This is a genomic window from Fibrobacter sp. UWR2 (genome assembly GCF_002210285.1).
Lineage (GTDB): Bacteria > Fibrobacterota > Fibrobacteria > Fibrobacterales > Fibrobacteraceae > Fibrobacter.
The window spans coordinates 1-44,126 of sequence record NZ_MWQE01000014.1; the positions used below are offsets into that span (position 1 = coordinate 1).

Sequence of the window (44,126 nt, forward strand, 5' to 3'; positions counted from 1 at the left end):
CCGCATAAGGAAATGTACGAAGAAGAGCTCAGAATCGCCGAAGATGATGATGAGTTTGCGGATAAGGAGGCCACGTAATGAATCTTGCAAAATTTGAGAATGCCCTGAAGATTGGGGAAACTGCGGCCATAGAGTTCAAACGGGCTGGTGGCACCATTGAAATGGACACCTTTGAAACGGTCTGCTCGTTTTCGAACCGATTCGGAGGCGATATTTACCTGGGGGTGCTTGACAATGGGACTGTTGTTGGCGTTCCTGAAAATGCAGCCCAGCCGATGGTGAAAAACTTTATCAGTGCCATCGGTAATCCGGACTTGTTCAGCCCCACGCTTTATCTTGAACCAGAAATTTTCAAGTACCGCAAGAAAACCTTGATTCATATCCATGTTCCTTCAAGCGGCGAGGTACATTCGTTCAAGAAACGGATTTATGACCGCGTAGACGAGGCGGATGTCAAGGTGACTGCGACAGCAAAAATTGCGCAGATGTATATCCGCAAGCAAGAAATCTACACAGAACGCAGGGTGTATCCGTACGTAAAGTTGAAAGACTTGCGCTTGGATTTACTGCCGATGATACGGATTCTAGCCAAGAACAACGCTGGCGGTAGCCACCTTTGGGAAAAACTTTCGAACAGGGATTTGTTGAAAAGTGCAGGGCTTTATGCCGAGGATCATGTTACCGGCAAAAATGGGTTCAATCTTGCCGCGGTGATGCTTCTTGGTCGCGACGAGGTTATTCGCGATATTTGTCCTGCTTACCAGACTGACGCTCTTGTCCGCAAGGTGAATGTTGATCGTTATGACGACCGTTTGACGGTAGTTACGAACTTGGTCGAAAGTTTTGAACAGCTTTTTAAATTCGCGGCGTTGCACCTGCCCGATAAATTCTATGTGGAAGGGGCCGAACGCAAATCTCTTCGGAATATTGTGGCTCGTGAAATGTTGGTAAACACACTGATGCATCGGGAGTATTCAAGTTCGTATCAGGCGAAGTTTGTGATAGAACAGGACAGAATGTATGTGGAAAATGCGAACAGGGCTCGGTTCAACGGTCCGATAACGCTGAGGAATCTTGAGCCGTTCCCGAAGAATCCGCTTATCGCGAGTTTTTTCCGCAATATCGGCTATTCGGAAAAGCTCGGTTCTGGAGCCCGGAAAATGTTCAAGTACGGGAGGCTTTATTCCGGTGTTGAACCTGAGTTTTTTGAAGATGATGTTTTCCGTATCATTCAACCGCTGAACGAAAATTATTCGTTTGATGCGGAAAATGAGGCTGGTGGTCAGAAAACTACAGAAAGAACTACAGATAGGACTACAGATAGGACTGCAGATAGGATTGTTCACGCCATAAAGGACAACCCTTATGTAACTTCGTCTGAATTGTCAGAAATCTGTGGAATAACCATTGATGGTATAAATTGGCAGTTGAAAAATCTCAAAAGCTCCGGCGTAATCGCCAGGATTGGAGGCAAACGCTTTGGCCATTGGGAGGTGTGCGACGAAATCAACGCCGAAATCGCCGCAGCCCGGAACGGGAAATAACGCGCAGGCGTTGACTTCCTGCAGGTCTCTTCAGATTTTTCTACATTTGGGCACGCTATGAAGAATTTGCGGTCCATATTGATGCCGCTGGCGATTGTTCTCGGGATTTTGCTCCCGCAGGCGCACGTGCTTTCGCCCATGATGCCCTTTCTTATCGGCTCGATGATGTTCCTGACGTTTGTCACGAAGATCCCGCCGCAGACTCACGGCTACACGTTCAAGATCGAGGCCCGCGCGTTTGTCGCAAGCCTTGTGCTGATTGCCGCCCTGTGGGGTATCGTGGAACTGTTCGGGCTCCCGCGCGAGGTGCTGCTGGGCGGTGCCATCATCGCGCTGTGCCCGCCGGCGAATGCCGCCCCCGCGATGGCCAAGATGCTCGGTGGTTCGGCGTCGCTTGCCCTCAAGATATTCCTGAGCGGGAACCTGCTCGCGTGCTTTTCCATCCCCGTCATTTTCGGGTACCTTACCGGCGCCGATGCGAGCCTCTCCGAAATCGCGATGAAGATTTTCAATACCATCCAGCCCATCATCAGCATACCGCTCGCGTTTGCGCTGGGCCTGCGCGCGTTTTACCCGGAGCTTGCCGACCGCGCCGCGAAATTCCAGAAGTACACGATGTTCATCTGGACGTTCTCGGTGTTCGTCATCATTTCGAAGGCGAGTTTCGATATCCGCGAGATGGGATTCATGGACCTGTGGAACAGCGGCAAGCTCCCGATGATGGCGGGGGTGTCGCTGGTGCTGTGCATTCTGCTCTTCTGGCTCGGGTGGTTCTGCGAACGCAAGCGCCGCCCTATCGAGGGGTCGCAGAGCATGGGGCAGAAGAACACGACGCTTGTCATCTGGGTTTCTACTTTGTACGCAGGCCCGGTGGTGGCGCTCGCCCCGACCTGTTACGTTATCTGGCAGAATCTGGTGCTCACCTGGATGAGCCGTGAAAAGACCCGCGAACGGATGCTCCGCGGCCAAGAAAAGAAAAATCCCTAGTTTACGGGCTCCCCGCTGTGTTCTAGGAATACGGCTGTGTTCTAAGAACACTTGTTTTGTGTTCTAAAATGCAAAAATTTTCTAGAAAATATAAAAAATGTAAAATTTAGCATAAAAACGCCATTTTTGTGCTCTATACCGTTGTTTTTGATTGTGAATAAATTATATTTGGAGTGATGAAGGCGATTGTAGAATACACTGATTATCGCAAGTTCATTCGTGACTACTACGAAGAACGCAAGCGTTGCTCGGCATTTACCTGGCGCGAGTTCGCCCGGAATGTCGGCTTTTCGTCGGCGGTCTACCTGAAGTATGTCTGTGAGGGGAAAAAGAACCTGAGCGTGTCTGCTGCAGGTTCTGTTGCTAGCGCCATGGGCCTCGTAGGGTTCGATTACGAATATTTTGTGCTCATGGTCTCGTATGCGCACGCGAAGAACGACAAGGCGAAAAGGGCCGCGTTCGAGCAGCGTTGTGCGCTTGCGATGGCGCACAAGGTGCGCGTCTTGGGGAACGAGGAATTCGACTATTTCAAGTCGTGGAGAAACCCGGTGATCCGTGAACTGGCTTCGCACATGCCTGGCGCGAAGCCGCTCGATATCGCGCGTGCCTGCAAGCAGAAGATTTCCGCGGCAGAGGTTTCAGAGACGCTCGATTTTCTGGTAAAGGCGAAACTCTTGAAGAAGGACGAGAGCGGTAGCTACCAGCAGACGGACAAGGCTATTTCCATGGGGAAGGTAGATGCAGTTCCGGTGGCGGCACGCGAGATGCAGCGGCAAATGGGGGAGTTTGCTGTGGCTGCATTGGACTTGCCGCTATCGGAACGCGATATGTCGGGTATTACCCTGGGACTGACGCACCGCGCCTACGAGCGCATAAAGAACGAGCTTGCGGACTGCCGCAGGCGTATCATGGCGATTGCTGTAGAGGACGACGATACGGAACAGGTGTATCGACTAAACATGCAGCTGTTCCCGATGAGCGAAAACATTAAGGACTACGGTCGTTTGAATAAGGGTGAAACGGATGAGAACCAAGTTGTGTAAGTGTGCCGGTGCTGTGTCGCCGCTTTTGTTGTTGCCCATGGCCATCATGGTATTCTTGGCTATCGGATGCTCCGACAAGGAAGTGGCTGGCGGCGCCTCGGAAGATGCGGGCATTGTCGCCGATATATCGGGCGTGTTCCAGAAGGGCCCGTTTGTCGAGGGTACGCCCGTGAAGGTGCGTGGCATTAACTGCAAGACTCTCGAGCCGACGGGCGAGATTGCCGAGGGCGAGATTGCGAACAGCAAGGGCGAATTCAATTTCGTGAAACTTAGTTTGTCTACATCGTGCGCCATATTTGAGGTTTCGGGGTACTACCTCAACGAGGTTACGGGCATGCAGACATCCGACATGTTCACGCTCCGCGCGATGACAAGGCTTACCGACCGCAGCAGCGTGAACGTGAACCTGTTTACGCACATGGAATACGAGCGCGTGATGCACCTGGTGGCCGTTAAGGGCATGGCCTTTACAGAGGCTAAGGAAAAGGCCGAGAAGGAGGTCTTGTCTACGTTTGGTATCGAGGGCGAGTTCGATGAGTTCGAGGACATGAACATATTCGAACCGGGCGACGGCAATGCGGCACTGCTTGCAGTGAGCGTGATGATGCAGGCCGATGCCGATGTCGCAGGGCTCTCGGAACGCCTGGACAAGTTCGACGAAGGATTTGCCGCGACCGGCGTGTGGAACGACGACGTGAAGGCGGATCTTGCCGAATGGGCTTCTGCCGCGCAGTACAACGGCAACCTCGAAGAAATCCGCAGCAATATCGAGAGCTGGAACCTTGCCGAAGAGCTGCCCGCGTTCGAGACGTTTGTGGAGAAGTTCGAGGAAAGTTACGAGAACAGCTCCGGAGTGCTGGGCGCATTTGATATCGACTGGAGCCGCCCTAGGGAGGCATACTTGAACCCCGACGTGGTGTACGATTCCATTGTCGACGAGCGCGATGGCCAGGTCTACAAGACCGTAAAGATTGGCGACCAGGTCTGGATGGCGCAGAACCTGAACTATGCCGACAGCGTGAGCACGCCGAGCCTGCTGGGGAGAACGCAGTGCTACGAAGACAAGCCCGAGCACTGCGAGGTGGCGGGCCGTAACTACACGTTTGCTGCGGCTATCGACTCGGTAAGGCTTGCAAACGATGTGGATAATCCGCGGAACTGTGGCTTCGAAAGGACGTGTTCGTTGACGGGCGAACAGGGAATTTGCCCGAGCGGCTGGCACCTGCCCGATTCTACTGAATGGAGAACCTTGCTCACGACTGCCGGTGCGTCTACGAAGCTCATGTCGAAGGTGGGCTGGTACTGGGAAGATGCCTCGGACGATTTCGGGTTTTCGGCGTTCCCTGCCGGGAATATTTACCGCGGGGATGCCTTCACCTATGCAGATACGCGCAGCGCTTCGTTCTTTATGCTTGCCGAAGATACGGAAGACAATCGCCTATCTTACTATATGGACTTGTTCGGAAGTTCGCCTAATGTGGCGGGGTCTTTCAAGGATAACGGGAACGCTATCCGTTGTGTTAAGGACTAGAAACTGTTTTACTACATTTTTTTGGAATGAACTGAGGAGAATTTATGTTTGAAAGGTTGACAAGAGGGCTCTTTGTAGCACTCACGACGTTACTCCCAGTGGCCCTGTTTGCGGCCGATGGTACCATGAAGGGCAACGGCTCCGCCGAAAAGCCTTTCCAGATCGAGGATTACGGCGACCTCAAGGCCATCGGCAAGGGCGCTTACCTTTATTCCTCTAACTATGTCTTGACGAAGGACATCGACGCTTCTGCATCGTGGAACGAGATGTGCAACGAGGACGGCTGCAACGGCTTTATTCCTATCGGAAAAAACAAGGATGCTGCCGACAGCGTGGCGTTCTGGGGAACTATCGACGGCCAGAACCATACCATCAGTAACCTGAAAATCTGGCTCCCTTGCGAAGACGATGTGGGCTTTATCCACGCGCTTATCGGCACTGTCAAGAACCTGAACTTTGACCACCTCCATGTGACGGGCAGGATTGACGAATCGCTCCATGTGGGTGGCGTCGTCGCAAGGCTTGTCGGGACTGTCGAGAATGTGCACGTGACGAACGGTTTTGTTCAGGGTAGAAAGCGTGTCGGTGGCATTGCGGGTTGCGCGATGAGGGCTATCGGATATGCCGATATGAAGGCGGTTTTGAAGAATGTCTCGTTCCAGGGCGATATCAAGGGCGAGGCGAGGATAGGCGGCATTGTGGGCGAGACGGATGAGGCTACGGTCGATAGCGCCTTCGCCGACGTGAACATCATTGTTATGGACGAACGTGCCGGTGGCATTGTCGGTTACAGCGACGGGCCTATTAGCAACAGCCGTTCCAGCGGAACGATTGTCCCCGGGGATACCGAAGTGGACGAGGTGGGCGGCATTGCAGGAAAGGCCGAAGAAGGAATACTCCGGTGCGTGTCGACAATGGACCTGATGCATTCGGGTTCCTACTTTTTTGATGAGGATATAGGAGGCATCGTCGGTGCTGGCAAATCTGTGACCTTGTCCTATGCACTTGGAACTGTCGAAGGAAAGGAATATGTAGGCGGTATTGCCGGAAGCGGCGTTGTGGTGTATTCTTTTGCGATGGGCACGGTGCGCGGCGGTCACCATGTCGGCGGCGTTGTCGGTTACGGGTCGGTCTCTGCCTCCTATGCGGCCAATGCCGTGCAGGGCGATAGCCTGGTCGGCGGACTTGTCGGAAAACTCGATGGTTCGGTCGAGAGTTCTTACTGGAATACCGAAGTTTCGGGACTTGATTCGAGTGACGGCGGCACGGGCCTTACGACTGCCCAGATGATGACGCTCTCGTCGTTTGCGGGCTGGGATACCCTGGGCTACAAGGCCTACGAAATAGTCCAGATGAACCCCTGTGATGGCTATGAAATGGATAGCGGCTGGTGCTACCGCGAGACGGATGAAATCATCAGGATCTGGGGTATTGACGAAGGCAAGTCCTTCCCCTACCTGACGGAAAATCCTTTCTCGAAGAAGTCGCTTATCCCGATTGCCCTCCCGACGGCGGCATCGAAGTGGCAAGAGAAACCGAAGGTCGCCGCGCTTGTCGAAGGCGATGGTGAGCTTGTCGGTGAATGGCTCGGCTGGGCAAAGCTGAACGAGCGGAAGGAGAATGCCTATTTCGGGGATTCCATCTATTACGGGTATAGGATTGGTATCGTGAATGGCACTGACACCGTCTGGGGAACTTCGAGCCATATGGCGGTGCCCAACAAGATCGAGATTTCGAGCATCGAGGAACTCCAGAAAATAGGAAACGATGTCGCGTATCCGCTTATTGCGAGTTACGAACTGACGAAGGATATCGACGCGTCGGGTTTTGCCTTCAAGCCTATCGGCGACAGCGTCCATGTGTTCAGTGGAATGTTCGACGGCAAGAACCACACCATCTCGAACCTGGAAATCAATGAACCCGATGGCGACTTTGTGGGAATGTTCAGCTTTACGGATGTGTCGGTTATCCAGAATGTGACCTTCAAGAACGCGAAGGTTACGGCGTCGTGGTATGCCGGCGTATTGGCGGGCGAAATAGACAAGTCGCTTGTGACAAACGTGGTTTCGTTGAATGGCGAGGTCTCGGGAACGTCGTTTATCGGCGGGTTGATGGGCGCTACGCGTTCGACCGAGCTGAACAAGGTGGCGACTACGGGCTCCGTGAAGGCGAACGATATCGTCGGTGGCATTATCGGCGCTTCCGCTTCGATTATAAAAGACGCGTTCTCGGTAAATGTCGTCAAGGGCTACGAAAATGTGGGTGGCGTTATCGGGCTTTCGGATGAGTTCTCTTCTGCCACGCTGCAGAGGAACATCTATTCTGCAAGCCTTATCAAGTCTCCCGAGCCGCGCGGGATTATCGGCGGTTCGTTCTTCGGGTCTGGCGAGAACATGGAGCATTGCTACTTCGACTCTACGATTACGGGGAATGTAAGAGGCGGTAATACCACGGAAGAGATGTTGAAGCAAACGACATACGAAGGCTTCAATTTCGATACCTTGTGGGCCATTCAGGAGGGCGTGTCGTACCCGTATTTCCAGGGCATGGAACCTATTCTGCCGGGGACGCTCGAGGACGACGGGACCGTCAATATGCTGGCGGGTTTCGGTACGGCGGTGAACCCCTACAAGATTGGCACTTACGATGAACTCAAGTATGTAGGCAAGTTCGAATACGGGCTCGACAAATACTATAAGCTTGTCGGCAATATCAAGGCCTCGGAATCGGCCAGGGAGAACTGCAATGCCGATAGCAGCCTGTGCAAGGGTTTCGAGCCGATCGGCGAATTCAGCGGCGTATTTATCGGTAATAACAAGATTATTGCTGGCCTGAACATCAACCGTCCCGACGAGGATTCCGTGGGCCTGTTCCGTTCGTTGGCAAGTGGCGCCGTGGTGACTGGGATTGTGTTTGATACGACTTCATATTTTACTGAAAGCTATTCCTACGATTCCGACAAGACCAAGGGTAAGATTCGCGGCAAGAACTACGTCGGTGCTCTCGCCGGTGTTGACAAGGGCGCCGCGGTCGAGAACATCTTCGTGAAGTACGATGTCCGCGGTACGGACTACGTGGGTGGCGTTGCCGGCAAGAAGGATGCGGGCTCCATCGTGAGGAGCGCATCGAAGGATACCATTGTGGGCGAGGAATATGTCGGCGGCCTGTTCGGCAGCCTGGGCCAGGCTACGGTCAAGGATTGCTTCGGGGCAAGCCCCGTAATCGGTTCGCAGCGCGTCGGCGGGTTGACGGGATCTTCCAGCAATGCGACCGTGCAGAATTCCTATGCAGTCGGCAATGTCCTGGGGACTTCCAAGTTTGGCGGCGTTGCCGGCGAAGACGTGGGCTCCACCTACACGGCGGTGTATTACGACAGCACTATTTGGTTCCAGACCAAGACGACGGCAGCCGGCGAACTCCGGAATACGGATCAGATGGTCCAGAAGGAGAACTACGAGGGCTGGGATTTCGAGAAGACCTGGAGGATTGCCGCCGATACCACGTATCCTTACTTTACCTGGATGTGCACGAACAGCTACCTGTCGAAGACGATGGACGAGAGAATTCGCCCCAACCGCTATGTCGACGTGACGATGATGCACATGGAGGGTTCCGGCACCAAGGATGACCCGTTCCTGGTCAAGACATACGGCGACCTGAAATCTATCGGGTTCGGCAAGTACAAGCTTTCGGCGGTGTATCAGCTGGCGAACGATATCGATGCCTCGGCGTCTGCAGACGAACTTCTCAGGTGGAATGCGGAGAAGGGATTCAAGCCTATTGGGGAGATGGAATACTTTGGGAACCATTATGGCGATTACGGCATACAGGATACGTCGGAGTTCTCCGGAAAATTCTACGGTAACGGGTTCAGCATAGATAACCTCACCATATGCTACAAGAAATATCAACCGTCCGGGTTTATCGATACGCTGGCACCGTCTGGCCTTATCGAAAATCTCACGTTCAAGAATCTGACTTACTCTAAAGCCGAGACGGTTGGCCTTGTCGGAACGAACTATGGTGTAATCAAGAACGTCCATGTGGAAGCGACTTACGATTCTGTGCCTGAGGCTGCGGGTTTTGCCTCCTACAACAGGGGCTCTGTCGAGAACTGCACCATCAAGGCGCAGATCATCGGAGGTTATCCCTTTGCGGGCGTCGCCTATGCGAACGATGGCAAGATTACCAAGGTTAAGGCGGAGGTTTCCGGGACCACGGGCGATTTTGCCGGCATCGCGCTGGTTAATGGCGGCCTTATCGACAAGGCGACCGTGACGGCGAATGTGGTTTCCAAGTATGGTACCATGGCCGGTATAGCCGGGTTGAACAGGAAGACCGGAAGCATCGGCACGAGTTCTGCCACGGTGAATATGACCAGTACGGATGGCGGTACGGGTCATGCCTATTATTACGAGGCCCTGTATCAGATAGTCTCTTTATACATCGATGGTATTGGTGGAATCGTGGGTGTCGATAGCGGCTCCGTTACCGGTTCTACGGCGTCGGGCGTAATCATCGCTCCGAATTCTATCAATGTGGGTGGCCTGGTCGGTGCCGCCTATGGCAAGAAGCTCGATAGCCTGCATGCGAAAGTCGACGTGACCGGTTACAATTTCGTGGGTGGCTTTGTTGGCCGGAACGGTACCCGCATATCCAACAGCTATGCCATGGGCAATGCCGAGGGACAGCACAGTGTGGGCGGCTTTGTGGGCGAGGTCGATTCCGCCGGTGTCATCGAAAGGTCTTTTGCTACGGGTAATATGTTCGTCGAAGGTGGCGGCTTTGTCGGTTCGAATTTCGGAACCGTCAGGCAGTCCTATGCGACGGGCGATATCAATGGTAGGGCCGGAACTTTTGTCTATCGCAACTACGCCCTAATCGAGGACTGCTATTCGACAGGCAATGCCTATGTAGAACAGGATAGGGGGTACGCTTCTGGTTTTGCAGGACAAAAATGGGCTGGAAATATCAGGGGCTATAGCGTGGGCGCAACCATTGATGGAGAAACGCGCCTGTGCTCCGGGATGGACGGACGCTACGATTCTCTTGACATAGTCTACTACCTTGCCGACAACTGCATCGATTCCCTGTCGAAGGGCGTGGGGCTTACGTACAGCAAGATGCACCAGCAGAAATCGTTCTCCGGGTTTGATTTCGATTCCGTCTGGTACATCAAGGAAGGCGTGAGCTACCCGATGCTGCGCGGCATGCCGAACGTTCCTGTTGCGGGCAAGGTCGAACTGACATTCGGTGAAGGCAAGTTCCAGGCGAAGTCTGTACGTTCCAGCATTCTGAACGGTGCGTTCGTGATGGATTCCTCGTACAAGGTTGTTGTGAAGCTCGACGAGGCGAGCGAGGCATTGCTCGATTCTCTTGATAGCGAGGGCGAAAATGCCGTGGGCGACTTTAAGGTGCTCTACCGCGTGGGCATGCTGTTCGATGGCGATACCATGTGGGGCTCTCCGACGCAGGCTACGTTCAGCGTGGAAGGCACGACCGTGGTTGCCGCGCCGAGTCTCGAAGGGCAATTCGGTGCCGCCTTCCATGGCCCGCAGGTGACGCTCCAGTTTGATGTTCCTGCCGCGGGTGCGGTAAAGTTCGCGCTCATGGATATGCAGGGCCGTGCCGTACGCTCGTTCGACCTGGGGCAGCGTTCCGCGGGTGCGTATAGCGAAGCGCTCGATGCCGGTGCGATTGCTCGCGGGCGCTATGTGGGCGTGCTGCAGGTGAACGGTCGCATCGCCGGAAAGACGCTGATGCTAAAAAGGTAGCCCATGACCCACGCCGAACTCCTAAAGCGCCTGCAGGCCGAACAGGATTTGAAGTACCGCGACTTTCACGCATCGCTTTTGCCGAACATCGACAAGAAATCGATTATCGGCGTGCGCGTGCCCACTATGCGGAAGATTGCGAAGGAGTTCGCGGCGGGTGGATCTATGGGCGCAAAAACCGTGCCGGCCGATGTCGCCAAGTTCCTGGACAAGTTGCCGCACAGGTATTTCGAAGAGAACCAGGTGCACCTTTTTGTGGTGGAACACATCAAGGACTTTGACGAATGCCTGCGTCGCATTGAGCAGTTTTTGCCCTACATAGACAACTGGGCGGTTTGCGACGGCAAGTCGCCCAAGGCTCTGCTCAAGGACGAACCACGCTTTTTGGCAAGCATCGAAAAATGGCTCAAGTCGCGTGAACCCTATGCGGTGCGCTTTGGCGTGAACATGCTCATGAACTTTTTCCTGGACGCGCGATTCGACAAGAAGTTCTTGAAGTGGGTCGCGGCCATCGATGAAACGCTGTTTAATGATGGCGGTCGCGCGGAATGCCCAACCGACCGCTACTATGTGCAGATGGTAATCGCCTGGTACTTCGCGACGGCGTTTGCCAAGCAGTGGGCTGCGGCCTTCCCCTATATCGAAAAGCGCAGGCTTTCGCCCTGGATACACGCGAAGGCCATCCAGAAGGCGTGCGAAAGTTACCGCATTACCGATGCGCAGAAGGCTATTCTCCGCGGCCTGAAATAAGATTGGGCGCCCTGGCGGGCGTTTTTTTTGTATCTTGTTCCCTGTATGCTTAAGAACCCTCTGCTGATATCCCTGCTGGTGTGCGCCACTGCCTTCGCGGCGAGTGGGCGTTACTGGAATACGGGGCTCGGCGGGGTCACATTGCAGCACCTTTCTATGCAGGCGTCGCCACGCAGCGCCGCGCTCTCGGGTGCGGGCGTCGCAGACCCCTTGCGGGTATCCGAGGTCACGCGCAACCCGCTGGCCATTACGCGTATTCAGGCCGCCGAGTTCGGGCTGAACCAGATTGTTTTTGGCGACGCGGGCGCAGATGACTTTGTTTCGGTTTATTACGGGCTCCCGCTGGGCGAAAGTTTCGCTCTCTCCTTCGGGCTCGAGTACCTCGGGTACGACGATATCGAGGGTCGAGACGAGAATGGCGAACTCGCTGCGGAATACGGGGCGTATGCCTGGGCCGCACAGGCGGGTTTCGGTAACCGCGGCAAGGCTTTTGGCTGGTCGGCGACGGCACGCTTTGCGTACCAGACCATCGACGACGAGTCTACCGTTGCGTTCCTTGGCGATGCGGGCGCTATCTACCGCGTGGGGCAGTATGTGTCCTTCGGTGCGACCCTCACCAACTTTGGCTACGTGAGCGACAGCGAGTACAGCGGCGCGCACGAGGCCGCCCCGATGGCCTTGCAGGCGGGCGTCACGGGAATTGTCCCTATCGCGCGCATCTTCAATCTCGAGAGCCTCTGGGACTTGCACCTTTCCGCCGATATCTACCGCCGCGCCGACATGGATGCGCCCGAATGGCGGTTCGGTACCGAGATCGCCTACCAGGAATTCCTGCTGTTCCGCGCGGGCTATGCGCTGCGCCCGAATACCGAAGACGGCTTCAGCGCCGGTATCGGGTTCTCGTTCGGCGGGATCATTTTCGATTACGGCTATTCGCCGCGCCCCGCACTCGGCGACGGCAACCACTACCTTGGTCTTGGCGTGCGCTTCTAGTTGCCGCCGCCGGTGGCAGCCTACCTAGTAGGCGCCGTGTTTTTGTATTTGGTACGATAGGCTGCCACGGCTGATTCCCAGCTTGTGCGCCGCGCGGCTCTTGTTCCAGTCGCACGAGTCTAGCGCCTCCTTTATGATTACCCATTCAGGTGCAATCGCGCGCTTCTTTGCCCACAGGTTATCGCCGGCCATGCGCTTCTGCACGGTGCTCTCCTCGCAGACGGCGGTAGTGGAATATTCTTCGCAGAGTACTTCGTTTATTCGTATCCCGTGCGCCTGCAGCAGGGCGTAGCGCTGCAGCACGTTCTTGAGCTGGCGTACATTGCCGGGCCACTTGAACTGCCTCAGCGCGTTTAGTTCTTCGAGCGTGAGCCTGTTCCTGGGCGCATTGAAATGCGTGCGTCGCGCGCTTTCGCATATTGTGCTCCATATGTCGGCGGCAATCTCGTCGAAGTCGTTCCTGTCGCGTAGCGGGGGGATGAATACCGGGAATACGTTCAGCCTGAAGAAGAGGTCTTCGCGGAAGCGCTTTTCGGCGATTTCCTTTTTGAGGTTGCGGTTCGTGGCGCATATCAGCCGGAAGTCGACGGGTATGCTTTTCGATGCGCCCACGGGGAGTACCGCCTTCTCTTGCAGTATGCGCAGGAACTTGCTCTGGGCGTCGAGCGGGAGTTCGCCTATCTCGTCCAGGAATAGCGTGCCTCCGTTTGCGGCGCGCACGATTCCCTTCTGGTCGGTATAGGCACCGGTGAACGCGCCCTTTACCGAACCCTCGAGCGTGCTCTCTATGAGGTTCTGCGCGAGCGCGCCGCAGTTGAGGGCGATAAACGCTCCGTACCTGCGCGGGCTGTGTTCGTGTATGTAGCGGGCGGCGACTTCCTTCCCGACGCCCGATTCCCCCTGGATGAGGACGGTGACGGACGAGTTCGCCGCGATATTCATGAGTTCTTTAGGTTGTTTCATGGGTGTCTCCTAACCATAAAACGATTTCGCAGCCGTTTTATGCCTCGGGGCCCCTGCTTTTTTACATTCGTACTCTAATTTTTACAAAGGAAGGTTGATTAGTGTCTTATATCAATGCTTTCAAGGCATTTGACAAAAGATTTTTGGTTGTCAATTAAGAAAAAGTCTGCTTCTCTAAATTGATACTCTTTTTTCCCGTAGCCCGCCGCGGGGTGGCCTATGAATTCTCCGTCATTTGGTAAGGCATCGTAGGTGCATAGATCCTTGTTGATGACTTTTTGTATAAAGTGATAGACGCAGGTGATAGAATCTCGAGATACTTCTAGTTCGGTCTCCGCCTCAGTACGGCCGTTTTCTGTTGTACGTTTCGTGACATTGTTGAGCTTAAATGTGTAGGTTTTATCGCTTATTTTAAACGTTTGGCTCGTTTTCGTTGATTCAACGATTTCGACATCATATCGATCGATTGCATCTGCTTGTAAAAGCGAATCGTCTTCCATGGGGTAGAATATTGCCCCGTAAAACGGAGGAGAATAGTTGTAATCGTTATCGAAATGCAAATCTCCATTCAAGATTTCATACAAATTATACATAGCGGAACTTTTAGTGAAATCTATCGCGTTTAGGGCGTCGATATACTTGCTTTCGAAAATGTCGGATTTCTTTTTGAATTTTCCGTTGGAGAATGTCCAGACAATAATATTATAGGGGCTGTCGCAGTTGGCCTGTTTTTTGTTTCTGTTGTAATCACAGCCGGTAAAGGTCCATGTGCCTTCGATTTTGCCCTTGTTGCTGCCTACATAGACTTCCCCTGTCATCCCATCTCTGCCGTTGAAAAGTATCAGCGTGTCCCCGGCCAGTTCATATTCAATGCTATCCTGGTAGTCTTCCGGCGCAAGGGTTTCCCAAGAAAGCCCGCCATTTTCCATGAAGCATGCGCTTATGGAATCGTTCGGGGTCATGACCAGCATTTTTTTCTTTTTGTCTATGCTGTAGGTTCCTTCGGTTGAAATGGAGATGGCGGCATTTTCGTTGTTGCCCGTGGCGTTTGACGAACTGTCATCCCCGCAGGCACAAAAAAGCATTGCAGATGCCGCAAAAGTTGCGGTCAAGAAATATTTCATGATTATTCCTCCTAAACGTTTGTTGATTTGCGTAATGATGGAATCTACAAATGAGGAGGGTGCAAAAAACGCTGGTTTTTGCACTTTTTGAGTCAATTTATGGTCAAGAACGTTTTTGCCGGATGTAAAGGAACTTGCCGCGACGCTCGCCTTTAGCTATATTTGCCCCCGCGCGGCGGTAAAATGCCGTCGCAGACATAGACACAAAAACCAAAAGTGGCTGGCCAGATGGGTAGGCTTGGGCACGACGACCGTGAGGAAAGCGGTTGCGCTCGAAGCTGAGAGGTTTGGTGGCCCGAAAGGAAAAAATGAGTCAAAGAATCGTATGCAAGTTCGGCGGCAGCTCTGTCGCCGATGCCGGCCAGTTCAAGAAGATCAAGGCCATCGTTGAATCCGACAAGAACCGCAAGGTCATCGTCGTTTCCGCCCCCGGCAAGCGCAATCCTAAGGAAACCAAGCTTACCGACCTCCTCTACAGCACCTACGACCTCGCCTCCAAGGGCCTCGACTTTTCGACCCCGTGGAACCTGATCCGTCAGCGCTATGACGAAATCTGCAGGGATCTCGGTCTCGAAGACAAGCTGACCGAAGATCTCGACAGCCTCGAGGACAAGCTGAAGAACCACCCCGAATCCGTCAGCACGGACTTCCTCGTAAGCCGTGGCGAGTTCCTGTGCGCACGCCTCATGGCCAAGTACCTGGGCGCAAACTTCGTCGATACCTTCCCGCTGATTACCTTCGACGACAAGTACCGCATTACGCCGAAGACCTACGAAGACATCTCGAAGACCTTGTCCGACGAAAACCAGCTCTACGTGCTGCCGGGCTTCTATGGTGCAAACCTCCGTGGCGAAGTCAAGACCTTCAGCCGTGGCGGCTCCGACATCACGGGCGCCATCCTCGCTAACGGCATCGATGCCGCCAAGTACGAGAACTGGACCGACGTCTCGGGCATGCTCATGGCCGACCCGCGCATCGTCGAAAATCCGCTGCCCATCGAATACGTGAGCTACCGCGAAATCCGCGAACTCGCCTACTCCGGCGCTTCTGTGCTTCACGACGAATCCATCGCTCCGTGCCGCGCGAAGAAGATTCCTATCAATATCCGCAACACGAACCGCCCCGAAGACGCTGGCACCATCATCGGCCCCACTCCGGAAGAAGCGAAGCTCCCGATTACGGGTGTCGCCGGCCGTAAGGGCTTCTCCATGATCTACATCGAGAAGTCCATGATGAACAAGGAAGTCGGTTTCGGCCGCCGCGTGCTCGCCGTGCTCGAAAGCGAAGGCCTCTCCTACGAACTGTGCCCGAGCGCCATCGACTCCATGAGCATCGTGGTGGATAGCAAGGCTCTCGACGCCGTGCAGGACGTAGTCCTCGAAGACATCACGCAGCAGATGCGCCCCGACCGTATCAAGGTGTTCCCGGGCATCGCCCTCATCGCTACCGTGGGTCATGGCATGACGAACAAGATCGGTGTTGCCGCGAAGCTGTTTACCGCTCTCGCCGAGAACAAGGTGAACGTCCGCATCATCGACCAGGGTTCTTCGCAGATCAACATTATCACCGGTGTTGACGAAGCCGACACCGAGAAGGCCATCAAGGCCATCTACGGCGCGTTCGTGAAATAACGCCCGCTCGTCATCCCCGCCTCCGAGCGGGGATCTTAATCAATATTAAAAAACGACCCGGAATAAAATCCGGGCCGTTTTTAATTTATCAAAAATCTGATTTTATCTTTTCTTCACGGTCCTGACGGCAGGGCTTATTTTCTGTTCGCCGGTACCGAGGTATCGGCCCTGCATGTCGAACACGCGGGCGTCTCCCTTTAGGAGCGGAAGGCTTGCGCGCCTTGAAATAGCTGTCGTGCCGGTACTGTCCGCCGTTTCGGTGATGTTGAAGTAGTCAATTTGAAAATAGTTGATGGAACTCTGCCCCTTATACCCTTCCACAAGCGCCATGACATCGGTTATCTTGCCCACCTTCAGGCCGAGCTCTTCCCACTTCTTGAAGTGGGCGGTAATGTCGATGTGGCCGCTGTCGCGTACGGTGCGGCGAATGCTGAAATACCGCTTGTACGATATGTCGCCCTGGGCGCTCAAGTAGTTGTTGGCGGTGTTCTGCCAGATGTCGTAGGTGTCGCCATCGACGGTGAATTCGCCGAGCCTGGTTCCGAAAGTGGATGTGTCGGCTGTATCTCTGATTATCCAGTAGTCTATGATATAAAATTCGGTTTTCGGCTCGGTGGTATTGCCTTGGATGCCAACCAGAAAATAGGGGGTGCCGAAGCCGCCGCCTTTTGTGCGAAACTTGTAGTCCGCCGCAAAGTTGCCATGCTGGTCGAAGGTCTTTGGCTCGTCGAACTTGGGACCAAAGCGCACGATAGCGTCCGCGGCCTTGGAGTAAACTAAGTAGCTTCCATCATCGTTGCACTTCAAATAAGCATTGTAGCCATCGCGCCAGACTTCGTAACTGTAGTTTGTACTGTCTATCGTGCCGGAGGCGTAGTTTTCGCCCTCCGCGGGCCATGCGTTAGGACACCTTTCCGCATAGATAGTCGTAGCCAAGCCCATGGTGAGGGCGATTCCTAAACCCACTATATTCTTCTTCATATTGTCAATATAAGTTATTTTGCGAACGCCTGTTCAAGAAAAGGTCGCATTTTGGGGTGCTGGAGTGATATTCTCAACAGAAATGGCACCCTCTTTTGGCCTACCAAAGCGGTAGGGGGCTTTTTAATATATATTACGAACATGCAGCAAGCGGAGACTCGATCGACGAACCTGGCTTTGCTCAGAGTCTGTTCCATTATATTAATTGTGAACGGCTTGAATGGGATGACGGGTATGTTCTGGAACCTGTTTACGACAGGTGAATGCGAAGGAAGATTATTCTTCGTACTTCTTCCCTTTGTTACCGTGGCTGTGGGTGTCGTTGCACTTGCCCGGAATAGCGCCTTGACGCTGAAGATTTTTGCGCTGCTGTTTATTCTCATGATGGTCCAGCAGGTTATGGGGGCAGCCAACATCCCGAAACGTACGACAGTCAGTCCTGACCCTGTGTATGTTGCCAAGGTGGTTGTCGGGTTGCTTTTAAGTTTCAAGATGCTTTTTGTTGTCTCGGCGTTCCTTGTGGATGTCGGGAAAAAGAATCTCCTGGATCAGGGCCCTAGTTTGAACGTGGGGTTGCTCCGCTTCTGTTCCGCGTATTTCATCGTGAGGGGCGTGAACGAGATTATCAACGTCGCGGTAGACATGTCTGTCATGGACCTGAGCCACCTGGAAGAAGTGTTCTCCTGGATTGCGATTGCGCTGGGCGGCATTTCCGTGGCGGTGGGCGTGCTTGCGCTTGCAACGAAGAAGGCCCTGATTCTGAAGGTATATGCGTTCTTTGCGCTCCTTCAGCTCCTTTGGGACATTGTAGAGTACAGGCCGAGCGGCGAGATAATCATCAATACTATTTTCAACGCGTTCTTCGTCGTTCTGTATGCGACGTTCTTGATTGAACCCAAGAAACATGCCGCGTCGCGCGCTTCATAGCAGGTAATCCATGCGGATGTTCCGCATGCTTTCGAACAGGTTTGCCTTGAGGGTGGAATTGCCCTTGGTGAGGCTCTTGATTTCTTCGCGGATGCTCTTGCGGTGGCTTGCTTTCGAGAATTCACAAGTGCAGGTGAACTTGCGGATGTCTGCATCTTCTGCGTACTCGATGATTTCGCTCTCTTCGCAGTAGCATAGCGGGCGGATGATACTGCACGGGTATTTTTCGTAGGGCACCATCGGCGGCATGCCGCTGAACTCTCCCTTGTACAGCATGTTCATCAAAAGCGTTTCTACGATGTCGTCCATGTGGTGGCCGAGCGCAATCTTGTTGTAGCCGTTCTCGCGGGCGAACTTGATGAGTTCGGTGCGGCGCTGTGTGCTACACCAGTAGCAGTTGAGGCTGTGGCCTTCCTTGAGGCGGCCTTCTACTGCAACGTCCTTGAAGTAGAACGGAATCTGCGGATATTGCTCCGCCATCCGCTGCAAAAAGTCGCGGGGCGCCTTGTCGGCAAAGTCGCTCTGGATGTGGATGGCGCCTATCTCGCAATCCGGCAAGAACTTTCCCATGCGGCTTGCCAGTTCCATCAAGAGCACGCTGGAATCCTTGCCGCCGCTTACGGCAACAAGCACCTTGTCGCCGTCTTCAATCAGGTTGAAGTCGTGCAACGCCTTGGTAATCTTCTTGCTGATGCGTTTGCGGATTGCGTTTGCCATGTTCATCCTTTGAAAAAAGGTTCCGCTTGCGCGAAACCTTTTAATTTGTCTGTACGCTCCGGAATTAGTCGTCGTTCAGGTGCGTAGGCATCAGCAAGAAGCTGAAACCGAGATTCTCGCCAACCGGCTCGATAATGCAGGCGCCAATCGGGTTATTCATCTTCATGATGGTTTCTTCGCTCTTGCACATGCTGAAGATTTCGCTGAGGTAGCGGCCGTCGAACCCGATGCTGAAGTTGCCTTCGCCGTTGTGGGTCACGGCAATTGCTTCGCGGGAATCGCCGCCGACATCCGGGTCGCTCGCGCTGAGTTCCATGTTGTTGCCGTCGATCTGCAGGCGGACCTTGTGGGTGCGGGCGTTCGCCATGGCGAGCACGCTGCGCATTTTGTTCTGGAACTCGGTCGTGTTGAGCTGCACGGTGCGTTCGAAGTTCTGCGGGATAACCGCGCGGTAGTTCGGGTACGGGCCTTCGAACAGCTTGGAAATGACCTGCGTGGTGCCGGTGCTGAAGAGGATGTGCGTCGCAGAAGTACGGACCTCGACGTTGGCATCGGACTTCGCCATGTGGAGGATAAGCTGCAGGGCCTTCTTCGGGATGATGGCACCGTTAGTGAGGTTGGCACCTTCCTGCTCGATGGTGGCGCGGCCCAGACGGTGACCGTCGGTCGCAATCATGGAGATGATGCCGTCCTTCGCTTCGAGGTACACGCCGTTCAGGTTCAGACGGATGGTGTCGGTCGAACATGCGAATGCGGTCTTTTCGGCGAGGAACGCGAGTTCGCTTGCACCGAAGTTGAGGGCTTCGCCTTCGGAGACCTCGGGGAACGGAGGGAAGTCGCTGGCATCGAAACCGGTGATGCTGGCCTTACCCTTCTCGCTCCACTGGATGGTGGCGAGGAAGTCCTGTACGTCGACTGTAACGTTCGTGATGCTCGGGTCCACGAGGCTCTTCACGATTTCGAGAAGCTTGCGTGCGTTGATGACAACCGAACCGTCGCGTTCGCCCTGGACTTCGACCTGGGCCCTGATGCCGAGGTTCAAGTCGGTAGCGCTGACTTCGAGGAAGTTGCCTTCGAGACGGAGCGCGAAGTTGTTGAGAATCTGGATGGTGGACTTGTTGGGGACGGCGTTGATGGCTGCCTGCAGTACATCCTGGAATGTGGTTTTGTCAATCACGAACTTCATTATTAGGCACCTCTTTGAATGAGCATCGTACCCACGAAGAATACGACTGCGATAGTTCCAATAGCCACGATAACCCACTTATTCAGGGCGTTCTTTTTCTTTGGCACAAAATTTTTAGCATTCTGTTTTGCGCGTCTGCGTTCGCTTCGGCTCATGTTATGTCTCCGTTGATTTTTACAGTGAAAAACTACTATTTTTTAGGGCCGAGCGAGGAAAAATTTATGAACGGAACGCCTTTTAACAAGATAAAAAGCACCGCTTTGGGTCTTGCCGGGACCACTTTGGCAAGGGTTGAACTGGCATCGGAAGAAGGCCGCTTGAAAACCAAGTTCCAGGCCCTCGGCCAGAAGCTCTACAAGGCCGTCCAGGGAGACCTGCTGGGCACCATCAAGAACGATCCTTCTGTCGTGGAACTCATTGGCGATATCGAAGAGACGCAGCGCCGCATTGCCGACCTCGAAAGCAAGATTGGCGGGGGGAACCGTTAATCCGTGCGCAAACTCGAAATACATGTCTTTGGCGATAGGACGTCCGGTAGCAAGAACTACCGCCTGTCCCTGCTCCACATTATCCTTGTTCCGGTGGCGATCCTGCTGGCCATTGCGGGCTTTGTGCTGTTTTCGCCCATGCAGATTATAGACAATGTGTCGAACGAGGATGTCGTCTCGGTCTACCGCCAGAACAAGGTTATCAAGAAAGAGATCAAGGGAATCCGCGAGACGGTCGACGAGTCGATTCTCCGTGCCGAGGAGACCAAGCTTCTCCGCGACAGCACGCTCAAGCTGAGTGGGCTGGGCTTTGCCCTTGACGATTTCGGGGGCGAGGAGACCGTGCCGTTCTCTTCGCGCAAGAGCCTTCGCGAGATAGAGAAGAGTTTCAAGAACCTCCTGAACAGCGTGGAGAAGGATTCCACGCTCGCGGCCGCTTTACCCGTAATCCACCCGCTCAAGAACGGGCATGCCGTGCGCAACCGCTTCGAGATGATCCGTGACCCGTTTACCGAAATCGAACTCCCGCACCGCGGCATCGACTTCGTTGCCGATGTCGACGACACCGTGTATGCTACGGGTGCGGGTGTGGTGAGCGAGGTGCGTGCGCATCGCGGGTTCGGGCTCTCTGTCAAGATCAGCCACCTCCCGAAGGTCCGCACGTTCTATGCGCACCTCGGACATGCGCTGGTACACGAGGGCGACCGCGTACGTCGCGGCGACCCTATCGCCACCATCAGCGAGAGCGGCCGCGAATCTGGCATCGGCCTGCATTACGAAATCCGCGTGGACGGTGTGCCCGTCAATCCCGAAGACTACTTTATTACACGATAACTGTTGGCTGGCCCGGCAAGTCGAATTTTAATTTGTATGGAATGAGATATGAAACAGGCTCCCTTTGAACAGAATATCATCGCGATGGTCTGGGACTGCGACAAGACGCTTATCAGTTCCTATATGCAAGATCCGCTGTTCCGCCATTACGGTGTGGACGGCAAGAAGTTCTGGGCCGAAGTGAACGCGCTCAAGGCCCGCTATGCGGAGCAGGGCATATCCGTCAATTCCGATACGAGCTATCTGAACCATATTCTCACCTACGTGAAGTCGGGGCTTTTCAAGGGCCTGAACAATCGCCTGCTGCGCGAATTCGGGAAGGAACTCGTGTTCTACCCGGGGCTGCCCGATTTCTTTGGTGAGATAAAGAAGCTTATTGCCGAGGACCCGAAATACAAGGCGTTCGATATCCGGCTGGAACATTACGTTGTTAGTACTGGCTTTGCGGAGACGATTCGCGGGAGCTCCATCGCGCCCTACGTGGACGGGATTTTCGGCTGCGAGTTTATCGAGGATGTGCTGCAGCCCGGTTTCCTTGATGGCGATGCCGCCGGTTTGAAGTCTTCTGCTGCGGCGGCAGAACTCGGGCTTGACGCAGGCTCCGAGATTTCCCAGGTCGCGTGCGCCCTCGACAACACGTCCAAGACCCGCTACCTCTTCGAAATCAACAAGGGGAGCAACAAGTACCCCGATACCATCGACGTGAATTCGTCCATTGCCCGCGAAAGCAGGCGCGTGCCCTTCCAGAACATGGTGTATGTGGCCGACGGCCCCTCCGACGTGCCGGCGTTCAGCATTTTGAACTACAACGGCGGAAGCACGTTCGCGGTGTATCCGAAGGGCGACGTGAAGGCTTTTAAGCAGGTGGATGCCCTGCGCCGTGACAACCGCGTGCAGATGTTCGGCGAGGCGGACTACCGGAAGGGCGAACAGTCCTGGCTCTGGCTTACCGAGAAGGCCCGTGCCATCGCCGACCAGATCGTGGAGCGCAAGAAGGCCGCCATCCGCAATAACGTCAGCGCGCCGCCGTCTCATCTTACATAGGTCTTTTATTATATTTATGCTACAATACGGTGTTCCATGCGTGGAACGCTGTTTTGGATAATTTCTATCAAGTTTTACACTACTTTTTAGGATTGTTAATGACGAACAAGTGCAAACGTGGAATTTTGATTAGCAAGACGCCCTATGAGACCCGCTATGCCATTATGGAAGATGGTGAACTTGCGGAACTCGTGGTCGACGGCGCTTCTTCTAATCCGATTCTTGGCAATATTTATAAGGGCGTTGTTAAGAAGGTTGTTCCGGCTTCTAGGCTTGCGTATGTGGATGTGGGCCTCGGTACCGACGGGGTCCTGTACCAGGACAATGTCGTGGATAGGAATGCCGCCCCTTCCCGTACGCTCGACGACGATGACGATGGCGACGCGTTTGTGGGGACCTCTATCGAGAAGGTGCTCCATGAGGGCGACGAGATTATGGTTCAGGTCGAGAAGGAACCCGAAGGCAACAGGGGTGCAGGCCTTACGATGCGCCTCCTTATCCCGGGTAGCCTTTTGGTCTGCATGCCGAATTCGAACTTCATCGGCGTGTCCAAGCATGAACGCGATATGGCTCGTCGCCGCGAAGTCAAGGGGATGGTCAACCGTCTCAAGGCTCGCGATGTGGGCTATATCGTGCGTACCGACGGCATGAACGCTACCGAAGAGGAACTGCAGCAGCAGATGCGCATCCTCGAGGGCAAGTGGACCCGTGCCAAGGAAACTTTTGCGAGCGCCGCACCTGGCGCCTGCATCTACGAGGAGTCCAATTCCGCAGGCCGCTGCATCGGCGAATACTTCAACGAGAACACCGATTACGTGTACGTGGACAACCGCGACGAGTACTTCACGCTGCGCGACTACCTGCGCGAAGTCGCTCCCGACATGCTGGACAAGGTGAAGCTCTGGAGCTCCAGCGAGAGCCTGTTCGAATACTTCAAGATAGAGAACGACTATGCGCGCTCCCTGCAGCGCCAGGTGCCGCTTTCCCGCGGCGGGAACCTCGTTATCGAACAGACCGAGGCTCTCCTCTCCATCGACGTGAACACCGGACCGAAGGTGCACGGCAAGGACCAGAGCAAGATTATCCTCGAGACGAACATCGACGCCTGCCGCGAAATCGCGAAGCAACTCAGGCTCAGGGACATCGACGGGTTCGTCATCGTCGACTTCATTGATATGGAATCCGATGCCGACCGTGAAACGGTTTATCAGGAATTCTGCAAGGCCGCCCGCCGCGACAAGGCTTCGGTGACTCCGTCGCCCATTAGCCAGTTCGGCCTCATGGAAATTACCCGCAAGCGCGTCCGCGACGATTCCGGCAAGACAAAGGCCTGCCCGGTTTGCCAGGGCGGTGGCCGCATTGCCACGCTCGAATCGGCGCTCGGCATGATCGACCGCTGGATGGCTCGCGCCCATGCGAAGGGCAACCTGAAGAACGTGACGCTCGTGCTCAGTGCCCCGATGGTGGAGGTCCTTGTCCGCGACAGGGCCCGCATGCTCCACTACCTCGAGAACAAGCACTGCATGAAGGTCGAACTCGTGCAGGACGACCATGCGCACGTGAACCAGTTCTGGATGTTCAACGCCGAAAAGGAAGACATCACGGACCTGTACAACTTTGCGGAATCCGACGCTCCGGCAACATCTGCCCGCCCCAAGCGCGGCAGGGAACGCAGCCGCAACAAGTGCAAGCGCGAAATCCTTATCAGCAAGACTCCCTACGAGAAGCGCATCGCCATCATGGAAGACGGCGAACTTGCGGAACTGGTCGTAGAGAGCGTGTCTTCTACCCGCGTGCTCGGGAACATCTACAAGGGTGTGGTGCAGAAGGTTCTGCCCGCACTCAAGGCGGCCTTTATCGATATCGGTATGGAGAAGGCCGGGTTCCTGCACCAGGACGATGCGATGGACCGTAGCGAACTCTTGCGTCGCGAATACGGTGACGACGATGACGAGGGCGGTCCATCCAAGGAAATTTCCATTGATGAAATTCTCAAGGAAGGCCAGGAAATCATGGTGCAGGTGGTCAAGGAACCGATCAGCACCAAGGGTGCCCGCCTTACCACGCACCTGAGCTTTGCAGGCCGATTCCTTGTCTGCATGCCGGGTACGAACTTCATCGGTGTGTCCAAGCGTGAACGCGACCCGGCCAAGCGCCGTGAGTTCAAGAAGGTCGTCCGCCGCCTCAAGGGTCGCGACGTGGGTTACATCGTCCGCACGAACGGCCTGAACGAATCCGAATTCGAAATCCGCAAGCAGATGCGCGAACTCGAGAGTAAGTGGGAACAGACGAAGTTCAACTTCGCGAACCAGCCTGCCGAGACATGCATCTACGAGGAATCCGATTCCATCGAGCAGACGGTGCGCGAATACTTCGGCGAGAACACCGACTTCGTGTACATCGACAACCGCGAGGAATTTATCGCCCTGCGCGACTACCTCAAGGTGCTTTCTCCGGACAAGCTCAACAAGGTCAAGCTCTGGAATTCCAACGAGAGCCTCTTCGAGCACTTCAAGATCGAGAACGACTACGCACGCTCCCTGCAGCGCCGTATCCCGCTGTTCAACGGTGGCAACCTCGTGATTGAACAGACCGAAGCACTCGTTTCCATCGACGTGAACATGGGCAAGCCTCGCGGCAAGGACCGCAACAGGCAGGCGCTCGATACCAACATCGAGGCGTGCCGCGAAATCGCAAAGCAACTCCGCATGCGCGATGTGGGTGGCCTCATCATTATCAAGTTCATCGAGATGTCTGCCGATTCCGACCGCGATTCTGTGTACCAGGAATTCCGCAAGGCTATCCGCCGCGACAAGGCGCCTATCAGCCCCGCACAGATTAGCCCGTTCGGCCTGATGGAAGTGACCCGCAAGCGCGTGCGCGTGAACCTCATGACCGAGAAGACGGAAATCTGCCCGGTTTGCCAGGGCGGTGGCCGTATCGCGATGCTCGAGTCCACCATGGGCGAGATCGACCGCTGGATGGGCCGTGCCCGCAACAAGGGCAAGCTCCGCGAAGTTACCCTGGTGGTAAGTTCCGCGATGGTCGATGCCCTCTGCGCCGACTCCTGCCGTATCTACCGCTACCTCGAAAGCAAGCACGGGTTGCACATCAATATCGTCGAAGACGAATGCGCACACGTGAACCAGTACTGGATGCTCGACAAGGCGGGCGAGGACATGACCGCGCTCTACGGTACTGTGTAATAGCTTTAGGCGCTAGCCTAGGTATTGAAACTAAAAGAGCCTGTGGTTTTAACCACAGGCCCTTTTTTAGTTACTAAAGAGAGAGAATCTAAAACTTAGTTCTGGTCCCAGGTGAGTTCGTTCTTGCCGCCACGACGCACGCCCCACAGCAGGTCACGCGTGATGTCGGAGACGGTCTTCTTGCCGACAACCACCTTCATGTGCAGGCGGGCGATATACACGCCCGTGCCGGCGAGGCGTCCGTCGGAGGCGCGCATGTTCCAGGCGAGGAACAGGTTACCGTTGTTCACGAGGCATCCTGCATCACCGTACACGGACTTGTCGGAGCAGAGGATGGTGCCCGAGCTGCCGCCCACGTAGTTGCCGAGGTGCGTGTAGTAGAGCGTCTCGTACTTGAGCTTCACGTCGTCAGGCTTGGCAAGGCTGAGCGTACCGTCGCGGAACTGGTCGATATTGTTCGCCGTGATGGTACCGTTCTTGATGGCCTCGATGACTTCTTCGCTCACGCCGTTCTTCTTGAGTTCCTTCGTCGAGATAGTCCCGTCGATGATATCCTGGAAGAGTTTGTTCACGTCCTTGTCGGCTGCCGGAGTGATGTTCACGATGGTGTCGCGGCTTGCTTCGATACCGCGTTCCACGTATTCCTTGAACAGGTCGAGGTCATCGCCCTTGAGTTTCTTCTTGTAGTTGTCGGCAGTGATGGTCCCGTCCATCACTCCCTGGTATGTACTGTCGCTGAAGCCCGTGATGGAACCGGATTCGATTGCAGCAAGCAGCTGTGCCACCGATTCCTCTTCCGTAATCTCGAGCACGGTGTAGGTGGTGTCGTCCTTGCCGGCGTTCAGGAGCGTGGAGATGAGCGCGTCGAGGCTAGCAAACTCTTCGGCTGTCTGGGTCGCGATGAGTTCGGCGACGTCGAATCCGATAAGGTGACCGTCTACGCCGAGGGAGTCAGACACGTACTTCGCGTCGGCATCGGTGTTCGTGATGAGGAACGGTTCCGTCGTCTTGGCCGTATCGATAATCGGGTTCTCCGGCGAAATCGGGCGTACGTCCGGACCGGTAATCTGCATGTCCTGCTGGCCGGTGATTCTCACCATCGGGGTGTACCTGTGCGGCTTGTTCTCTGACAGGTCGACCGCGACATCTGTCGTGCTGCCGCCCTGCCCAGGCACAAAGCCTACGGAGTCGCCAACAGACGGGATAACCGCGTCGTAGGTGGCCATCGTGAACAGCAGGGTCATCTTGCTCTTGGAAGCAGTGTTGTTTGCGCCTACGGGCTTCTCGGGGTCTACGACCGCACCGGAACGTATGCAGTGGTAGCGGAACATATCCTTGAAGTGCGTCATGGATTCCGAAGTGATGGCTTCGCTGAAGGTGAGTTCCAGTTCGTGTCCTTGCTTGGAAATGCTCTTCACTGCCTGCATCACGATCGGGTTCACGCCGTCTTCGAGCGGGTCGGAGGCGATGTGGAAGTGGTAGCTCTTGCCGCCATCCTTATAGGTGAACCAGGTGTCGACGCTTCCGTTGTAGACGTCTTCCTTGCCGCCGGTAAAGATAAGCGAGCTGAAGCCGCACATCTTGTAGGGCTCGCAGGCTCCGCTCGAGACGATAGAGATGTCGGTTCCGTTGTCGAGGATCTTGTAATCCTTCTGGACCGGGAATCCTTCACCGAAGGCAAACTTCAGGGAGTCGAGTTTGTTGTCGCCACCGAGCTTGCGGTCGAAGTGGATGTATACGCTGTCGCCACGGCCATCGCCGTTCCTGTCGAAGATCTTCGCCTGCGAGATTCTCGGGATAGGCGGTTCCTGGAATATGAGGTTGATCCATGTTGCCGCGGAGGATGCTGCACCCTTCGCCTGAATCGTGGCTCCCGTAACGGGGCCGTTCGCAATCACGTAGAAGGTTGCGCGCCCAGTGGAGTCGAGCACCGCCTTGCCGATGGGCTTGCCGTTCGCGTCAACAATCTGCAGTTTCGGGTCGGACGATGTCAGAGTGATGTTCTGGTTATAGATGGACACCTGTGCCCATTCTTCGAGGAACATGATCTGCACCGGGTAAATCTCGTAGGCCCACTTGCCAATCTGGAGCGTGTCGCCCGAGACCTGGGAACCGAGAGCCTTCCACTGTTCGGTCGCATAGACGAGAGTCGGCACCTTGTACGGCGGGATGGTGAACCATACGCCGGTCTTCTGCGAGGGGTCGGACTTCAGGGTGATTTCCAGGTAGTAGTGACCCGGAGCAAGCCCGTTGTTCTCGACAATCCTTGCGGTGTCGATGGTGAATTCCGCCCAGTTGTCATGAATCTGGATGCCTTCGAACCACCACTTGCCTGCGGTGTCGAGGTGTACGCCTGCTTCGCCGAGGTTGCCGCCGGTAAGCTTGTAGTTGGACGGGCCGATCGTCGTGTCGACCTGGCCGCCTTCGTTGGCGTCAAAGTCACAGCTGAGGGCGTCGCCCTTTGTAATCTGCCAGACTTCGTAGTTCTTGGGGCTCCAGATCTGGCCTGTCGCGACGGCATTGAGCGAGTCGTTCGTAAGGAAGATGCTCGCGTCGGTGTGCAGGTCCATGGAGGTGCGCATCATGAAGTTCGAGGAACTGGTATGGCGTTCCACGTAGAAGATGTGGAACGGGTATTCCTTGCCTTCGACAAGCCCGAGGGTGTCGAGGTCCACGGCGCCGCTGACTTCGGCGTGCTGTCCGCCGATATCCACGACGAGCCTGTTGTTGATGAACACCCACACGTCGTCGTCACCCTTGAATTCGAACTTCTGGCCGCGCACGTATTCGAACTTGGCCTGGAACTTCATGGTGAAGCCGAAGTTGTGGTAGCCACCGCTTCCGCTCAGGCGGTCGTAGAAGATATTCTTGACGGTCTGTGCGGAGTCGAGGTATTCGAAGTCATCCAGGAAGAAGAGACCCTTTTCCGGGCTGCTGCTGTTCTTCTGGCCGAACCAGTAACCCTCGTCGTCGAGCTTGAGTTCGAGGTCGCGGCAGGTGGAGTTCGTGTACTTCTTGCCTGCAGCGTCCTGGCCAATCTCGATAGGCTGGAACCAGTAGTCAAGCCAGTCGGTCACATGGCAGTTTTCGGGGAAGTTGCTGGAGTTGCGCTTGGGCACACCGTTTGGGCCGAGTGCCTGCTCCACCATGCCAAGCATGGCCTTGCCGCCGGTGCTCTGGCAGCCACCGCTTCCGAAGTCGTTACTGATGAGGTAGATAAGGTCGTCGAGAATGGAATCCTTGGCTGCGTTGCCACCGGTCCAGGTCGTCTTGTCTACGTCGCCGTAGCTGCCGTGCAGCCAGTCGAACATCATCACGGAGATGATGCGGTTCGGGCACTGTCCGAGGACACCCGGGTATTCCGCGTAGATCTCGGGCTCGCCGTTCTTGAAGCTCTGGATCCAGAGTGTGTCGCTCAGGGCGGCGACGCTATCGAGCACGATTTCGCTGCCTACGGGGAGAGCCCCGGTAGCGACTTCTTCGTTACCTTCGGCACCCACGTACATGTTGCCGATGGTCTGCTTGAAGCGGATCCTGAAGTCCGTGGTTTTCTTGTCGGTTTTTGCTTCGAACCAGCCGCAGTAGTTCTTAACTGCGGTCATGATGGTCTCCTGACCGTTAATGATCATGACAGCCGAGGTATTTGTCCAAGAAGGCATAAAACGGACCACAGTCCTAGACGTGGTCGCCCGGCTGGAGGAAGACCTTATAGATGTAGATGAAGAGCTCCTGTCACGTCCGGGCTGTGCGCTAGCGCACATCGCCGTGACCAAGGCGAACAGAATCACTCGAGTGATAGATTTATACCACACAAATCGCTCCTTTGTAAACAAACCCAATCCTAGGGCGATATATTAAATATATCCTATTTTTATGGTAAATGCCAACTATATAATATTTTACATCGTCCAAAAAAGCGCAAAAACCGTGTAATTATGCACGTTTTTTGGTCAAAAGCCTGCCTTGGGACCAAAAGTATCGGATTTTTCGTCTTTTTGGGCTCGTTTTTTGCCCTCCAAATATCCTATTTTTAACGCGTAAGTTTCAAAAGGAGTTTTTATGAACCGAGTTTATTTGGTTGCCTCCAAGAACATGGACGCGACGCTCAAGGAACTTGAAGAAGGGATTTCTGCTGCCGGCCTTACCTGGGCGGAGTACGAACTTAACGTGAACGGTGCTGCCGCCGTCACGCAGATCAAGGAAGGCAATACCGCGGTGCTCATGGAAACGATTGCCGCCGACTTCCTGATGCACGACTTCTCTGCCGTCGACGCCGTCGTGATTGCCGGCGCCCAGGGCATGAGCGACGTGGTCGCCCAGAAGTTCAACGATTCCCTCGCTACTGCACTTGACGCAAAGATCTATTCCGATAGCGAAGATGCGGACCTGTTCTGCCCCAAGCGCCTGCTCAAGTGCCCGAAGTGCCTTGCGAAGGACCTGGCCGAAGCGCCTGCCGAACGCAGGACTAGCCAGGCCATGTTCCGTGCGGGACTCCTCCTGAAGGCCTCCAAGGTCAAAAAGCGCATTGTGCTCCCCGAAGGTTCCGAGCCGCGTACCGTGCAGGCCGCAAAGCTCGTAATCGACAGGAAGATTGCCGTGCCCGTGCTTATCGGCAAGAAGGATGAAATCTTCAAGGTCGCCAAGGAACAGGGCGTTGATCTCCCTGCCGATATCGAAATTATTGAACCCTCGGCCGAACTTGCCGAAAAGTACGTGCCGACCCTCGTGGAACTCCGCAAGTCGAAGGGCATGACCGAAGAACAGGCCCGTGCGGCACTTGCAGATAACGTAATGCTCGGCACTATGATGCTCAAGATGGGCGAAGTGGACGGCCTCGTTTCTGGCGCTATCCACTCCACTGCCGATACGCTGCGCCCGGCTCTGCAGATTATCAAGTGCGCTCCCGGCGTAAAGTCCGTGAGTTCCGTGTTCTTCATGTGCATGCCGGACAAGACTTACATCTACGGCGACTGCGCCATCAACCTGAACCCGACCGCCGAGGAACTCGCCGGTATCGCGATGCAGTGCGACGACACCGCTAAGGCCTTCGGCCTCCCGAGCCGTGTCGCGATGCTCAGCTACAGTACCATGAACAGCGGCAAGGGCCCGGATGCAGACCTCGTGCGCGAGGCCACCAAGATCGTGAAGGAAGCCCGCCCCGAGATGCTCGTGGATGGCCCGCTCCAGTACGATGCGGCGACCGTGCCGAGTGTCGGTTCCCTCAAGGCTCCTGGTAGCACCGTCGCCGGCAAGGCTACCGTGTTCGTGTTCCCGAGCCTCTCTGCCGGTAACATCGGCTACAAGGCTGTGCAGCGCAGCGCTCACGGCACGATTTCCATTGGCCCGATGCTCCAGGGCCTGGCCAAGCCGGTGAACGACCTCAGCCGCGGCGCCCTCGTGGAAGATATCGTCTACACGATCGCCCTCACCGCTGTTCAGGCAGGTTAAGGCCGGGCGTTTGGACAAAAAATTCAAAAGCACCGCTTCGGCGGTGCTTTTTTCTATTGTCGGCGAATTTCGGATTATTTCTTATCGAGTTTCGCGTTGATTTTCTTCTTGAGTTCCTTCAACTGCCAGCGGCCGCGCTTGTCTTCCATGAAGAAGTTCGTGCGTATTCCGCGCGAGAGCCCGCGTTCAATCAGGTCGAGCGCGTCGGCATAGCGCTTCTGGTCGAACCGAAGTTCTGCCAGGAAGAAGTAGTTGTATAGGTCCTTCGGGTCCTGTTGTAGGGCCTGCGTCAGGTACTGGTCCGCAAGGTTCTTGTCGGGCCACGTGAGGATCAGCGGCACGTAGGGCAGCAGCTGGTGCGCACGCCCGAGCACTTGCCAGTCCTCGGTCTGGGTCGCTACATCGCGTACCTTGTTCGCAACGCCGTTCTTCACTGCCTGTAGCGGGTTCTTGTCGGCACCCCACATCGATACGGCCGATGCGTATATGTGCGCAATTTCCTTGTTCTTGGGGAACTTCGTGTAGGCCGCCTCGGTAATGGTCTTGAGGGAATCGAGCTTCTTGGAGCGCTTGCTCTTTTCGAAGGGCACGAACCTGAACGAGAAATACAGACTCTTTACGTAGCCCTCGGTAGCCGCTTCTTCGACTGATGCGTCGGAAATGGCCTTCTTGTAGGCATCTATCATGAGTTTCGCATTGTGTGCGTCGGCCTTGTCGCCCTTGGCGCGTTCTGCGCGGGCGGCATAGCACGAATCGGCAAAACGCAGGTCATCGTTTGCGAAGACCGTGCATGCGGCAACAAGTGCCACGCCGACTATTTTAGATGCGATTCCCATTGGAACGTTAGACTTTCCAGGACTGGAGGAACCTATTGACGTGCGCAATCCTGTCCTTTTCCTCGTCCTTGCCGTGGAATGTCTTGAACAGCAGATTGCGGTACTCCATCATAGCGGTACGTATCAGAATCTTGTCTTCTTTCTTCAGCATATCCTAATAATACAAAATTTCCGTTATTAGTTTATTTGTTTCCCTTGCCCTTGCCTGCAAAATAGTCCTGCTGGCGGGTTGCGCCAAGAACAGCGTGCCAGAGCGTTCCGTTAGGGTCTATCTTCTTGCGCTCGTTCACGGCGTACTCGATAGGCACGTGGCTGAACTGCTCGTTCATGCTGCCCACGACCATGTCGGTCTTGCCGGCCATGCCCGCGTGTACGGCGCTTTCGGCCAGCTGGAAGCAGAAAATCGCGTCGGTGCCTTTCGCCGGAATGCTCCGCACCATGTAGCTCGGGTCGAAGTACTTGATGTTGACTTCCTTGCCGACCTTGTCGAAGTGTTCCTTGATTTTGCGCGTCAGGAATTCACCGATATCGTTCTTCAGGATGTTTCCGCTGGCGTCGCGGCGTTCTTCCTGGCCGTTGAAGAGTTCCTGCCCTGCACCCTCGGCGACGGCGATAACGGCATGCGTCTTGCCGCTGCTGTAACGGCTTTCGAGCGCCTTGAAGAGGCCCTCGAGCGTGAAGGGAACTTCGGGGATAAGACAGAAGTTCACCACCGTGGTGGCAAGTGCCGCGTAGGCGGCGATAAATCCGGAATCGCGGCCCATGAGCTTCACGAGGCCGAGCCCGTTGAATGCGCCGTTCGCCTCGTTGTGGGCGCTTGTGATTACGTCGGTTGCCGAGAGCACCGCGGTCTCGAAACCGAAGGTGCGGTCGATGAGGTTCAAGTCGTTGTCGATGGTTTTCGGGATGCCGATGACCGAGATGGGCTGCTTGCGCTTCTTGACTTCTTCGGCAATCGCGTGTGCGCCGCGCAGCGTACCGTCACCGCCGATGCAGAACAGCACGTTGATGTTGAGGCGCATCAGGGTGTCCACCATGATGGAGGGGTCCTGCATGCCGCGGGAACTGCCGAGGATGGTGCCGCCGTCTTCCTGGATGGAGTCGACCACATCGGGGTTTAGCGTGATGGGGGAGTAGCCGTAACTGGGGTTAAGGCCGCGGTAGCCGTAGGGGATACCGAAGATATTGCGTACGCCGTAGTCGAACCACAGCACCTGAACGAGGCCCTTGATCACGTTGTTGAGGCCGGGGCAGAGTCCGCCGCAGGTAACGACGCCCGCGCGGGTCCAGGCGGGGTCATGGAATATAGTCTCGCGGGGGCCGGCAGCTTCGAGCGAAGGCACGGCGATGCCCTTCTTGTAGAATTCGTGAATACGGTTTACGTCGGTGGTGAGGCTAATGCGGTCGTCATCGGATACGAACCGCATTCCTTTCATGGGGGACTTGAGCGTTCCTTTCCCGACAGTCTCGATGGAAAGGTCGTACTGTTCCGGGTTCTTGAGGATATCTTCCTGCGTCATGTTTAGTCCTTCGAAAAAATCGCACGGCGGATTATCTCCGTCGTGCCTTAAAATACAAAAAAAGTGCCGGTGTTATTAGATGGTCTGCGGCGGGAAATGGATTTTCGTGCGCAGTCCGGGGTTCGCGTTCTCGATTTCGATACGCATGTTTGAGAGTGTGCAGAGCTTCTTCACCATCGAAAGCCCGATGCCGGTACCCTTCGTGGTGCGGGTCATCTCGTTTTCGACGCGGTAGAATTCCTGGAACACGTTCTTCATTTCGGATGTGGGGATGCCTGGGCCGTAGTCGCGCACGGCGAGGTACACGTGGTCGCCCTCGGTCTTGAGCTCGATGATAATCATCTTGTAGTCCGCGTTCCTCGAGAACTTGAGCGAGTTGTCCACCAGGTTCGTGAGGATCTGCATCACCGCGTCGCGGTCCATCATCAGCTGGACCTTGTCGATATCGGTGTCGCACGATACCGTGAGCGAGAATCCATGGTCCTCGATATTCTTCGTGTACATGGTCACGAAGTCGTCGAGTACGGCCTTCGGGCGGTCCTTGCGGATGTTCGCCACCCAGCGGTTGCCGTCAAGCTTCGAAAGGTCGAGTACGTTCTGGATAAGTCGTGTAAGCCTGTCGCTCTCGCTTGCAATCTGGTCGAAACTCCTCATGCGTTTCGCATCGTCCATCTTGTTGTAGCTGCTCTGCAGTATCTCTGCGCGCATCTTGATGGTGGTGAGCGGGGTCTTGAGTTCGTGACTCACTGCCGATATGAAGTCTTGCCGTTTCTGGGCCAGGTCAAGCTGGCTCTGCGTGAGCCTGTATATGGAGATAAGACCGCCACCCAGCAGCAGGAACATGATTCCGCCGATAAGGAACAGCAGTTCGCCGTTGCTTATAATCTGCCCCTTGTCGCTCCCGACCTTCTGCACCGAGTTGTCGACGTAGATGGCCATCGATATGTTGTTGAGGGGCTCGGCGAGGTCTTCCTGGAAAACCTTCATGGCGCTGCGGGCGTCTATCCCGAACGCGATGATCGTCTCGTTGCTGTCCATGAACGCGAGGCCCAGGTGGTTGTCTTCGGCGGTGTAGTCGCTTATCTCGATATCAACGATGCTCTTGAGGTATTCGCGGAGGTCCACGACAAAACCTTGTACAAAGTTCTCTTCGCCCCTGAGCACGTTCCTGTAAAATACGATGTATTTGCGGTTCTGCTTTGCCTGGAACGATTCGATAGCGATGTCCATCGTGCCTACATAGGGGAATATTCGGTATAGGCCCGACGTATCCATCTTCGCGGATTCCACGTTGAACGCGAACTGTTCCTGTTCCGACGTGCGTTCCACGCGCAGGCGTTTTTTCTTCTTGCTCTTCGAGAGGTCGAGCTCGTTTGCCAGCTGGTCAAGTGCGTTGGAATTCTTCGAGGAATCCTGCGTGGCTGTTCCCTTGTTCTTGATGCCCATGTCGCGCACGATGAACTTGAGCTGGTTCTGGAACGACTCGCGGATTTCCTTGTTCTCGAGCTGTACCTGGCCGAGCGCACCTGCGGGCAGGTAGGGCGTGCTGAACACGCCGTCGGGGTCGATCTGGAAATGCCCGATAAGCCCTGCATACTGGCTGCAGTAGTCTATCTTGCTGGAATCGCTATTGCACGATGTGACGGGGAAGTTCAGCGCAAGGTCGGAATAGGTAGGCTGTTCGCCTGCCGAGATGGTCTTGGCCACCTTGATAAAGCGGTATTCCATGAACGACCGCTTGTTCTCGATGGCAAGGTCATCCTTGATCTTGTTGTTGGCCATCTTCAGCACTTGTGTCGCGTGCATCGCCCATTCCGCTTTCGCGTCGTCCTGCATGTGCAGGTACGAGTCATAAAGCAGCCCGGCGACGGGCAGCGCGATAACGGCGAAGATAGCCGTGTAGATAAGAACTAGCCGTTTCTTTAGGCGGTTTTTGAGCATTCGGGGCTAGAACGCATCTGGTAGCCTTCGCCTCGGAACGTGACGAGCAGTTTCGGGTGCGAGGGATCGTCTTCGATTTTCTTGCGCAACTTGGTAATGTGGATGTCCACGGTGCGGGTGTCGACCGATTCGGCATTCTCGTAGCCCCAGACTTCGCGGAGCAGTTCGGAACGCGGTACGGCGTGGTCGCGGTTGTTCCACAGGTATTCGAGGATCTCGATTTCCTTGCGGGTGAATGCGAGTTCTTCCTTGCCGCGCGTGCCCGAGTATTCGCGGAAGTTCACGCGCAGGTTGCCGGCGGCGAGCTTGCCTTCGTTCTCGAGGGACTGGCGGCTGCGGCGCAGCACCGCCTCGATGCGGGCGAGCAGCATCGGCACGGAGAACGGCTTCGGGATGTAGTCATCCGCGCCGAACTTGAGGCCGTTGATGATGTCTTCGTCGGTATTCTTTGCCGAAAGGATAATGATGGGGAGGCTTCTGTCCTTTTCGCGGATCTTGTCGCAGACCTCGAAACCATTCATGCCCGGGAGCATGACGTCGAGCAGGACAAGTCCATACTGGTTGGAAAGAGCTTCCGAAAGTCCGCTTTCGCCATCGGCCACGTGCTTCACATGGTAGCCGTTCAGTTCACACAGGTCTATGAGACCTTCTGCAATTGCAATTTCGTCTTCGACAATGAGGATGCTTGTACTGCTGGTATTGTTAACAGACATCTTTTGGTTCCTTAACTCCTGTAAAAACTATTAAAGTGCAAAACCGACGCCGACTTCAGCAGCCATGTGGCCCGGGTCGATTTCTTCCGGGTAGTCGCCGCCGAAGTAGTACTTGAAGTTTGCGTATGCGGCAATCGGAATGATGGGAAGCTTGGCGCGCAGGCCGACGAGGATATGGCCGCCGATGCTCTGCTTGAGGCCTTCTTCGAGGGCGGCGTCCTGCAGGTTCTCGACGAGCGTTTCGGAAACCTTGTTGCCGAGATCAGCCCCTGCGTTCGGGTTGCTGACCAGTGCGAGTGGGTCGCTCAGGACTTCGTTGACCATCGAGTTGTAGGTGTCGCCAACGACCTTCTTGGTGAAGGGCTGGTTCAAGATAAAGGTGTTCAGGTAGTAGGTGAGGCCGCCACCAATGTAGGGGCGGATGATGGGGATGAACGTGATGGGGTAGGTGATGGAGATGTCACCGTTCATCTGTACGAACTTCGGGTTGGCCTTGCCGAACGGGGTGCCGCCCAGCTCGACTTCGAGGTCAATCTGCTGGTAGGTGAGTTCACCGCCTGCAAGGGATGCCTTCGGGTCGGCGATGAAGAGGGTTGCGTCGTAAGAACCGAACTGGATATTGAAAGTCGCTTCAATGTCGATGATGGGGAGGATGTCGACCCATACCTTGAAGCCGAAGCCCTGCATCATCTCGTCGAATCCGCCGTGCCACATCTTGACTTCGCCGGCATCCGTAACGTCGACGCGGTCCCTGACTTTATCAGTACCGAGACCCTTCATCGAGGTCCCGAAATTCGGGGCGTAATGAGCACCGATGCCAATGATGGCGAAAGACTGTGTGGCGAGAAGGGCGCCAGCAGCGAGCAAAACTTTGAAGTTCATATAGGCTCCTATGGTAACTTTTAAACTTGAAACTAGATAAAATTTTCCAAAAAAGGACGGATACTTTCGTGAAAATGTCCTAAAACGGGCTCTTTTTCGCAAAAGTGTGACCTTTTATCCGAAAAAATCGGCTTTTATCGGCTTGGTGTAAACTTTTTTATATCATATACCCACAAAATGTATATATTATATAAGTTTCTTACGATGGCCCGCAGTGCAGGGCGCGAAGGAAAGGAGATAAGGCGAATTATGCAGAAGTTGATGATGCTCTTGGCACTTGTGGGCTTGGTGACAAGCCTGAGCTTCGCAGCATCTTCTGCCGAAACTCGCCGCAATTCCTCTGACGCCTTTGACGAGCTCGATTCCGAGTTCGGCGGTCGGCCCCAGAAAAAGAATTCTCCCGCGGCAACGGCACCTAGGCAGGCGCCCCGGAGCGTTGCCAAGAACCAGCAGGGGAACATGCCCGTCGAGGGTGCCCCCACGATTCTCGTTGTCCCCGCGCAGAAGACCAAGGGGATGAGCGACCTGCAGGCTTTCCAGAGCAATCCGAACAACAGGATGGCTACCGAGGCCATCAACGGCTACCTCACGCAGCGTCAGTACGAGGTCAAGTCCCTGGCCGGCCAGGAATCCCTTAACGAAGTCGTGCAGATGCAGCAGGATATCGCCGAGACCGAAGAGGATCTCTCCTACCTGGCGAGCCTTGCGCTCGGTGCCGACATCTACATCAAGTTTTCCGCCTCCATCGAAGGCGGTATCGTGCTTATCGAGCTGAGTGCCTACGAGGCGGCAACTGCACGCCTGCTCGGGAGCCAGACAAGCCAGGCGGCTGCAAACGGCAGTTCCAGGGGCGAGATCGCCGATGCCGTGTACGCCGCGGCAAGCCGTGCCATGCCCGGTCTCGAGAAGAAAATCAAGGGCTACTGGGAAGTGGACCGCAAGAACGGCGTCCAGTACAAGGTCATCATGAAGCTTCAGGGCGATTTCGACGAACAGCGCGTCGAGGATATCCAGGACGATGTGAACCAACTCCTGAAGAAGGCCTTCAAGCGCGTAAACGTGAACGTGATGACGGCGAAGACCATCGACATGACGGTCTTTGCGGATATCGCGAAGTTTGGCGACGCGCAAGAGGTGTACAGCTATATCCGTCGCGGCATGAAGGGTTCGGTCAACGTGAAGAAGATAAACATCACGAAGAAACTGATCCTTATCGAAATGAAGTGATATGAACATCAAGAAGATTGCCTTTCTACTCCTTTCCTTTTCTGTAGCTGCGTTTGCGGGCAAGGTGATTACCTATACCGCATCGTCCGATGTATCGCAGGAGCAGGCGAACAATACTGCTATTGCTGGAGTGGCAAAGCAGGTTTCGTCGCAGGTCCGTGCCGACGACCGTCTGAGTACATCTGATGTTACTGCAGGTGGCAAGGAAAGTATTTCGCAGACGTACACCTCCAAGAAGAACGTCAGTACCGACGTGAACCTCAAGTGGATCAAGGTGCAGCCGCTCCCGAAGGAAGGCAAGCGTTTCCGCGCGACGGCGACGCTCGATGTCGACGAGATGACGAACAACATCCGCCTGCAGATGGCCGACATCAAGAACAAGATTGCAAAGCTGGAATCCGACGGCCGTGCGGCTCTCGATGCCTCCCGCTACGACGAGGCGGTTCGCTGCCTTACGAATGCGCAGGCGCTGCTGCAGCCCTATGCCGACCTGAAGGCGGAACTTGCGGAAGTGTTCACGCTCAACGAATCGTTTAACCTCAAGCATGACCTCCCCGGCTTCAAGGCGCTTATCGCATCGAGGCTGGGCAATGTGCGTATCGAGACGTCGCCTTCGGAAATTGTTGTCGAGGGCGATGTAATCAAGGACCTCGCGGTTAAGGTGCTCGATGCCAAGGGCCCCGTGACGGATTTCCCGCTCAAGGCCATTCAGGAAAGCAAGAAGCTTGATTCCCGCCGCACGCAGGACAACGGGTCTGCCGTGTTTACCTTGCAGGGGGTCAGTACCGCGACAGGGTCGCAGTCGGTATCGTTCGTGCCTGATTTCCCGAGGGATATCCTGAAGGCGGCGGGCCTCGAGAAAGGATTCCCCGTGCTCTACAGTGTCAAGCGGGCGGCATGCAACGTGCGGCTCGATTGCAAGGGGAATGCCGATGCGTGCAAGGCGCTCGAAAGCGAACTTGCGAAGAACGCGATATACAACGGGAAGGATGCAAAATACCCGCAGCTCAAGGCCGAGGTTGCTTCTACCCCGAAGGGTTCGCTCGGCAAGCTAGTGTCCTTCGACATGACGGTTAGCGTGACCGGTGACCGTGTGAATTTCTCCAAGTCCACGAAGGGCGTCGGGAAGACCGAGGCCGAGGCGATGGGCAAGGGAATCGCCAAGCTCAAGTTCAAGGAACTCCTGGAGCAGGTCAAGAACATCTGTGCCGAATAGCATATAATTCGGGACGGCGAGCGGATATAGCGTGAGCCATGATGAACGAGTGGAATTAAAAAGGCGCCTTATGGCGCCTCTTTCTCTTTGTCACCCTCGCGAAGGCGAGGGTCTATTTTAAACTTCAGCTGAAGATTACTTTTTCTTCTTGCCGGAGGTAGCGTCGAGCTCGATCTTGACGGTTTCTTCGCCCTTCACGGTCACGAGCATTTCGGCGGACTTGCGGTTGGAGCATTCGGCACGCACCAGGTGGTCGCCGGCATCCAGGTTGTGGATGGTGAGCGCTGCACCGTCGGTCTTGTCGGAGTTTTCACCGTCGACGTAGATGATGCACTTGCCCGGCTTGGTGGTCACTTCGATGTGGCCCTTCGGGATCTTGGTGCCGTAGTCGAAGGTGTTACGCTTGTCGTTGCCCGGCCAAACGTTCACGCGCTGGTTCACCAGTTCGTAACCCTGGTCGATGACGATGAGGGTCTGGCGACCGGACTTGACCTGCATGTTCTCGATGGGGCTCTTGCCGAGCAGTTCGCCGCCGAGGTACACTTCGCTGTTAGGCGGATTGGTAATAATGGTGACCGTTGCGGGCTTGTTGCGCGGAGGTGGATCGTCGTCTGCGACAGCGGCAGAGACAAGGAATGCCACCAAAAGGGCGAAAATATAAAGTTTCTTCATGGATTACTCCTTTTGTTTGTATATAAAATATAAAGTTTTTTCGGAATTTACTTTTTTTTTGTGCAAAAGTTTGGAAACTAATATCTACTTTTCCATATATGAAAGCCCTTTACCAGAAAATTCGCACCCTGAATGGCAAAAATTACGGTCTCTACAAGTCCCTCGCCGACAAACCCTGGGATTTTGGTGACTTTGTATTGGAATTCATCCATGTGCAGGGCGACCCGTATGCACCGCCTTCGAGAGTGCTGCTGCGTTCCAAGCTTGCTACGCTCGGGTATGCACCGGAGTGGGGCTCGGGATTCGAGCGCAGGCTTGCGCTGAGCGATTTTCTGCTGCGCCGCCTAAGCGGCCTGGTACAGGAGAAGTATTCCGGGAAAGATGCCGCGGTCGTGTTCGATTCGGCTGGACCCGAGATGCTGGTGCGGAACTCCCTCTGGATAGACAATGGCGAACTCAGGGCGTGCCTGCAGGTGAGGCTCCCGGGCGAAGGCCGCAAGATCCAGGCCGAGGCTGCTGCCGAAATCCTCACGATGGTCATGCCCGACCTGGTGTCGGCGGGGCTCTATTATAATAAGGGCGATGAGCCCGCGATGCAGGAACATTACCGCGTGCTTGCCGAACGCAAGGAAATCTTGGAGCAGCTCGACGGGCATGGGCTCTGCGCGTTTGTTCCTGATGGGGCGGTGTTGCCGCGTGCATCGGGCCTGAGCGAGATGCCGCTCGAGAATGCGGTGCCGTTTAACGCCCCCGATGGACTTGCGGTGACTTTGAATGCCTGCGGGCGCGAAATCCGCGGCATGGGAATCCCGAAGGGGATTACGGTGATTACGGGCGGCGCTTTCCACGGGAAGTCCACTTTGTTGCAGGCCCTGACGCGGGCAGTGTACCCGCATGTGCCGGGCGACGGGCGCGAAGGCATCGTTGTAGATGCTACGGCGCTCCGTGTGGGCGTAGAAGACGGGCGCAGCGTACGCGGGACCGACCTTTCGATGTTCGTGCGCGACCTGCCCGGTGGAATCAGCACGAAGGATTTCAATACGCTGTCGGCTTCGGGTTCTACGAGCGAGGCCGCGAACCTGCTCGAGGCCATGGAGGCTGGCGCAAAGACGTTCTTCATCGACGAGGATTCCTCCGCGGTAAACTTCCTGATTCGCGACGTGCGCGTGCGCAAGCTGCTGGGCGACGAGCGCGAACCGCTTATCCCGCTGACCGACCGCATTCGCGGGCTCGCTTCTGCGGGCATGAACTTTATTCTTGTCGCGGGCGCCTGCGGTGACTACCTCGATATTGCAGACAACATAATTGTTATGGCAAACTACAAGGCGGAATGCGCTAAGTCTACAATGTCATCCTGGAAGGCCGAAGGCCTGATTGGGTCCGTAGAAGCGGGAAAAATAAATGCGCGACCCTTCGCCGCCTACATGCAGCCCCTGCAGAAGTCGGTGCGGCCCGCATCTGCCGTGGAGCGCCAGGTGAAGGTGAAGCTTGCGGGCGATACGCTGTTGCAGATAGGTTTCCTCGTGGCCGATACTTCGCGCCTCGTGACGCTTGTCGATAAGCAGCAGCGGCTCGGTGCCGGATTCATGTTGCTGAACATGCTCCAGAATGCCGCGAGCAATACTGAAGGCGACTCGCCTGCCGATTCTATCGCGGGTGCAGCCCAGAAGCTCTGCGATGTTATATGCAATGTCGGGTTCAGGAACCTGCCGCAGGGCATGAGCCGCGAGATGAGCCTGCCGCGTGCCGTAGATATCGCCTGCGTGGCGTTCCGACTGAATGCCGGAAAACGCTGACGAACGGTGTTCGTAATTTGCATAAGCGATATATATTCTAATAGTGTCTTAGAGGTGTCCTCGAGGACTCCCATTAGTTTCCTGTAAGGTGTGATTATGTCTAGAGGGGATAAGTTTTGCGTGTTTTTATTTGGCCTTGTGCTACTTGCGCAGGCAGTTTATGCTGCCGATTCAAATTTGGAGAAGGCCAAGCAAGATATGATATACGGGTATTCGACGGAGAAGGCTATTCAGGAATTGGAACGCCTCACGCCGCCTGCCGGTTTTGTGCTCCTTTCTTACGAAGAGGAATTTCTCCTGTACAGCAAGGCTGTTCAGGATGCCGATGCCTTAGACAAGCCGAAGCACTGGGAACATATAGACTTTTTGCTTGCTAAGCGCGATTCCATTGTGGCCGCCCGCGAAAAACTACACGTTGTTGGTGGGGGAAGTCTGTTGGAAAAGCGCCACCTGGCCGTGAACGTGAACCATCGCGACTTGCGGTTTGCCATGGCGGTGAGAGAAGTCCCGCGCGAGACTCGCGAATTTTACGGGATATATCTGGAACGCCTTGCGCTGAACTATGGCGGTGGCGAACCGATGGAGTTTGAAAACTCTGCTGCAGAGTGGCGTGAGTTTCGCAAGCGTTACCCCGGGAGCCCTTATCTTGACTGGATGCCTCCGGTAAGCCCCGAAACGGCGAAGGAGGCCGAAGACCAGCACTTGTCCGTGGCACCCAAGTGGATGCATTGGACCCTGCTTGGTGGGTATTCCTATGCGATGTATTCCGGTGGATTGGGAAAAATGCTGGATCCCTCGACCGGGTTCAACATCATGGCCGAATGGCAGATGTCGCGCCTCCTGTTCCTGCTTCAGGTTGGTTCTACTTCCGGTGACGGCTTCAGTGATTTTTCCATAGCGCTGTCTGGCGGTTTCGCCTTCATGGAATGGAGATACTTCTCAGCGGATTTGATTTTTGGAGTGGTCGGTGAAAATTTGAGAATGAAAGGTGTAGACGATATCCCGTCATCAAAGACTATGCTTGTTGGCGTGCAGGCCGATGGCTTTATTCCCATAACGAATATCCTTGATATAGATATCCGTGCGCAGTTCTCCCTGCATTATTCCTCTTTCGAGATTGACGGTCGTAACAAGGGTGGCTTGGTCGAGGTGTTGAGCCTTTCTGCCGGTGTCCATTTCGGTGCGCCCAAAAGGAGTGGAAGATGAAAAAGATTGTTGCTCCGTTGTTTTGGATAACGTTGTTTGTAGTTGCTAGTGTGCTGAGTGGCTGTACTATGGTAATGAAACTTGCCGTTGGCTGGATGAACTACACGCAGGATACCTACTTTAGGGATCAGGTGCCGGCTGGCGGCTGGGTGGACCCTGAATGGGACGGAATCCCGCGCAGTGTTACCATATTGTATTCCGAACCCATGTTCGACGGTTACGCTTCGTTCAAAAAAGAATGGCCTGAATACGGTGGCAATTTCAGTGGCTGGTTCAAGCAGCAGATGAATAATGCCGCGGCGACGCTTAACTCCCGTACTGAGGTAATGAGCGTTGATGATTCCGCGTTTGCGATGGAAAGCCGCAAAGCCCTGTGGCATCGCTATGGTGGCGATGCGGATTCTGTCGCGGTGCCGGTGCTTCGCGAGAAGTACAGGAATGCTGTAGAAGAAGTCGCGGTAGTGATATCTCCAATTGTCGTTGTTGCAAGCGAACGTGCTGATACTACGGGTGCAAAAATGGTGAAGGCGCTATATTCCATTACCGATGTCAAGCGTGGCAAGCTTCTTGCGTACGGCAAGGTGGATGTCCGTGGAGAAATGGGACGGATGACGAATGTTAGTTTATCTGAAAAACTCCTGCTTCTGGTTGTAGAGAGCTCTCCGATGGAGCAAGTACGTATGTCTCCCATGGGAAACGACGGTGGCAGGCCAGAAAAAAGGAGCGTCTGGAAGGAGTAGGGGCAATTTTTTTGTGATGAGCGAATGATTTGGCTTTTTTTGTCCCGTTAGACGGAACTGTGGCTCTGATTTTTTGTGAATTGTTTGTTGACAGAGGGTTTTTAAACTGGTTTTATGCCGTTTTTTCAAAAAAAATGAAAAAAAGTTGAATTTTTTTGAGAAAAACCCTTGACATTCTCCCCGAAAATTCTATAATTGGCCTCACC

Annotated in this window: 32 protein-coding genes; 19 read left to right on the forward strand and 13 right to left on the reverse strand. The window is 55.0% G+C overall.

The annotated features are described in order from the left end of the window. The first annotated feature begins 77 nt into the window (after positions 1-77). From B7994_RS13365 to B7994_RS13395, 7 genes are all read left to right on the forward strand, one after another. A complete protein-coding gene (locus tag B7994_RS13365) occupies positions 78-1,544 on the forward strand; it encodes an RNA-binding domain-containing protein (protein WP_088638964.1) in 1,467 nt (488 codons plus the stop codon). Between the two features lie 57 nt (positions 1,545-1,601). Further along, positions 1,602-2,531: a hypothetical protein gene (locus B7994_RS13370; RefSeq protein ID WP_144063906.1), complete on the forward strand. Its 930-nt coding sequence runs from the start codon at positions 1,602-1,604 to the stop codon at positions 2,529-2,531. Positions 2,532-2,707: 176 nt separating this feature from the next. Continuing rightward, entirely contained in the window at positions 2,708-3,574 is an 867-nt protein-coding gene (locus B7994_RS13375; protein ID WP_088638966.1) for a TIGR02147 family protein, read from the forward strand. Next, the gene (locus B7994_RS13380; RefSeq protein WP_088638967.1) at positions 3,555-5,105 is read left to right on the forward strand and encodes a fibrobacter succinogenes major paralogous domain-containing protein; all 1,551 of its coding nucleotides are present in this window, start codon (positions 3,555-3,557) and stop codon (positions 5,103-5,105) included. The genes B7994_RS13375 and B7994_RS13380 overlap by 20 nt, the downstream gene beginning before the upstream one ends. Positions 5,106-5,149: 44 nt before the next feature. Further along, positions 5,150-10,879 (forward strand): hypothetical protein, encoded by a 5,730-nt coding sequence (locus B7994_RS13385; RefSeq protein ID WP_144063907.1) that lies wholly within the window; start codon positions 5,150-5,152, stop codon positions 10,877-10,879. Between the two features lie 3 nt (positions 10,880-10,882). Further along, a complete protein-coding gene (locus tag B7994_RS13390) occupies positions 10,883-11,629 on the forward strand; it encodes a DNA alkylation repair protein (RefSeq protein WP_088638969.1) in 747 nt (248 codons plus the stop codon). A 45-nt stretch (positions 11,630-11,674) separates the two neighbouring features. Then, positions 11,675-12,622 carry a PorV/PorQ family protein gene (locus B7994_RS13395; RefSeq protein WP_088638992.1) on the forward strand — a complete coding sequence of 316 codons (948 nt, stop codon included), beginning with the start codon at positions 11,675-11,677 and terminating at the stop codon, positions 12,620-12,622. Positions 12,623-12,646: 24 nt separating this feature from the next. Here B7994_RS13395 and B7994_RS13400 read toward each other — a convergent pair whose 3' ends face one another. Both B7994_RS13400 and B7994_RS13405 read right to left on the reverse strand, forming a co-directional pair. Further along, positions 12,647-13,585 carry a sigma 54-interacting transcriptional regulator gene (locus B7994_RS13400; protein WP_088638970.1) on the reverse strand — a complete coding sequence of 313 codons (939 nt, stop codon included), beginning with the start codon at positions 13,583-13,585 and terminating at the stop codon, positions 12,647-12,649. A gap of 98 nt (positions 13,586-13,683) precedes the next feature. Then, a complete protein-coding gene (locus B7994_RS13405; RefSeq protein WP_144063908.1) occupies positions 13,684-14,709 on the reverse strand; it encodes a hypothetical protein in 1,026 nt (341 codons plus the stop codon). A 308-nt stretch (positions 14,710-15,017) separates the two neighbouring features. Here B7994_RS13405 and B7994_RS13410 point away from each other — a divergent pair, with 308 nt between their 5' ends. Beyond that, entirely contained in the window at positions 15,018-16,340 is a 1,323-nt protein-coding gene (locus B7994_RS13410) for an aspartate kinase (RefSeq protein ID WP_088638972.1), read from the forward strand. A 102-nt stretch (positions 16,341-16,442) separates the two neighbouring features. Here B7994_RS13410 and B7994_RS13415 read toward each other — a convergent pair whose 3' ends face one another. Then, positions 16,443-17,321, reverse strand: a complete 879-nt coding sequence (locus B7994_RS13415) for a glycoside hydrolase family 11 protein (protein ID WP_088638973.1) — start codon at positions 17,319-17,321, stop codon at positions 16,443-16,445. Between the two features lie 207 nt (positions 17,322-17,528). Here B7994_RS13415 and B7994_RS13420 point away from each other — a divergent pair, with 207 nt between their 5' ends. After that, positions 17,529-18,248, forward strand: coding sequence for a hypothetical protein (locus B7994_RS13420; RefSeq protein ID WP_144063909.1), 720 nt, complete (start codon positions 17,529-17,531; stop codon positions 18,246-18,248). Here the strand turns inward: B7994_RS13420 and B7994_RS13425 are convergent. Further along, the gene (locus B7994_RS13425; RefSeq protein ID WP_233143227.1) at positions 18,243-18,965 is read right to left on the reverse strand and encodes a tRNA 2-thiocytidine biosynthesis TtcA family protein; all 723 of its coding nucleotides are present in this window, start codon (positions 18,963-18,965) and stop codon (positions 18,243-18,245) included. The two genes, B7994_RS13420 and B7994_RS13425, sit on opposite strands and share 6 nt — an antisense overlap. A gap of 64 nt (positions 18,966-19,029) precedes the next feature. Continuing rightward, positions 19,030-20,151 (reverse strand): DNA polymerase III subunit beta, encoded by a 1,122-nt coding sequence (gene dnaN / locus B7994_RS13430; RefSeq protein WP_088638976.1) that lies wholly within the window; start codon positions 20,149-20,151, stop codon positions 19,030-19,032. Between the two features lie 221 nt (positions 20,152-20,372). On the opposite strand from dnaN, the gene B7994_RS13435 reads away from it, so the two are divergent. The 4 genes from B7994_RS13435 to B7994_RS14315 all read left to right on the forward strand — a co-directional run bounded on the left by B7994_RS13435 (position 20,373) and on the right by B7994_RS14315 (position 25,723). Next, on the forward strand, positions 20,373-20,639 hold the full coding sequence (locus B7994_RS13435; protein WP_088638977.1) for a hypothetical protein: 267 nt from the start codon (positions 20,373-20,375) through the stop codon (positions 20,637-20,639). Positions 20,640-20,642: 3 nt separating this feature from the next. Then, on the forward strand, positions 20,643-21,473 hold the full coding sequence (locus tag B7994_RS13440) for a M23 family metallopeptidase (RefSeq protein ID WP_088638978.1): 831 nt from the start codon (positions 20,643-20,645) through the stop codon (positions 21,471-21,473). A gap of 48 nt (positions 21,474-21,521) precedes the next feature. Then, positions 21,522-22,517, forward strand: a complete 996-nt coding sequence (locus tag B7994_RS13445; RefSeq protein WP_088638979.1) for a haloacid dehalogenase-like hydrolase — start codon at positions 21,522-21,524, stop codon at positions 22,515-22,517. A 98-nt stretch (positions 22,518-22,615) separates the two neighbouring features. Next, positions 22,616-25,723: an Rne/Rng family ribonuclease gene (locus B7994_RS14315; RefSeq protein WP_233143228.1), complete on the forward strand. Its 3,108-nt coding sequence runs from the start codon at positions 22,616-22,618 to the stop codon at positions 25,721-25,723. A 95-nt stretch (positions 25,724-25,818) separates the two neighbouring features. Here B7994_RS14315 and B7994_RS13455 read toward each other — a convergent pair whose 3' ends face one another. Further along, the gene (locus B7994_RS13455; protein ID WP_233143229.1) at positions 25,819-29,325 is read right to left on the reverse strand and encodes a fibro-slime domain-containing protein; all 3,507 of its coding nucleotides are present in this window, start codon (positions 29,323-29,325) and stop codon (positions 25,819-25,821) included. 457 nt (positions 29,326-29,782) lie between these two features. Here B7994_RS13455 and pta point away from each other — a divergent pair, with 457 nt between their 5' ends. Next, a complete protein-coding gene (pta, locus tag B7994_RS13460) occupies positions 29,783-31,171 on the forward strand; it encodes a phosphate acetyltransferase (protein WP_088638980.1) in 1,389 nt (462 codons plus the stop codon). 74 nt (positions 31,172-31,245) lie between these two features. On the opposite strand, the gene B7994_RS13465 is transcribed toward pta, so the two are convergent. The 6 genes from B7994_RS13465 to B7994_RS13485 form a co-directional block, all read right to left on the reverse strand. After that, the gene (locus B7994_RS13465; protein ID WP_088638981.1) at positions 31,246-32,007 is read right to left on the reverse strand and encodes a lipopolysaccharide assembly protein LapB; all 762 of its coding nucleotides are present in this window, start codon (positions 32,005-32,007) and stop codon (positions 31,246-31,248) included. Between the two features lie 7 nt (positions 32,008-32,014). Next, a complete protein-coding gene (locus B7994_RS14120) occupies positions 32,015-32,158 on the reverse strand; it encodes a hypothetical protein (protein ID WP_158213154.1) in 144 nt (47 codons plus the stop codon). 31 nt (positions 32,159-32,189) lie between these two features. After that, positions 32,190-33,527 (reverse strand): ATP-dependent 6-phosphofructokinase, encoded by a 1,338-nt coding sequence (locus B7994_RS13470; protein ID WP_088638982.1) that lies wholly within the window; start codon positions 33,525-33,527, stop codon positions 32,190-32,192. A 75-nt stretch (positions 33,528-33,602) separates the two neighbouring features. Beyond that, positions 33,603-35,468, reverse strand: a complete 1,866-nt coding sequence (locus B7994_RS13475; RefSeq protein ID WP_088638983.1) for a cell wall metabolism sensor histidine kinase WalK — start codon at positions 35,466-35,468, stop codon at positions 33,603-33,605. Then, positions 35,450-36,181 (reverse strand): response regulator transcription factor, encoded by a 732-nt coding sequence (locus B7994_RS13480; RefSeq protein WP_088638984.1) that lies wholly within the window; start codon positions 36,179-36,181, stop codon positions 35,450-35,452. The genes B7994_RS13475 and B7994_RS13480 overlap by 19 nt, the downstream gene beginning before the upstream one ends. Before the next feature lie 30 nt (positions 36,182-36,211). Next, positions 36,212-37,063: a hypothetical protein gene (locus B7994_RS13485; RefSeq protein WP_088638985.1), complete on the reverse strand. Its 852-nt coding sequence runs from the start codon at positions 37,061-37,063 to the stop codon at positions 36,212-36,214. Between the two features lie 249 nt (positions 37,064-37,312). Between B7994_RS13485 and B7994_RS13490 the strand changes: the two genes are divergently transcribed. Together B7994_RS13490 and B7994_RS13495 are read left to right on the forward strand one after the other, a co-directional pair. Further along, positions 37,313-38,290, forward strand: coding sequence for a DUF6175 family protein (locus B7994_RS13490; protein WP_144063910.1), 978 nt, complete (start codon positions 37,313-37,315; stop codon positions 38,288-38,290). Between the two features lies 1 nt (position 38,291). Beyond that, the gene (locus B7994_RS13495; RefSeq protein ID WP_088638987.1) at positions 38,292-39,506 is read left to right on the forward strand and encodes a hypothetical protein; all 1,215 of its coding nucleotides are present in this window, start codon (positions 38,292-38,294) and stop codon (positions 39,504-39,506) included. Between the two features lie 135 nt (positions 39,507-39,641). Here the strand turns inward: B7994_RS13495 and B7994_RS13500 are convergent, their stop codons facing one another. Next, positions 39,642-40,178, reverse strand: a complete 537-nt coding sequence (locus B7994_RS13500; protein WP_088638988.1) for a PEGA domain-containing protein — start codon at positions 40,176-40,178, stop codon at positions 39,642-39,644. A gap of 98 nt (positions 40,179-40,276) precedes the next feature. Here B7994_RS13500 and B7994_RS13505 point away from each other — a divergent pair, with 98 nt between their 5' ends. From B7994_RS13505 to B7994_RS13515, 3 genes are all read left to right on the forward strand, one after another. Beyond that, positions 40,277-41,974 carry an ABC-ATPase domain-containing protein gene (locus tag B7994_RS13505; protein ID WP_088638989.1) on the forward strand — a complete coding sequence of 566 codons (1,698 nt, stop codon included), beginning with the start codon at positions 40,277-40,279 and terminating at the stop codon, positions 41,972-41,974. 96 nt (positions 41,975-42,070) lie between these two features. After that, complete coding sequence (locus B7994_RS13510) at positions 42,071-43,180, forward strand: hypothetical protein (RefSeq protein ID WP_144063911.1); 1,110 nt, start codon at positions 42,071-42,073, stop codon at positions 43,178-43,180. Continuing rightward, positions 43,177-43,920 carry a hypothetical protein gene (locus B7994_RS13515; protein WP_088638991.1) on the forward strand — a complete coding sequence of 248 codons (744 nt, stop codon included), beginning with the start codon at positions 43,177-43,179 and terminating at the stop codon, positions 43,918-43,920. The genes B7994_RS13510 and B7994_RS13515 overlap by 4 nt, the downstream gene beginning before the upstream one ends. The last annotated feature ends 206 nt before the right edge of the window (positions 43,921-44,126 follow it).

Coding starts and splice junctions, on each gene's coding strand:
- B7994_RS13365 (WP_088638964.1), top strand. CDS start 78: ATGAATCTTGCAAAATTTGAGAATGCCCTGAAGATTGGGGAAACTGCG.
- B7994_RS13370 (WP_144063906.1), top strand. CDS start 1,602: ATGAAGAATTTGCGGTCCATATTGATGCCGCTGGCGATTGTTCTCGGG.
- B7994_RS13375 (WP_088638966.1), top strand. CDS start 2,708: ATGAAGGCGATTGTAGAATACACTGATTATCGCAAGTTCATTCGTGAC.
- B7994_RS13380 (WP_088638967.1), top strand. CDS start 3,555: ATGAGAACCAAGTTGTGTAAGTGTGCCGGTGCTGTGTCGCCGCTTTTG.
- B7994_RS13385 (WP_144063907.1), top strand. CDS start 5,150: ATGTTTGAAAGGTTGACAAGAGGGCTCTTTGTAGCACTCACGACGTTA.
- B7994_RS13390 (WP_088638969.1), top strand. CDS start 10,883: ATGACCCACGCCGAACTCCTAAAGCGCCTGCAGGCCGAACAGGATTTG.
- B7994_RS13395 (WP_088638992.1), top strand. CDS start 11,675: ATGCTTAAGAACCCTCTGCTGATATCCCTGCTGGTGTGCGCCACTGCC.
- B7994_RS13400 (WP_088638970.1), bottom strand. CDS start 13,585: ATGAAACAACCTAAAGAACTCATGAATATCGCGGCGAACTCGTCCGTC.
- B7994_RS13405 (WP_144063908.1), bottom strand. CDS start 14,709: ATGAAATATTTCTTGACCGCAACTTTTGCGGCATCTGCAATGCTTTTT.
- B7994_RS13410 (WP_088638972.1), top strand. CDS start 15,018: ATGAGTCAAAGAATCGTATGCAAGTTCGGCGGCAGCTCTGTCGCCGAT.
- B7994_RS13415 (WP_088638973.1), bottom strand. CDS start 17,321: ATGAAGAAGAATATAGTGGGTTTAGGAATCGCCCTCACCATGGGCTTG.
- B7994_RS13425 (WP_233143227.1), bottom strand. CDS start 18,965: ATGGCAAACGCAATCCGCAAACGCATCAGCAAGAAGATTACCAAGGCG.
- dnaN (WP_088638976.1), bottom strand. CDS start 20,151: ATGAAGTTCGTGATTGACAAAACCACATTCCAGGATGTACTGCAGGCA.
- B7994_RS13435 (WP_088638977.1), top strand. CDS start 20,373: ATGAACGGAACGCCTTTTAACAAGATAAAAAGCACCGCTTTGGGTCTT.
- B7994_RS13445 (WP_088638979.1), top strand. CDS start 21,522: ATGAAACAGGCTCCCTTTGAACAGAATATCATCGCGATGGTCTGGGAC.
- B7994_RS14315 (WP_233143228.1), top strand. CDS start 22,616: ATGACGAACAAGTGCAAACGTGGAATTTTGATTAGCAAGACGCCCTAT.
- B7994_RS13455 (WP_233143229.1), bottom strand. CDS start 29,325: ATGACCGCAGTTAAGAACTACTGCGGCTGGTTCGAAGCAAAAACCGAC.
- pta (WP_088638980.1), top strand. CDS start 29,783: ATGAACCGAGTTTATTTGGTTGCCTCCAAGAACATGGACGCGACGCTC.
- B7994_RS13465 (WP_088638981.1), bottom strand. CDS start 32,007: ATGGGAATCGCATCTAAAATAGTCGGCGTGGCACTTGTTGCCGCATGC.
- B7994_RS14120 (WP_158213154.1), bottom strand. CDS start 32,158: ATGCTGAAGAAAGAAGACAAGATTCTGATACGTACCGCTATGATGGAG.
- B7994_RS13470 (WP_088638982.1), bottom strand. CDS start 33,527: ATGACGCAGGAAGATATCCTCAAGAACCCGGAACAGTACGACCTTTCC.
- B7994_RS13475 (WP_088638983.1), bottom strand. CDS start 35,468: ATGCTCAAAAACCGCCTAAAGAAACGGCTAGTTCTTATCTACACGGCT.
- B7994_RS13480 (WP_088638984.1), bottom strand. CDS start 36,181: ATGTCTGTTAACAATACCAGCAGTACAAGCATCCTCATTGTCGAAGAC.
- B7994_RS13485 (WP_088638985.1), bottom strand. CDS start 37,063: ATGAACTTCAAAGTTTTGCTCGCTGCTGGCGCCCTTCTCGCCACACAG.
- B7994_RS13490 (WP_144063910.1), top strand. CDS start 37,313: ATGCAGAAGTTGATGATGCTCTTGGCACTTGTGGGCTTGGTGACAAGC.
- B7994_RS13495 (WP_088638987.1), top strand. CDS start 38,292: ATGAACATCAAGAAGATTGCCTTTCTACTCCTTTCCTTTTCTGTAGCT.
- B7994_RS13500 (WP_088638988.1), bottom strand. CDS start 40,178: ATGAAGAAACTTTATATTTTCGCCCTTTTGGTGGCATTCCTTGTCTCT.
- B7994_RS13505 (WP_088638989.1), top strand. CDS start 40,277: ATGAAAGCCCTTTACCAGAAAATTCGCACCCTGAATGGCAAAAATTAC.
- B7994_RS13510 (WP_144063911.1), top strand. CDS start 42,071: ATGTCTAGAGGGGATAAGTTTTGCGTGTTTTTATTTGGCCTTGTGCTA.
- B7994_RS13515 (WP_088638991.1), top strand. CDS start 43,177: ATGAAAAAGATTGTTGCTCCGTTGTTTTGGATAACGTTGTTTGTAGTT.